Annotated in this window: 51 protein-coding genes and 1 riboswitch (2 of these 52 only partly in view); of the genes, 31 read left to right on the forward strand and 20 right to left on the reverse strand. The window is 67.0% G+C overall.

Annotated elements, in window-relative coordinates:
- Positions 1-620, reverse strand: partial view of a flavin-containing monooxygenase gene (locus tag CKW34_RS07170; RefSeq protein ID WP_059382899.1) — the start only. Its footprint begins 733 nt before the window's first position; the window shows 620 of its 1,353 coding nt (coding positions 1-620); its start codon is at positions 618-620; the stop codon falls past the left edge of the window.
- 269 nt (positions 621-889) lie between these two features.
- On the opposite strand from CKW34_RS07170, the gene ctaD reads away from it, so the two are divergent.
- Positions 890-2,638: an aa3-type cytochrome oxidase subunit I gene (gene ctaD, locus CKW34_RS07175; RefSeq protein WP_059382898.1), complete on the forward strand. Its 1,749-nt coding sequence runs from the start codon at positions 890-892 to the stop codon at positions 2,636-2,638.
- 59 nt (positions 2,639-2,697) lie between these two features.
- Positions 2,698-4,269, forward strand: a complete 1,572-nt coding sequence (locus CKW34_RS07180; protein WP_059382897.1) for a flavin-containing monooxygenase — start codon at positions 2,698-2,700, stop codon at positions 4,267-4,269.
- Here the strand turns inward: CKW34_RS07180 and CKW34_RS07185 are convergent.
- Positions 4,166-4,852: a TetR/AcrR family transcriptional regulator gene (locus tag CKW34_RS07185; RefSeq protein ID WP_080968286.1), complete on the reverse strand. Its 687-nt coding sequence runs from the start codon at positions 4,850-4,852 to the stop codon at positions 4,166-4,168. The two genes, CKW34_RS07180 and CKW34_RS07185, sit on opposite strands and share 104 nt — an antisense overlap.
- A gap of 174 nt (positions 4,853-5,026) precedes the next feature.
- Here CKW34_RS07185 and CKW34_RS07190 point away from each other — a divergent pair, with 174 nt between their 5' ends.
- From CKW34_RS07190 to CKW34_RS07205, 4 genes are all read left to right on the forward strand, one after another.
- On the forward strand, positions 5,027-5,875 hold the full coding sequence (locus CKW34_RS07190; protein ID WP_059382894.1) for an urea amidolyase associated protein UAAP1: 849 nt from the start codon (positions 5,027-5,029) through the stop codon (positions 5,873-5,875).
- A complete protein-coding gene (locus tag CKW34_RS07195; RefSeq protein WP_019288136.1) occupies positions 5,872-6,522 on the forward strand; it encodes an urea amidolyase associated protein UAAP2 in 651 nt (216 codons plus the stop codon). Before CKW34_RS07190 ends, CKW34_RS07195 begins: the two co-directional genes overlap by 4 nt.
- Before the next feature lie 7 nt (positions 6,523-6,529).
- A complete protein-coding gene (locus CKW34_RS07200; RefSeq protein WP_059382893.1) occupies positions 6,530-8,500 on the forward strand; it encodes a 5-oxoprolinase/urea amidolyase family protein in 1,971 nt (656 codons plus the stop codon).
- A gap of 226 nt (positions 8,501-8,726) precedes the next feature.
- Complete coding sequence (locus tag CKW34_RS07205; protein WP_059382892.1) at positions 8,727-10,205, forward strand: high affinity choline transporter 1; 1,479 nt, start codon at positions 8,727-8,729, stop codon at positions 10,203-10,205.
- Between the two features lie 169 nt (positions 10,206-10,374).
- Here the strand turns inward: CKW34_RS07205 and CKW34_RS07210 are convergent, their stop codons facing one another.
- From CKW34_RS07210 to CKW34_RS07235, 6 genes are all read right to left on the reverse strand, one after another.
- Positions 10,375-11,268: a type IV toxin-antitoxin system AbiEi family antitoxin domain-containing protein gene (locus CKW34_RS07210; protein ID WP_059383048.1), complete on the reverse strand. Its 894-nt coding sequence runs from the start codon at positions 11,266-11,268 to the stop codon at positions 10,375-10,377.
- Positions 11,269-11,442: 174 nt separating this feature from the next.
- On the reverse strand, positions 11,443-11,754 hold the full coding sequence (locus CKW34_RS07215; RefSeq protein WP_059382891.1) for an antibiotic biosynthesis monooxygenase family protein: 312 nt from the start codon (positions 11,752-11,754) through the stop codon (positions 11,443-11,445).
- Between the two features lie 88 nt (positions 11,755-11,842).
- A complete protein-coding gene (locus CKW34_RS07220) occupies positions 11,843-13,567 on the reverse strand; it encodes an ABC transporter ATP-binding protein (RefSeq protein ID WP_059382890.1) in 1,725 nt (574 codons plus the stop codon).
- Positions 13,564-15,336, reverse strand: a complete 1,773-nt coding sequence (locus CKW34_RS07225) for an ABC transporter ATP-binding protein (RefSeq protein WP_059382889.1) — start codon at positions 15,334-15,336, stop codon at positions 13,564-13,566. Before CKW34_RS07225 ends, CKW34_RS07220 begins: the two co-directional genes overlap by 4 nt.
- Positions 15,333-16,778, reverse strand: coding sequence for an MFS transporter (locus CKW34_RS07230; RefSeq protein WP_059382888.1), 1,446 nt, complete (start codon positions 16,776-16,778; stop codon positions 15,333-15,335). The genes CKW34_RS07225 and CKW34_RS07230 overlap by 4 nt, the downstream gene beginning before the upstream one ends.
- The gene (locus tag CKW34_RS07235) at positions 16,771-17,256 is read right to left on the reverse strand and encodes a hypothetical protein (RefSeq protein WP_059382887.1); all 486 of its coding nucleotides are present in this window, start codon (positions 17,254-17,256) and stop codon (positions 16,771-16,773) included. Before CKW34_RS07235 ends, CKW34_RS07230 begins: the two co-directional genes overlap by 8 nt.
- 144 nt (positions 17,257-17,400) lie before the next feature.
- Between CKW34_RS07235 and CKW34_RS07240 the strand changes: the two genes are divergently transcribed.
- Positions 17,401-17,967 carry a TetR/AcrR family transcriptional regulator C-terminal domain-containing protein gene (locus CKW34_RS07240; protein ID WP_269458595.1) on the forward strand — a complete coding sequence of 189 codons (567 nt, stop codon included), beginning with the start codon at positions 17,401-17,403 and terminating at the stop codon, positions 17,965-17,967.
- A gap of 146 nt (positions 17,968-18,113) precedes the next feature.
- Here CKW34_RS07240 and CKW34_RS07245 read toward each other — a convergent pair whose 3' ends face one another.
- Together CKW34_RS07245 and CKW34_RS07250 are read right to left on the reverse strand one after the other, a co-directional pair.
- Positions 18,114-19,136 carry an esterase/lipase family protein gene (locus CKW34_RS07245; protein WP_306303675.1) on the reverse strand — a complete coding sequence of 341 codons (1,023 nt, stop codon included), beginning with the start codon at positions 19,134-19,136 and terminating at the stop codon, positions 18,114-18,116.
- A 92-nt stretch (positions 19,137-19,228) separates the two neighbouring features.
- Positions 19,229-19,696, reverse strand: a complete 468-nt coding sequence (locus tag CKW34_RS07250; protein WP_059382884.1) for a MarR family winged helix-turn-helix transcriptional regulator — start codon at positions 19,694-19,696, stop codon at positions 19,229-19,231.
- Positions 19,697-19,774: 78 nt separating this feature from the next.
- Between CKW34_RS07250 and CKW34_RS07255 the strand changes: the two genes are divergently transcribed.
- Both CKW34_RS07255 and CKW34_RS07260 read left to right on the forward strand, forming a co-directional pair.
- Positions 19,775-20,692 carry an alpha/beta fold hydrolase gene (locus CKW34_RS07255; protein WP_059383047.1) on the forward strand — a complete coding sequence of 306 codons (918 nt, stop codon included), beginning with the start codon at positions 19,775-19,777 and terminating at the stop codon, positions 20,690-20,692.
- A 162-nt stretch (positions 20,693-20,854) separates the two neighbouring features.
- Entirely contained in the window at positions 20,855-21,775 is a 921-nt protein-coding gene (locus tag CKW34_RS07260; protein WP_059382883.1) for a phosphodiesterase, read from the forward strand.
- On the opposite strand, the gene CKW34_RS07265 is transcribed toward CKW34_RS07260, so the two are convergent.
- The gene (locus CKW34_RS07265; protein ID WP_059383046.1) at positions 21,772-23,268 is read right to left on the reverse strand and encodes a stealth family protein; all 1,497 of its coding nucleotides are present in this window, start codon (positions 23,266-23,268) and stop codon (positions 21,772-21,774) included. The genes CKW34_RS07260 and CKW34_RS07265 overlap by 4 nt on opposite strands.
- Positions 23,269-23,529: 261 nt before the next feature.
- A riboswitch (TPP riboswitch) is annotated at positions 23,530-23,621 on the forward strand.
- A gap of 54 nt (positions 23,622-23,675) precedes the next feature.
- On the opposite strand from CKW34_RS07265, the gene CKW34_RS07270 reads away from it, so the two are divergent.
- Together CKW34_RS07270 and CKW34_RS07275 are read left to right on the forward strand one after the other, a co-directional pair.
- A complete protein-coding gene (locus tag CKW34_RS07270; protein ID WP_059382882.1) occupies positions 23,676-24,440 on the forward strand; it encodes a 3-oxoacyl-ACP reductase in 765 nt (254 codons plus the stop codon).
- On the forward strand, positions 24,440-25,744 hold the full coding sequence (locus tag CKW34_RS07275; protein WP_059382881.1) for an LLM class flavin-dependent oxidoreductase: 1,305 nt from the start codon (positions 24,440-24,442) through the stop codon (positions 25,742-25,744). Before CKW34_RS07270 ends, CKW34_RS07275 begins: the two co-directional genes overlap by 1 nt.
- A gap of 83 nt (positions 25,745-25,827) precedes the next feature.
- Here CKW34_RS07275 and CKW34_RS07280 read toward each other — a convergent pair whose 3' ends face one another.
- Positions 25,828-27,108 (reverse strand): serine hydrolase domain-containing protein, encoded by a 1,281-nt coding sequence (locus CKW34_RS07280; protein WP_059382880.1) that lies wholly within the window; start codon positions 27,106-27,108, stop codon positions 25,828-25,830.
- A gap of 179 nt (positions 27,109-27,287) precedes the next feature.
- On the opposite strand from CKW34_RS07280, the gene CKW34_RS07285 reads away from it, so the two are divergent.
- A complete protein-coding gene (locus CKW34_RS07285; protein WP_059383045.1) occupies positions 27,288-28,334 on the forward strand; it encodes a zinc-dependent alcohol dehydrogenase family protein in 1,047 nt (348 codons plus the stop codon).
- 12 nt (positions 28,335-28,346) lie between these two features.
- Here CKW34_RS07285 and CKW34_RS07290 read toward each other — a convergent pair whose 3' ends face one another.
- On the reverse strand, positions 28,347-30,575 hold the full coding sequence (locus tag CKW34_RS07290; RefSeq protein ID WP_059382879.1) for a glycoside hydrolase family 3 C-terminal domain-containing protein: 2,229 nt from the start codon (positions 30,573-30,575) through the stop codon (positions 28,347-28,349).
- Between the two features lie 126 nt (positions 30,576-30,701).
- On the opposite strand from CKW34_RS07290, the gene CKW34_RS07295 reads away from it, so the two are divergent.
- Positions 30,702-32,555, forward strand: a complete 1,854-nt coding sequence (locus CKW34_RS07295) for a TerD family protein (protein ID WP_059382878.1) — start codon at positions 30,702-30,704, stop codon at positions 32,553-32,555.
- Between the two features lie 219 nt (positions 32,556-32,774).
- On the opposite strand, the gene CKW34_RS07300 is transcribed toward CKW34_RS07295, so the two are convergent.
- Together CKW34_RS07300 and CKW34_RS07305 are read right to left on the reverse strand one after the other, a co-directional pair.
- Positions 32,775-33,134, reverse strand: a complete 360-nt coding sequence (locus tag CKW34_RS07300; protein ID WP_059382877.1) for a hypothetical protein — start codon at positions 33,132-33,134, stop codon at positions 32,775-32,777.
- Positions 33,135-33,152: 18 nt separating this feature from the next.
- The gene (locus tag CKW34_RS07305; RefSeq protein ID WP_059382876.1) at positions 33,153-33,740 is read right to left on the reverse strand and encodes a DUF3558 domain-containing protein; all 588 of its coding nucleotides are present in this window, start codon (positions 33,738-33,740) and stop codon (positions 33,153-33,155) included.
- A 240-nt stretch (positions 33,741-33,980) separates the two neighbouring features.
- Between CKW34_RS07305 and CKW34_RS07310 the strand changes: the two genes are divergently transcribed.
- The 4 genes from CKW34_RS07310 to CKW34_RS07325 all read left to right on the forward strand — a co-directional run bounded on the left by CKW34_RS07310 (position 33,981) and on the right by CKW34_RS07325 (position 37,656).
- Positions 33,981-34,742, forward strand: coding sequence for an IclR family transcriptional regulator (locus tag CKW34_RS07310; protein WP_059382875.1), 762 nt, complete (start codon positions 33,981-33,983; stop codon positions 34,740-34,742).
- A 1-nt stretch (position 34,743) separates the two neighbouring features.
- A complete protein-coding gene (locus tag CKW34_RS07315) occupies positions 34,744-35,463 on the forward strand; it encodes an IclR family transcriptional regulator (RefSeq protein WP_059382874.1) in 720 nt (239 codons plus the stop codon).
- A gap of 152 nt (positions 35,464-35,615) precedes the next feature.
- Complete coding sequence (locus CKW34_RS07320) at positions 35,616-36,467, forward strand: alpha/beta fold hydrolase (protein ID WP_059382873.1); 852 nt, start codon at positions 35,616-35,618, stop codon at positions 36,465-36,467.
- Between the two features lie 16 nt (positions 36,468-36,483).
- Positions 36,484-37,656, forward strand: coding sequence for an acyl-CoA dehydrogenase family protein (locus tag CKW34_RS07325; protein ID WP_059382872.1), 1,173 nt, complete (start codon positions 36,484-36,486; stop codon positions 37,654-37,656).
- Between the two features lie 44 nt (positions 37,657-37,700).
- Here CKW34_RS07325 and CKW34_RS07330 read toward each other — a convergent pair whose 3' ends face one another.
- Entirely contained in the window at positions 37,701-38,504 is an 804-nt protein-coding gene (locus CKW34_RS07330; protein WP_143533428.1) for an IclR family transcriptional regulator, read from the reverse strand.
- Positions 38,505-38,763: 259 nt separating this feature from the next.
- On the opposite strand from CKW34_RS07330, the gene CKW34_RS07335 reads away from it, so the two are divergent.
- The 10 genes from CKW34_RS07335 to CKW34_RS07380 all read left to right on the forward strand — a co-directional run bounded on the left by CKW34_RS07335 (position 38,764) and on the right by CKW34_RS07380 (position 47,752).
- Complete coding sequence (locus CKW34_RS07335) at positions 38,764-39,744, forward strand: ABC transporter substrate-binding protein (protein ID WP_059382870.1); 981 nt, start codon at positions 38,764-38,766, stop codon at positions 39,742-39,744.
- Between the two features lies 1 nt (position 39,745).
- Positions 39,746-40,627, forward strand: coding sequence for an ABC transporter permease (locus tag CKW34_RS07340; protein ID WP_231921817.1), 882 nt, complete (start codon positions 39,746-39,748; stop codon positions 40,625-40,627).
- Complete coding sequence (locus CKW34_RS07345) at positions 40,624-41,400, forward strand: ABC transporter permease (protein WP_064059889.1); 777 nt, start codon at positions 40,624-40,626, stop codon at positions 41,398-41,400. The genes CKW34_RS07340 and CKW34_RS07345 overlap by 4 nt, the downstream gene beginning before the upstream one ends.
- A complete protein-coding gene (locus tag CKW34_RS07350; RefSeq protein WP_016694258.1) occupies positions 41,400-42,200 on the forward strand; it encodes an ABC transporter ATP-binding protein in 801 nt (266 codons plus the stop codon). The genes CKW34_RS07345 and CKW34_RS07350 overlap by 1 nt, the downstream gene beginning before the upstream one ends.
- A gap of 10 nt (positions 42,201-42,210) precedes the next feature.
- Positions 42,211-43,389 (forward strand): flavin reductase, encoded by a 1,179-nt coding sequence (locus CKW34_RS07355; RefSeq protein WP_059382869.1) that lies wholly within the window; start codon positions 42,211-42,213, stop codon positions 43,387-43,389.
- Positions 43,386-44,261 (forward strand): VOC family protein, encoded by an 876-nt coding sequence (locus CKW34_RS07360; protein ID WP_231921832.1) that lies wholly within the window; start codon positions 43,386-43,388, stop codon positions 44,259-44,261. Before CKW34_RS07355 ends, CKW34_RS07360 begins: the two co-directional genes overlap by 4 nt.
- 234 nt (positions 44,262-44,495) lie before the next feature.
- Positions 44,496-44,948, forward strand: coding sequence for a hypothetical protein (locus CKW34_RS07365; protein WP_059384853.1), 453 nt, complete (start codon positions 44,496-44,498; stop codon positions 44,946-44,948).
- Positions 44,921-45,961 (forward strand): DDE-type integrase/transposase/recombinase, encoded by a 1,041-nt coding sequence (locus tag CKW34_RS07370; RefSeq protein WP_226949771.1) that lies wholly within the window; start codon positions 44,921-44,923, stop codon positions 45,959-45,961. Before CKW34_RS07365 ends, CKW34_RS07370 begins: the two co-directional genes overlap by 28 nt.
- A 325-nt stretch (positions 45,962-46,286) precedes the next feature.
- Positions 46,287-46,739 carry a hypothetical protein gene (locus CKW34_RS07375; protein ID WP_059384853.1) on the forward strand — a complete coding sequence of 151 codons (453 nt, stop codon included), beginning with the start codon at positions 46,287-46,289 and terminating at the stop codon, positions 46,737-46,739.
- Positions 46,712-47,752 (forward strand): DDE-type integrase/transposase/recombinase, encoded by a 1,041-nt coding sequence (locus CKW34_RS07380; RefSeq protein ID WP_226949771.1) that lies wholly within the window; start codon positions 46,712-46,714, stop codon positions 47,750-47,752. Before CKW34_RS07375 ends, CKW34_RS07380 begins: the two co-directional genes overlap by 28 nt.
- Positions 47,753-47,897: 145 nt before the next feature.
- Here CKW34_RS07380 and CKW34_RS07385 read toward each other — a convergent pair whose 3' ends face one another.
- The 3 genes from CKW34_RS07385 to CKW34_RS07395 form a co-directional block, all read right to left on the reverse strand.
- Positions 47,898-48,257, reverse strand: a complete 360-nt coding sequence (locus tag CKW34_RS07385) for a hypothetical protein (protein WP_059384753.1) — start codon at positions 48,255-48,257, stop codon at positions 47,898-47,900.
- A 25-nt stretch (positions 48,258-48,282) separates the two neighbouring features.
- Positions 48,283-48,870: a DUF3558 domain-containing protein gene (locus CKW34_RS07390; protein WP_059384752.1), complete on the reverse strand. Its 588-nt coding sequence runs from the start codon at positions 48,868-48,870 to the stop codon at positions 48,283-48,285.
- A gap of 64 nt (positions 48,871-48,934) precedes the next feature.
- On the reverse strand, positions 48,935-49,933 hold the full coding sequence (locus CKW34_RS07395) for an alpha/beta fold hydrolase (protein WP_059384751.1): 999 nt from the start codon (positions 49,931-49,933) through the stop codon (positions 48,935-48,937).
- 53 nt (positions 49,934-49,986) lie between these two features.
- Here CKW34_RS07395 and CKW34_RS07400 point away from each other — a divergent pair, with 53 nt between their 5' ends.
- Positions 49,987-50,550, forward strand: a complete 564-nt coding sequence (locus CKW34_RS07400; protein ID WP_059384750.1) for a TetR/AcrR family transcriptional regulator — start codon at positions 49,987-49,989, stop codon at positions 50,548-50,550.
- 82 nt (positions 50,551-50,632) lie between these two features.
- The gene (gene acnA, locus CKW34_RS07405) at positions 50,633-53,431 is read left to right on the forward strand and encodes an aconitate hydratase (RefSeq protein WP_059384749.1); all 2,799 of its coding nucleotides are present in this window, start codon (positions 50,633-50,635) and stop codon (positions 53,429-53,431) included.
- Between the two features lie 24 nt (positions 53,432-53,455).
- Here the strand turns inward: acnA and CKW34_RS07410 are convergent, their stop codons facing one another.
- The gene (locus CKW34_RS07410; protein WP_059384748.1) at positions 53,456-54,367 is read right to left on the reverse strand and encodes a LysR family transcriptional regulator; all 912 of its coding nucleotides are present in this window, start codon (positions 54,365-54,367) and stop codon (positions 53,456-53,458) included.
- 175 nt (positions 54,368-54,542) lie between these two features.
- Here CKW34_RS07410 and CKW34_RS07415 point away from each other — a divergent pair, with 175 nt between their 5' ends.
- Both CKW34_RS07415 and CKW34_RS07420 read left to right on the forward strand, forming a co-directional pair.
- Positions 54,543-55,748: a glutamate dehydrogenase gene (locus CKW34_RS07415; protein ID WP_059384747.1), complete on the forward strand. Its 1,206-nt coding sequence runs from the start codon at positions 54,543-54,545 to the stop codon at positions 55,746-55,748.
- Between the two features lie 219 nt (positions 55,749-55,967).
- A protein-coding gene (locus CKW34_RS07420; protein WP_231921841.1) for an AAA domain-containing protein crosses the window boundary here: on the forward strand, positions 55,968-57,671 show its 5' end (the start). 2,730 nt of this gene lie beyond the right edge of the window; only the first 1,704 of its 4,434 coding nucleotides appear in the window; the start codon lies at positions 55,968-55,970; the stop codon falls past the right edge of the window.

The raw sequence follows: 57,671 nt of genomic DNA on the forward strand, positions 1-57,671 counted from the left end.
GTCGACAGCGTCACCTCGGTCTGCAACGCCTTCGACGACAACTCCACGGCGATGTCGGCTGCGCTGTTGCCGAGCCCCACCACGAGGATGCGCTTGCCCGCGAAATCCATCGGGGTGCGCGGGTCGATGTAGTGGTGGGAGTGCAGCGACTCGCCGGCGAAGTGTCCGGGGAACTCCGGCACGCGGGGATCCCAATGGTGACCGTTGGCGACGACGAGGAACTCGAACGCGCGCGTGCTGCCGTCCTCGAGGTCGAGCTCCCACCCGCCTTCGGGTCGCCGTCGCGCGTGGCGGACGCCGTTACGGAACTCGATGTTCCCGCGCAGTCCGAAGACGTCGGTGTAGCCGTCGAGGTACTCCTTGATCTGTGTGTGGTGCGGGAAGTCGGGATAGGACTCCGGCATCGGGTAGTCCTTGAACGACAACTGGTGCTTCGACGTGTCGATGTGCAGTGAGCGGTACGCGCTGCTGTGGCCGTTGGGATTGCCGAACGCCCAGTTGCCGCCCACACGGTCGGAGCTCTCGAAGCAGGTGTAGGGCACCCCGTAGTCGCACAGCATCTTTCCGGCGGTCAACCCGCTGATACCGGCGCCGATGACCGCGGTGGTAGGTGCCGACATGGTGTCCCTTCGACGCTGTGATGCAGGTGGTCCGGAGCGACGACCTGCAGTGACGACGGTCACAATGTAGAACACGTTCTCTTCCGTGTACACGGGACGTTCCGCTCGCCCGTCGTCGCGTCGCATTTCGGTCCGCGAACCCGGTGCGCGTGTGAGATGGAACGCCTACTCTGAGTTCACCTGCAGCATCGCGGGTGGTGATCGCCGCGCGCCGTCGATCCCGTCCGCGCCGCACCGTTGCCGCCTTCCCGGCGGCTCGAGGAGGCCCGATGAACGCGGTTGTCGCTCCCGTCAAGCCCACGCGGCCGTATCCGCCGCGGTACCACTCCAAGGGCGCGGTCCTCTACGACCTGATCACCACGACGGACCCGAAGAAGCTCGGGTTGATGTACATCTTCACCTCGTTCTCGTTCTTCCTGTTCGGCGGTGTGCTCGCCCTGCTGATGCGCGCGGAGCTGGCGGTGCCCGGTCTGCAGTTCCTGTCGAACGAGCAGTACAACCAGCTGTTCACCAATCACGGCGGCATCATGCTGCTGATGTACGCGACCCCGATCGTCTTCGGTTTCGCGAACTACATCCTGCCGCTGCAGATCGGTGCCCCCGACGTCGCTTTCCCGCGCCTGAACGCCTTCAGCTACTGGCTGTTCCTCTTCGGTGCGCTCACCGTGGCCTTCGGATTCATCACGCCCGGCGGTGCAGCCGACTTCGGCTGGACGTCCTACATGCCGCTCGCCGACGAGATCCATTCGCCGGGTATCGGCGGCAATCTGTGGTTCCTCGGCCTGATCGTCATGGGTCTCGGCACCATCCTCGGCGGCGTCAACATGATCACCACCGTGGTCTGTATGCGTGCACCGGGGATGACCATGTTCCGCATGCCCATCTTCACGTGGAACATCTTCATCACGATGATCCTCGTGCTCCTCGTCTTCCCCCTCCTCGCCGCGGCCTTCATGGGGGCTTTCGTCGACCGGGTGATCGGCGGCAACATCTACGACCCCGCGACCGGCGGCGTGCTGCTCTACCAACACCTGTTCTGGTTCTTCGGTCACCCCGAGGTGTACGTCATCGCGCTGCCGTTCTTCGGCATCGTGTCGGAGATCTTCCCGGTGTTCTCCCGTAAGCCGATCTTCGGATACAGCGGCCTCGTGTACGCGACCATCGCGATCGCCGCGTTGTCCATCGCGGTGTGGGCGCACCACATGTACGCCACCGGCGCGGTGCTGCTGCCGTACTTCTCGTTCATGACCTTCCTGATCGCCGTCCCGACCGGTGTGAAGTTCTTCAACTGGATCGGCACCATGTGGAAGGGCCAGATCACCTTCGAGACACCGATGCTCTTCGCCGTCGGCTTCATCGTGACCTTCCTCTTCGGTGGCCTGACCGGCGTCATCCTCGCGAGCCCGCCGCTGGACTTCCACCTGCACGACTCGTACTTCGTCGTCGCCCACTTCCACTACGTGCTCTTCGGTACCATCGTCTTCGCCACCTACGCCGGCATCTACTTCTGGTTCCCGAAGATGACCGGCAGGTTGATGGACGAGCAGCTCGGCCGCTGGCACTTCTGGCTGACCTTCGTCGGCTTCCACACCACCTTCCTGGTGCAGCACTGGCTCGGTAACGAGGGCATGCCCCGTCGCTACGCCGACTACCTGCCCTCGGACGGGTTCACGACGCTGAACACGATCTCGACGATCGGTGCCTTCGTCGTGGGCGCCTCGACCCTGCCGTTCGTGTGGAACGTCTTCAAGAGCTACCGCTACGGCCAGGTCGTCACGGTCGACGACCCGTGGGGCTACGGCAACTCGCTCGAATGGGCGACGACCTGCCCGCCGCCGCGGCACAACTTCTACGAGCTGCCGCGGATCCGCTCGGAGCGTCCCGCCTTCGAGCTGCACTATCCCGACATGGTCGAGCGGATGCGTGCCGAGGCGCACGTGGGTCCGGGTAGCGACAAGCACGAGGTGAATGTGCTCGAAGGTGCCGACCGCACGCCGGGCGACGTCCCTCGTGAGTGATCGACCGGGATAGCCCCGCGCATCGAACGAACCCCGCCGAAGGACGGAGTCGAGCGAACATGACCGCAGTCGGACCCGGCGGGGGCGTGCCCGTCGAGGTGGATGTCCTGATCGTCGGCGCCGGTATCTCCGGTATCGGCACGGCCTACCACCTGAAGACGAAGAGACCGGGGACGAGCTTCGCGATCGTCGAGGCACGCGACGCGCTCGGCGGCACGTGGGACCTGTTCCGATATCCCGGTGTGCGCTCCGACTCCGACCTCCACACCCTCGGTTACGAGTTCAAGCCGTGGCGGAAGAAGCACGCGTACGCCGGAGGTAGCGAGATCCTCGGCTATCTCCACGAGACGGTGGACGAGCACGGACTGCGTCCCTACCTGCACTTCGGGCACCGCGTCGTCGGTGCGTCCTTCTCGTCCGCCACCGGCAGGTGGACGGTCACGCTCCGGCGCACGAGCGACGACACCACGCTCACGGTGACCTGCTCGTTCTTCTTCTCCGCGACCGGCTACTACGACTACGACGAGGGGTACAGCCCCGAGTTCGAGGGCAGCGACGACTTCCGCGGCACGATCGTCCATCCCCAGCACTGGCCCGACGATCTCGACTGTGCGGGCAAACGCGTCGTCGTCATCGGCAGTGGCGCCACCGCGGTGACGCTCATCCCCGCCCTGGCCGGTGTCGCCGAGCACGTGACGATGCTGCAGCGCTCCCCGTCCTACGTCCTGGGATGGCCGAAGGAGAACAAGGTCGCCAACGCGTTGCGACGTGCACTCCCGACGTCGACGGCCGACCGCGCCGTTCGTTCCCTGAGCATTCGGATGCTGCACGAGATGTACCGGACGAGCCGGCGCGCGCCGAACCTCTTCCGCCGTCTCCTGCGTCTGCGGATGACGAGCGTGCTGCCCGACGACTATCCCGTCGACGTGCACTTCAACCCGTCCTACGACCCGTGGGATCAGCGTCTGTGCGTCGCGACCGACGGCGACCTCTTCCATGCCATCGCCACCGGCGAGGCATCGGTGGTCACCGATCGGATCGCCCGGTTCACACCCACGGGGATCGCCCTCGAATCGGGGCGCGAGATCGAGGCCGACGTCATCGTCACCGCGACCGGCCTGAAACTGGTGCCGTTCGGGAGGATCGAAGTCGACGTCGACGGCGTCCCGGTCGACTGGCACGAATGCGTCACCTACAAGGCGACGATGCTCACCGGCGTGCCGAACTTCGCCTTCGCGTTCGGCTACACCAACTCGTCGTGGACCCTCAAGGTCGACCTCACCGGCCATCATCTGTGCCGGTTGCTCGACCACATGGACGACCAGGGCTACGACGTCGTCACCCCGATCTGCGACGATCCGGCCGTCGGCGGAGGGCCGTTCTGGGATCTCACGTCGAACTATCTCCGGCGCTCGGCCGACGTGTTCCCCACATCCGGGGAGAGCGGCCCGTGGTCGATGGAGCAGAACTACTATCTCGACCGCAGACGGCTGCGCCGCGAACCGGTCGACGATCCCGCCCTGCGTTTCACGCGGGTGGCCGAGCCGGCGGGTTCATCGAGCCCAGCAGGTCGCCGGGAACCCCCACCACGAGTGCCCGGGCAGCGCTCGTCACCGCCGCAACGTCGCTGACGCCGAGAACCGTCAGCGACGCCGTCGCCAGCGCTTCGGGGAGCCCGGCATCGACGTCGCCGTCGTCGGCCCGCATGCCGATGACCGATTCGACGATCCGGAACGGCAGATGGGTGCGAGGATCGCCGTCGCCGACGATCTGCGCCGCCAGGATCCGGTAGCGCTCCATCAGGTGCCGACGTTCCTCCCGGAACCGATCGAACGGTTCGGTGCGAAGTTCCGGAAGGTGGTAGAGCGCACCGAGATTCCATCTGCCCGCGGACAACTGGGCCGTGTCGAACCAGGCGAGCGCACACAGGCGCACCTCGGGTGGCAGCGCGGGGTCGAGATTGTCGTCGAAATCGAGGGTCGGTTCGACGGTGTCCTCGAGCAACGCCACGAGGATGTCGTTCTTCGTCGCGAAGTGGTTGTACAGCGATGCCTGCCGGATCCCCACCGCCTCGGCGATCGTGCGTGTCGACGTGGGGGAGAACCCGCGGGTGGTGAACAGCTCCGCAGCGGCGTCGAGGATCTCGGCACGCGCGGTCGGCCCGGGCCGTCGCGGGGCGTGGAGGCGGGGGCGTCCTGGTCCTGCATGGGTCACCCCTCCACTGTGACACGACGAAAGGTGCTGCAGCATCACGGTCTTCGTGCGTGAAGTTTTCGTCACACGTACGAAACACGCGTCACGGACTCGTTACGCCGTGGACATTCCCCGAAGATGCGCAATGGGAAAACTGTCGATCGACAGTTTCCCCGGACCGCCGATCGGAGCACCATGACCGAGACCCTCGCGACCGCCACCACGCACGCTGCTCGCGCCCATGCCCGAGCGCAGGCAGGAACCGTCACCGACGCCATGCCGATCGTCCCGGCATCGTCGTGGCCGGCTCCGCCCAGCGGTCGCGCAGCGTCGATGACCTGGGCCGAGACCGTCCCCGGTGGCCGCTACACCAGCAAAGTCCTCGCCCGCGGCACCCGCCTGCGCCTGCGGGACGTCCACGGCACCGCCTGCGCCAACATCCTGCTGTTCCGCGCCGACGCCCCGCACGAGCGGCTCAACGTCGCCGACACGGTGAAGGTGCCGTGGCAGGCCTATCTCGGTGTCGGGCACCCACTGCTCTCCGATCAGGGCCGCGTCCTCGCCACGATCGTCGCCGACACCTCCGGTCGCCACGACGCGCTGTGCGGCACGACCCACGTCGCGGGGAACACCGCGAAATACGGTGAAGGATCGCTCCATTCGAGTTCTCCTGCGGGCCGCGAACTGTTCACGGTCGCCGCGGCCAAGCACGACCTGCAACCGCGCGACCTGCCGCCCTCACTGTCCTTCTTCCACGGTGTCCGCGTCGAGGAGGACGGCAGCCTCGTCAGCACCGGCAACGCCGGTCCCGGTGCCGCCGTCGACCTGCTGATCCACCTGCCGGTGATCGCCCTGATCGCGAACACCGCACACCCGCTCGACCCGAATCCCGAGTTCACCACCGGCAGCCTCGAAGTCCTCGCCTGGCGAGCACCCGGCGAACTGAACTCGCTGCCGAACACCGACCCCGAGTACCAGCGCGCCGTGCTCAACACCGACGACGCCTGGGCCGCCGCCACGTCCGAAACGGAGATCCGCCGATGACCATCACCGCCGACACCGCAGACCTCGCCCTCGTTCCCGGTCGCGTCGTCCTCGACGAGATCGTCGGACTCCGCGGCCCGTGGTCGGCCGTCGTCGCCGCCGGCGACGTACTCACCATCGTCGACCTGCACGGCAACCAGGCGGTCGACACCCTCGTCTACGACGCCGCCGACCACACCCGCCGCTACAGCGCCGCCGCCACCGTCGCCGCCCAGCAGAACCTCTTCCTCTCCACCGGTTCGGTGCTGCGCGACGCCGACGGGGAGCCGCTGATGACGCTCGTCGCCGACGAGGTGGGCAACCACGACACCGTCGGCGGTGCGTGCTCGCAGGAGTCCAACACCCTGCGCTACGGCCACCACACCAAGCACCAGCACGCCTGCGTCGAGAACTTCCTCATCGAAGGCGCCAAGTGGGGACTCGGCAAGCGCGACCTCGTCTCCAACATCAACTTCTTCATGAACGTGCCGGTCGAGGCCGACGGCACCCTCGGCATCGTCGACGGCCTGTCCGCACCCGGCAAGCGACTCGCGATCCGCGCCGAGCGCGACGTGCTCGTCCTCGTCTCCAACTGCCCTCAGATCAACAACCCGTGCAACGGCTTCGACCCCACGCCGGTCCGCATGATCGTCACCCGCGGGGAGTGAGGAAGCCATGACCACCAAGATCACCGTCGAACGCCCCGGGATGCTCACCACCGTCCAGGACTATCCCGGACGCACCGGTTACTGGCAGATCGGTGTGCCGCCCTCGGGCCCCATGGACGACCTGTCGTTCCGCCTCGGCAACGTCGCGCTCGGCAACGACGAGGGCGCCCCTGGCCTCGAGACCGCCATGGCCGGCCCCGCCCTGCGGTTCACGGAGGAGACCGAGGTGTGCGTGACGGGTGCGCCCGTCACCGTGCGCGTCGGCGGGGCCGCCGTCCCGCAGTGGCGCCCGGTCACCGTCCCGGCGGGCGGCCTGCTCGACGTCGGAGCTGTCTCCGGGCCGGGGCTGCGTGTCTACGTCCTCGTTCGCGGTGGTCTCGACGTCCCCGAATTCCTCGGCAGCGCATCGACCTTCACGCTCGGAACGTTCGGCGGTCACGAGGGTCGCACGCTGCGCGAGGGTGACGTCCTCGTCGTCGGGGAGACCGCTCCCGGCACGAGTGCCCCGGTCCCGTCCGAGCACGTGCCCGCACTGAGCACGCGCTGGGAGATCGCGGTCACCGAAGGTCCGCACGGCGCACCGGAATTCTTCACCCGCGCCGACATCGACGCCCTCTACGCCACCGACTACGAGGTGCACTTCAACTCCGACCGCACCGGCGTGCGGCTCATCGGCCCCAAGCCCGAATGGGCGCGCACCGACGGCGGCGAGGCGGGCCTGCACCCGTCGAACATCCACGACAACGCCTACTCCGTCGGCGCACTCGACTTCACCGGCGACACCCCGATCCTGCTCGGCCCCGACGGTCCCAGCCTCGGCGGGTTCGTGTGCCCGGTGACCGTCGTGGCCGCCGACCGTTGGAAGCTCGGCCAGCTCGCTCCCGGCAACACGGTCCGGTTCGTGCCCGTGAAGTCGCAGCACACCGCCTCCCGCCGCGAACTCGGCGTCGCGCGTCGCGCCGGACTGTCGCTGGTCACCTCGGCCGGTGGCGACGGTGACGACGGAGTGCTCACCCGCCGCGACGGCCACACCGCCGTCACCTACCGTCGTAGCGGCGACGACAACGTCCTCGTCGAGTACGGCGACATGACCCTCGACCTGGCGCTGCGGGCCCGCGTGCACGCGCTGCACCAGCGCCTCGACGCCGACCGTCCTGCGGGTCTGCTCGAACTCACCCCGGGAATCCGGTCGCTGCAGGTCAAGGTCGACCCCGACGTCCTGCCCGTGCCGACCCTTCTCGGCCTGCTCGGCGAGGTCGAGGACACCATCGGCGACAGTGACGAACTCGAGGTCCCCAGCCGGCAGGTGCGACTCCCGCTGTCCTGGGACGACCCGGCGACCCGCGAGGCCATCCAGCGCTACATGCACGGCGTGCGCTCCGACGCCCCGTGGTGCCCGTGGAACATCGAGTTCATCCGCCGCATGAACGGCCTCGACACCGTCGCCGATGTCTTCGACACCGTCTTCGCCGCCGACTACATGGTCCTCGGCCTCGGCGACGTCTACCTCGGCGCCCCGGTCGCGACGCCGCTCGACCCGCGGCACCGTCTCGTCACCACCAAGTACAACCCTGCCCGCACCTGGACCCCCGAGAACGCCGTGGGCATCGGCGGCGCCTACCTGTGCATCTACGGCATGGAAGGCCCCGGCGGCTACCAGTTCGTCGGCCGCACCACCCAGGTGTGGAACCACCGGCACCCGCAGCCGGCCGGCCCGTTCGAGGACGGCACCCCGTGGCTGCTGCGCTTCTTCGACCGCATCTCGTGGTACCCCGTCGACCCCGACGAACTGCTCGATCTGCGAGCGGATCTCGCTGCGGGTCGCGGTGGGGGAGTGGAGATCACCGACGGCACCTTCTCCCTGGCCGAGCACCGGAAGTTCCTCGCGGACAACGCTGCTTCGATCGGCGAGTTCCAGGCGACGCAGTCCGTCGCCTTCGGTCAGGAGCGCGCGCGGTGGAAGGCGAACGGTGTCTGACGGGAATCGTGCCGAAAACCGTTGATCCGAAGTACATCTGACCGAAGAGATCTTTACAGCGACGTCACATCGGGTGCGTAAGGTTCCCTGTGAACGGTGTTCGTCACCCCGTCGCCTCGCCGGGGCCGAGATCATTCGGCTCGGCCCCGCACAAGCCCTCTACTCGCTCGGACGCGAAGCACAACGAAGCGCTCCTGCCGTCTGACCCTCTCCTTACGGAGCTGCCATGATCATCACCGGTGTCGCCGTGTGCCTCGTCGTCCTTCTCGGGGCCGGCTTCTACTCCACCCGCAAGGTCCGCGGGGAGGCCGGGAACTTCCTCCTCGCCGGCCGTTCCCTGAGTGCCCCCGTCCTGGCCGTCCTGCTCATGTCCCAGGTCGTCGACTCCAACGCGACGCTCGGATCCGCCGACCTCGCCGCAGGATTCGGCTTCTGGGCGGGCGCGGCGATGCCGCTCGGCATGGCCGTCAGCATCCTGCTCGTCGGAGTGTTCTTCGCGAAACGTCTGCGCGCCACCGGCGTCGTGACGCTGCCCGAGTTCTTCGCGCGCCGCTTCGGCCGCGGCACCGAGATCACCGCCTCGGCGCTCACCGTCGGCAGCTTCGGCATCCTGCTCGCCGGCAACCTCGTCGCCCTCGGGTACCTGCTGCAGTACTTCCTCGGCCTGAACTACACGGCCGCGGTGCTGGTGATCATCCCGTTCGTGCTCGCCTACACCATGGCCGGTGGCATGTTCGCCAGCGTCTACACCGGTCTCGTGCAGTTCGCCGTCATGGCGGTCGGCATCGTCTCGCTCCTCGCCTGGACGGCCTTCGGGCCCGGCTTCACGCACGGCGAGGGCCTGGGCATCGGCGATATCGGTCAGCTCACCGATCCGGCGCAGGGGGCCGCGATCAACTGGGCGACCATCACCGCCCTCGGTCTCGGCAACCTCGTCGCCATCGACTTGATGCAGCGCGTCTTCTCCGCCAAGTCCCCGGCCGCTGCCCAGCGTGCCTGTTTCGGTGCGGCGACCGGCATCCTCGTCCTGTGCGTGCCGCTGTCCTTCGTGGCCCTCGCTGCGGTGTCCATCGTCGGCGACACGGCGGGTGCGCCGATCCTCTACGTCCTGCTCGGTGAGTACACCCCGAAGGTGCTGTCGATCCTGGTGCTGTCCGGTCTGGTGACGGCCTCGCTGACCACCATCAGCGGCGTGCTGCTGTCCACCGCAACGGTTCTGGTGCGCAACGTCTTCCGGGTCGGCGGCGAGAACGCCGCGATGTCGTCGGACGTCATGAAGGCCACCCGCCTGCTCATGCTCCCGATGGCCGCCTTCGGTGCCCTTGTCGCCCTGCGGGTCCCGCAGACCGGCATCCTGCTCACCCTCACCTTCGACCTGCTGCTCGCCTCGCTGGTCGTGCCGTTCATCCTCGGACTGTTCTGGTCGCGCGGTGACGGTCGCGCCGTGGCCGCCGCAGCGATCGCCGGCATCACGGTGCGCGCCGGCTTCTTCGTCCTCACCCCGACGATCTACGGCGTCGACAACACCCTGCTGTACATCCCGAACTCTCTGGTCACCTCGAGTGTCGACGGCTGGACGACCTTCCTCGGTTTCCTGGTCTCGCTGGTCGCGTACGTGACCGTGGCGCTGGTGCGCCGTCCGGTCCCGACGATCACGGTGCCGGAGCCCGTCGTCGTCCCCGCGAAGCAGCCGGTCGCGGTGTAGTTCGCACGCCGAACCGGGGCTTGCTACCGCAACACGCGGGGCGAGCCCCGGTTCATCGCGTCAGCCTTTGTGCGGGATCTCCACGTCGGAACCTCGATCCGTTTCCGTCGACGGTCGTCCGCACGCCGAACCGGGGCTTGCTACCGCAACACGCGGGGCGAGCCCCGGTTCAGCGCGTCAGCTTCGCCGCGCGACGCGCAGCCTGCCGGAGTCTCTCCGCCACGACGTCGAACCGCTCCAATTCCGCCCAGGTCCAGCGCACCACTTCGTAGCCTGCGTCGCGGATCGCGTCCTGCCGGAGCTTCTCGTCGAACACATCGCGCGGATCGGAATACTTGATCCGCCCGTCGAACTCGCCGACGACGCCGTTCTCCCAGAAGAAGTCGACGCGGTAGCGTCGCCCGTTTCCGCCCACGATCTCGTACTGGAGGATCGGTCGCGGCAGTCCTGCTTCCGCAATGCGTAGACGCGACAGCGATTCGCCCGCACTCTCGCTGCGACCGTCCAGGAACGGCACCACCGTGCGGGCGCGGGCGAGTCCGTGGCGAGTGCGGGCATCGACCAGCTCGCGTGAAACCTGTTCACGCATTCCGGGATGCAGACGAAGCGCGGAATCACCGGCAATGACGGCCTGCTCCTTCGGGAGCGTGCGTGCAAGGTCGACGACGGTCCGTGCGACCGAGGTGACGGACACTCCGTCGACGACCGCCACGTCACCGAGTTCGGTCGGATGCACATGGATCTGAGAAGTGACGCGACCGCGCCGCGTAGCGGGCCGGGAGATGTGGACGAGATCGAGCGGGACATCCCAGAGTTCGAGGCCGTGCAGGGCTGCAGCCGACGTGTGGCTGAGTGCTTCTTCGGGGCCGAGGGTTGCTCCGACATGTCGGGCACGGACACGGTGGACGCCAACCGGCCCGAGGGCGTCGACGTCGCAACGGTGCAGATAGCAGCCGCGCCCGACCCGTACGAGTGCGCCGGTGCGAACGGCAGTGCGGATGTCGGTGTCCGAGAGACCCGCGACGGTGAGCGAGGTGTTGGTGAGGATGTTCGGATCTGTCACGACGACGATCCTGCGCGGGACGACACCCACCGAACCCGCCACGACCTCCCGATCCGGCGCACCTGTGGATCGATCGTGGGGTTGGGGACAAACCGGAGTTCGAAGGGCGTCGACGCGCCGAACCGAGGTTTGCGCGTGCTACAGCGGCGGCGAATCCCGGTTCGGCGCGTTTTTCTACTTCTCGAAGACGATGTCCTCGATGAGCGTGTGCTGCTCCACCGCGGAGGGTGCCTGCATGCCCGGCGCCTGGTCGTCCGAGTGCGACGCCTTGAACGAGTCCGAACGCAGCCATGCGAGGAAGTCGTCCTTGGAATCGAACTCCATGGTGGACACATAGGGCAGGCCGTCGGCTGCGGGACGCATCAGCGTCGTGCGGTTGAGGCCCGGCACTCCGTCGAGCGTCGAACGCATGCTCTCGACGAAGACCTTTTCGAATGCTTCGGTGGTGTCGGCAGGAACGTCGATGCGGTTGGTGATGACGTACACGGTGACCCTTTCTGAGAAGTCGTGGCGGACCCGGGAGCCCTCGGAAATTATAACGACACCCTGTCGAGAACCTGCGGTCCGTGCCCGCTCACGATGCGCGGACCGGTGAAGCCACCCCGACCGACATCTCCCAGAACTGCGCGTAGCGACCGCCGCGACGCACCAGTTCGTCGTGGGTTCCCTGCTCGACGATCCGTCCCCGGTCCAGGAACACGATCCGGTCGGCGTCGCGCACGGTGTGCAACCGATGCGCGACCATCAGCACCGTCCGTCCCGCAGTGAGTCGTTCCAATCCGGCGCGGACGACCGCCTCGTTCTCCGGGTCCAGGGCGGACGTCGTCTCGTCCAGCAGGACGATCGGCGCATCCTTGAGCAGCGCTCGCGCGATCGACACCCGCTGCCGTTCCCCACCGGACAACATCGCGCCGCCTTCACCGACCCGCGACGACCAGCCGTCGGGGAGGCGTTCGATCACCTCGTCCAGTCCCGCGGCGGCGCCGGCGGCGCGCACCTCGTCGTCGGTCGCATCCGGACGTCCGAGTCGCACGTTCTCCTCGAGGGTCCCCTCGAACAGGTAGACGTCCTGGAAGACCACTGCGATCTGCGACATCAGCACGTCGGTCGCGATGTCCCGCACATCCACACCGCCGATGCGCACGGAGCCCCCGGCCACGTCGTGGAAACGTGCGAGCAGTTGCAGCAGCGTGCTCTTCCCGGCACCGGACGGCCCGACCACCGCGAACTGCTTGCCCTGCGGAACTGCCAGCGACAACCCGTCGATCACCGTGCGACCGTCCCGCCGGAAGGTCACGGAGTCGAACTCGATGTCGTGGCCCAGCGGTCGCACCGGACGAGTCGGTTCGGGGAGGGGAGGGGTACTCAGGAAGGCGTCGAGTCGTGTCAGCTCACCGCGGGCGGCGCGCAGCTTCCCGCCGATCTCCGACAGCGACAGCAGTGGTTCGGCGCAACGACCTGCGAGGACGACGAGTGCCAGCATGTCCGGCACTGCGAGGTCCCCGCCGATCGCGAGATAGGTGCCCAGCGCCAGAAGGGCGGTGAACGCCGTCTGCACGGTCACCGTCGTAGCGACCATTCCCGGCACGGCTGCGATCGTCGATCGTCGCGATGCGCGCCGGATACCGTCGAGAGAGTCGTCGAGCAGCCGGAAACGTTCGGCGGTTCGTCCGCCTGCACGCAGAACGGGCTGCGCCTGGAGGTATTCGACGACGCGAGCGGTGGCCTCGTGATCGCGTGCGGCCCGTTCGGCATCGGTCGCCGCGGTGGCGCGTGCCGACCACAGCTGCACCGCCGTCACCACGGGGATCGCGGCAGCGGCCGCCAGACCCATCCGCAGGTCGTAGGCGGTTATCACCACCACGATGGTCAGCGGGGTCAGGCACGCCGAGACGAACGGCGCGAGCATGTGGGCGATCACGCTCATCGATTGCAGGACACCGCGACTCGCCGTCGCCGACAGTTCGCCGACCCGGTCGGCGCGATACCAGCCGAGCGGCAACCGTACGAGTTGGTCGCCCAGTCGGTGATAGACGCCGCGCAGCAGGGAGGTACCGACGCGGAAGCCCGACAGGTCGCTGACGTAGCGCAGCACCGCGTAGACGGCGACCGACGCTCCGAATCCGATCAGCCAGGGTCCGATGTCCGAGGGGGTGTCCCCGAACAGGATGCGCAGCACCGGGACGAGGAAGGCGTACGACAACCCCTCGGCGATCGCGCATCCCACCATGAGCGCAAGAGTCCGGCGCAGCGGGCCGGCGTGTTCGCGTCCGAGTGTGCGGAACAGTGTGGTGATCATCGTGCTCTGCTTCCTTGCAGGTCGGAACCGACGGATGGGTACAGGGAGCCATTACGGACGAGAACGTCCTCCGGTGATCCCTGTTCGACGATTGCCCCGTCCTCGAGAACCACGACCGTGTCCGCCCCGGTGATCGTCTCCGAGCGGTGCGTGACGGTCAGGATGGTCCGGTTGCCGCGCAGACGGGCGAAGGCGGCGTGGATCGCACCTTCGGTCCGGGGATCGGCGAAGGCCGTCGCCTCGTCGAGCACCAGCACCGGTGCATCGGTGAGCAGTGCCCGAGCGAGCGACAGGCGTTGTCTCTCCCCGCCGGACAGTTCGACCTCCTCGCCGAGGATCGTGTCGTATCCGTGGGGCAGTTCGACGATCCGTTCGTGGATGTCGGCCGCAACGGCTGCGCGGACCACGTCGTCGCGGTCGGCGTGGGGCACGGCCAGGGCGATGTTGTCGGCGATCGACGCGCGCAGCAGGCGAACGTCCTGGAAGACACACGAGATCGTGCGGTAGAGCGTCCTGCTTCCGACCTCCCGCAGGTCGACGCCACCGAGGGTGATCGTGCCGTGGGTCGGGTCGAAGAAGCGCAGCAACAGTTTCGCCAGGGTGGACTTCCCGCTGCCGGACGGACCCACCAGCGCGGTGACCGTCCCCGGTTCCAGGGTCAGGTCGATGCCCCGGAGGACCTCGTGCGCATCCGGATAGCCGAACCGGACGTCGTGCAGGTCGATCCGGTGCCCGGTCGGCGTAACCGGCCGCTCGGGTTCCGGCACCGGTGGCACGTCCAGCACCTCCCGGATCCGCTCGACGGCGCGCCGGGCGGCCAGGATGTCGTCGAATCCGTGGCCCAACGCCGCGATCGGGGCGGTCAGCCCCACGCCGAGGAGCACGAAGGGCAGCAGATCCGCCGCGGGCATACTGCCGCCCGTGATCAGGATGGAACCGCCGATCAACACGGTCAGGAGCACGAACGGCGGTGAGAGGGCGAGTTGCATTCCCGCTGCCACGCCGGACACGCCGCGGACCCATCGGGTGAAGGTCGAGACGAAATCGTCTGCCGCCGAGACGAATCTGTTCCGGGACCGGCGGGCGTTCCCGAAGACCTTCACGACCGAGATGCCGTTCACGAATTCGACGACCACATCGGCGATGCGTCCCATCGCTTCGTCGAACTCCTCCTGCTCCCGGCGTCGGGTCGCCGTGGACAGCAGGGGAACCAGCGACATGGCCAGGACGATCGGGATCATGGTGATCAGCGTCAGCCGCCAGTCGACGGTGAACAGGTAGACCGCCGACACGGCCGGAACGAGGAAGGCGTTGACCATCTCGCCGGGCGTGTGCGCGATGAACGGGTGCACGGCGGAGACGTCGTCGCCGACGACCTTCGCGAGTTCGCCGGTCCGGCGGCGGGAGAACCAGCCGATCGGGACCCGGCCGAGGTGACGTGCGAGTTCGCGGCGGAACGCCAACTGCACGGAGCCGTCGAGGCCGTGTGCGAGTCCGGATCCGATCGATGTCAGGACGAGCCGGGCGAAGAGTCCGAGTGCGCCGACAGCGACGGCGGTCCACGCGCGGGACTGGTCGACCGGTCCCGGCGCGAGGAGGGTTCGGCCGACCTCGGCGACGGCGAGAAGTGGAACGAGACCCGCGATACCGCCCGCGGCCTGTAGGGCAACGCTCGCGGTGAACCTGCCGACGAACGGCTGTAGCAGCGACGACAGTGTTCGCCGCGATGCCGAGTCCCTTTCGGAGAAGGATGTTTCGGTGGATGTCATGATGTCCGCGCTTTCGTCGGTCTTCGGTTCGGGGCGACGTCGCCGGTAGGCTCGGCGGGCGCGCCGGTCCGGGGGAGAACGGTGAATGCGATCACGGCAGCGACGACGAGAAGCACTGCACCGGAGGCGAATCCGAGTGCGTAGCCACTGTTCATGCTCTCGGGCGTCGCGAGCGTACCGATGCGGTGGTGTGCAGCGGTACCGAGAACGGCGAGTCCGAGCGACGCGCCGATCTGCCGCGACGTGTTGAGAAGTCCGGAGGCCGTGCCCATCTCGTGTGTGGCCACCCCCGAAGTTGCGACCGATACCACCGGACCGAGGCAGAGTCCGAAACCGATGCCGACGACGACGGCCGGTCCCAGAACGTCGGTGACGAACGATCCGTCGGCGCTGATCAGACCGAACCATGCGAACCCGGACGCGCTGACGAGTCCACCGGCCACGAGGAGTGTGCGTGCTGCCACGCGGTAGCCGAGCTTGACGGCGACCACCGATCCGGCGATCACGCCCACGGCCACCGGCAGGGTCATCAACCCCGTGGCGGCCGGGCTGTTGCCGAGCACCTGCTGCAGATACAGCGAGACGAAATAGAACGCCGACCCGATGGTGGCGCCCACCAGCAGGTTGAAGGCGTTCGCCCCGCTCACCGACCGATTGGTGAAGAGGCCGAGCGGGATCAACGGGTCGCGGCGGGTGGTCCGCTCGACGTGGACGAACACCACCAGGAGGGCGATCGCCGCGGCGAGGGTGACCAGCGTGATCGTCGAGGTCCACCCGTGGTGGTCGGTGCGTACGAGTGCGAACACCAGGGCTGTCGTTCCTGCGGTGCCGAGAATCGCGCCGAGCACGTCCGGGCGACCGCGCCGCGCGGGTACTCCGTCGGCTCCCACGCCCAGACAGGTCAGTGCGAGTGCTGCAGCCGCCATGGGCACGTTGACGAACATGACCCACCGCCACCCGGCGTATTCGGTGAGGACGCCGCCGAGGACGAGACCGAAGGCGGCACCTCCGGCGTTCATGGCGCTCCATATCCCGAAGGCACGGACCCTGGCGCGACCCTCGGAGAAGGTCGACGACAGCAGTGCCAACGCGGCCGGCGCGAGGGCCGCAGCCCCGACACCCTGCATCGCTCGTGCGGCGACGAGGTGGCCGGGTACCGCAGCGAACCCGCCGAGCAGCGAGGCGAGGCCGAACACGCCCAGTCCTACGAGGAGAGTGCGCTTGTGCCCGTAGAGATCGGCCGCGCGTCCTCCGAGGAGGAGCAGACCGCCGAAGAACAGTGCGTAGGCGTGGATCACCCACGTCGCGCCCACCGGATCGAAGTGCAACCCCTCGGTGATCCGGGGGAGTCCGATGTTCGCAACGGACAGATCCAGCGACACCATGAACTGCACCGTTGCGACGGCTGCAAGGGTGTATCCGGGCCTCGTTGCGTCAGTCATGCCGGTCGGCCCTTTCGGTCGGGGGCAGGACCCAGGCGGCCATGACCGCGGTGATCCCCGGCAGCAGTGGGATCACCAGCAGGGTGACGCCCAGCCACAGCGGGACGATCGGGTCGTAGTGTTCGCCCGCGTATCCGACGTCGAACAGCAGCACGCACGTTCCGACCACGAACAGTGTCGTCACCACCGCGCGGACTGCGACGTCCTTCTTCGCGCTCCACAGCGCGCCGAGCCAACCGGCCAGGCCGAGGACGCCCACGATCACGAGGTACCCGGCGATCGCGTTCCGGTCGAGGTTCACATTGTCGGGTCCCCATTCGGGATATGCGTTCTGTACGTGTTTTTCGATCGATCCGATCATCCACACGTCCAGCAGTGGGAGTGCGATGCAGAGGATCTGCAGGCACGCGCCGATCGTGAGGGCCTGGACAAGGTTGGGCCGGCGTTTCGTCGTACGAATTTCGGTATGGACGGTCATGCCGGACTCCTCTCTTACGGTGTATGACTTACGTCGGCGATGCTAGTCTTACGGCGTAAGAGTGGTCAAGGAGGTTTCGTGGGACCGACGCGCGCACAAGGTCGACATGCCGGGCTGACCCGGCAACAGGTGCTACATGCAGCGGTGCAGATGGTCGACCGGGACGGTGCGGCCGCGCTGTCGATGCGGAAGCTGGCACGTGAGCTGGACGTGGAGGCGATGACGCTGTACCACCACGTGAAGAACAAACAGGGACTCGAGGACGCCATCGTCCAGTACGTGATGGACGAAGCGTTCACCGGAGCCGAAACCGATGCTCCGTGGCGGACGGTTCTCGAGGGTTACGGCCGGGCCTTCCATCGTGGCCTGCTCGCGCACCCGGGGGCGGTGCCGTTCTTCGCGTCCCGTCCGGCGATCACCCCGGGCAACGCCATGCACCTGGAGAAGATGCTCCGGGTGTTGCGGGACGCCGGATTCGCACCGCAGGATGCGCTTCTCGTGATCCAGACACTGGCCGCCGTCGTCCTCGGTCAGCACAGCGCGCCGCCGGCAGACGACGGCGATCCGGGTATCGATACCGAAGCCCTCGCCGAGTTCCCGCTGTTCGTCGAAGCGATGGGGTCCGGTGCGCCGTCCGTGGAGGCGCGGGTGGAGTTCGCGCTGCAGGCGTTCATCGCCGGGTTGGAGGAACCGAGCAGCGCCGCAATATAGTTCGCGCGCCGAACCGGGGTTCGCTACCGCAACACGCCGCGCGAGCCCCGGTTCAGCGCGTCAGCTTCGCGACCTGTCCGCACCCGTCACAGAAGATCTCGGCATTTCGTGAGACAGGAACCGCGACGTAATGAGGATCGGACGACTCACGCGCCGGGGCGACTCACGACCACGGCGTCCTCGGTCGTGGGATTGCCGATCGTCGGATCCGGGCTCCAACCGAGGATCGGCGGCACGAAGACGCACTCCAGCGGCCCTGCCGAACCCGGATCGAGCGCGTCGAGGACGAACCATGCCGCGTTCGGATCGTTGACGATGCCGGCATGTTCGACGAAGTCGTTCGCGCAGTGGTCCTGCAGCACGATGTTCGTCGCGTTGGGTGCCTCGTGGTAGCCACTGGTGTACGGGAGGACGATCTCCTCGTAGCGGGTCATGATGTTCGTGTACGTCACCTCGTCGGCATAGATGCCCGCCTCCTGGATCGTGTGGATCCAGTCCGATCCGGCAAGAACCTGCGGGCACGCACCGCATCCGAGGAAGTGGACGAGATTCTCCACGTCCTGCCGCACACCGACGTGCTCGAACAGTTCGAACGACGCCGCGAGCAGGAAGGCGTGGCTGCCCTCGTAGACCGGTCCGAGCGAGACGTAGTCGTCGACCTTCTCGTTGCCGCCGAGGAACTTCACGTACCAGACGGGCATCAGGGTGCCCTGCGAGTGACCGACGAGGTCGACCTTCTCCGCGCCGGTCGCGACCAGGACCTCGTCGACGAAATCGGAAAGCTGCTGTGCGCTGTCCTCCATCGGTAGCAGCCCACCGACGGAATTCAACGGCCAGGGGAGGTCGGCGTGGTTGCCGTAAGTGAGAGCGAAGACGCAGTAGCCCTCGTTCGCGAGGAGAGGCCCGAGATACGACCAGTTGTTGTGACGGTTGAGCACCGTGCCGTGGACGAGCACGACGGGATCCGGGTGTTCCTCCGACGGGACGCAGTCCCAGTCGTTCGTGCCGAGCGCGTTACCGTTCGGGTCGCCGAACTCGTGGGCGAAGCCGTCCAGGAACGTCTTTCCGACGGGCAGGGGAGGAGCGGGCTCCTCCGCGGCTGCCGTTCCCGCCCCGACCACAGTGAAGGTGACCGCAAGTGCCGCGGCGGCCCATGAACGTATCTGCATTCCCATCCCCCCGAAGTATGTGGATGGGCAAGGAAGTTAACAGAAATTCTCCCCGCTGGGGAGTGTGTTTCCCGCGCGGGGTCGGGACCGCGTCAGCCCTCGGTGTCCTCCGGGGAGCGGGCGGCTTCCACTGCGGCAGTCATGGAGCCGAGGAATTCCCGCACGACGTCCAGTTGCGGCTCGGAGAAGGACTCGAGCGCAGTGGATGCCCGCGCGAAGAGCGGGCCGAAGAAATCCCATCCGAGTTTCTCGGCCGCCGGGGTCACGCGCAGGATGACGCGCCGCCGGTCGTCGCTGTCGCGATCCCGCCGCACGTGACCGGCCCGTTCGAGCCTGTCGACGAGTGCGGTGACCGATGCCGTGTTGAGCCGCAGGTGCTCGGCGAGCCAGCCGGGTGTCGCGATCTCCCCGGCCCGTTCCCGGTCGAGAAGTCCGATCAGTGCTCGCAGATCGGTGGGGTGCAGCGCGTGTTTCTGTGCGAATTCGGCGCCGAGCAGATCGAGTTGCACCGTGAGCGCGCGCAACCGGTGGATCATGTCGAGTCTGCCGTCGTCCGTCATGTCACCTCCGCCTCTCGACAGACTCTACTCGCCCACCTAGTATCTCGATCATCGAGATATTCGACGGTGGAGGTTCCGATGCTCCGGTCACCACGCAGATCGTTCGACGAGTCCGACGAGGGCCGCGCCTTCCACGCCGCGTACGACGCACTTCTCGCGAAATGGCCGCACGGCACCGTGATCCACGATCTCGACTCCCGTTTCGGCACCACCCGCGTCACCGAGTACGGCCCGCCCGGCGCACCGCCGGTCCTGCTCCTCCCGGGCGCCGGCGCCACGTCGATGGTCTGGTTCGCCAACGCCGCGGCACTGGGGGAGGCTCACCGGCTACTGGCCGTCGACATCATCGGCGACGTCGGACGCAGCGTCACCGGCGGTGATCCCGTCCGCAGCGTCGACGATCTGCTCGAATGGCTCGGCTCCGTCGCCGATGCCCTCGGAGTGACGCGGTGTGCGGTCGTCGGTCACTCGTACGGCGCGATGATCGCGCTCGCGGCAGCCGTTCGCGCACCCCACCGGGTCGACCGGCTCGTGCTGCTCGATCCCAACTCGTGCTTCGCCGGGATGCGGCCCGGATACCTCCTGCGGGCGCTTCCCGTCCTCCTGCGGCCCACGGCCGCCCGCGAACGGGCATTTCTCGGGTGGGAAACCCGAGGGGCACAACTCGATCCCGACTGGATCACCTTGATGGCGCTCGGCGCGGAGCATTTCCCGACCGCGAAGACGATCGTGCCCCGGCGGCCGTCACCCGAAGAGCTTGGGCGGTGCACGGCCGAGACCACGGTGGTGCTCGCGCCGTTCGGGCGCGTCCACGACCCCGACGAGGTGGGCCGCGCAGCGCGGAAGGCGCTCCCGTCCTGCCGGGTCGTCACCCTCACCGCCGGTACCCATCACACCCTGCCGATGTCCCCGAGCGACGAGATCGACACCGTGCTACGGGATGCGCTGGGGACCGGTGCTCCCGCCGATCGGAATTGTGATCCAGATCACCGATGAATGTCGGATTGTTCGTTTCCGCAGGTCACCACGTAGTAACGGACTGTTCGCCGCAGGTTCGGGGTCTCGATGTGAGCCGGAAGTCGTGGAGCCGTAGAAACACACTCGCTACGGTTGAAGGCGACGAAGTGCCCCGAAACGGGCGAATGGAAGTGAGAGATCATGGGCAGTTCTCCGGCCCCTGAGCGAATTGCCGAATACCCCAGACCTTCGCACACGCTGCTCCATCTCACCGACACCCATCTCGTCGGTGGAGACGAACTCCTCTACGGCACCGTCGACGCCGACACCCGCCTCGGGCTGATCCTCGACGACATCCGTGCCTCCCGGGTCCGACCCGACGCCCTGGTGTTCACCGGCGACCTCGCCGATCGCGGCCAGCCCGATGCCTACCGCAGGCTCCGCGGACTCGTCGAACCACTGGCCGCAGCACTCGACGCCGAGATCGTGTGGGCGATGGGCAACCACGACGACCGCGCGACCTTCCGTGAAGAGCTGCTCGACGAAGCGCCCCTCGGCGCACCGATCGACGCCGTCCACGCCGTGGGCGGACTTCGGATCGTCAGCCTCGACACCTCGGTCCCGGGCCACCACCACGGTGAGGTGACCGACGACCAGCTCGCCTGGCTGGCCGACGAACTCGCGACACCCTCGCCTTTCGGTACCGTTCTCGCACTGCATCATCCGCCCGTGCCGAGCGTGTTCGACATGGCTGTCCTCGTCGAACTGCGCGACCAGGCCGGTCTGGCCGAAGTACTGCGCGGCACCGATGTCCGCGCCATCCTCGGCGGTCATCTGCACTACTCGACCTCGGCCACGTTCGCGGGCATCCCGGTGTCCGTCGCCTCGTCGACCTGTTACACGCAGGACCTGAACGTCCCGGTCGGTTCGCAGCGCGGGCACGACGGCGCGCAGGGTTTCAACCTCGTGCACGTCTATCCCGACACGATCGTGCACTCCGTGGTGCCCAGCGGAAGCTACGCCACCGCCGGGCAACCCCACACGGCCGAGGACGCGGCGCGGTGTCTGGCCGAGGCCGGCATCCGCATCCCCGAGAACCCCGACCTCACCGTTCGGATCTAGCCGACGTCCGGTCGGCCCGGGTGGTCGGTCTCCCAGGGCGCCGGAATCGGGTAGTACCGCTCCAGGAACTGCGTGACCTTCGCGGTGCGCAGCTCCAGGTCGACCTCGGGCGTGCTGCCGTCGTTGAGGCAGAACAGGTCGAGATTGCGACGCGCCAGGATCGTGTCCAGATGTCGCAGACCGGACTTCACGGTGGTGTCGACGTACTCCACCTTCGCCGTGGTCTGCTGCACCGCGCGGCCGGTCAGCAGCGTGTAGTAGTGGTAGAAGGAGTTCGTCACCGAGATGTTGTCTGCCGCCCGGAACGGGCTCGCCGCCGTCGCAGCGAACTCGTCCGCGAACTCGCGTTCCATCTCCGCCATGATCGACCTGCGCAACGGGACCGGCGTGTGTTCGAGGTGCCGAGTGATGGTGACCCCGAAGCGATCCTGCAGGAGCTTGCGGTTCATGCGGGCGGAGTTCTCGAATCCGCTGCGCGACGGGTCGTTCCGGCCGAGCCCGATCCGCACGTCGCACTCGATGAACTTGCTGACACCCCCGCCGGAGAAGAACAGGCTCGGGCTCACCCGGCGACCGAAGAACATGTCGTCGTTCGAATACAGGAAGTGCTCGGACAGCCCCGGGATGTGGTGCAGTTGCGACTCGACCGCCATCGAGTTGTAGGTGGGCAGCGCCGACGGGTCGGCGAAGAACTCCTCGCTCCGCACGAACGTCACACGCGGGTCGTCGGCGAGCCACGCCGGTCGCGGCGAGTCGGTGGCGACGAAGATCCGCCGCACCCACGGCGCGTACATGTGGACCGAACGCAGGGCGTACTTGAGTTCGTTGATCTGCCGGTAGCGCGCCGGCGAGTCGTCGCCTTCGCCGACGACGTAGTTCTGCATCAGCTTCGCGCGCTTGGCCTGGAACGACTTCGACGACCCGTCCACCCACGAGAACACGAGGTCGATCTCGAACGGGATGTCGCCGGGGTGGCGGTCGAACATGCCCTCGATCGTGGGCCACAGCTGTCCGTACCGCTCGACCGTCGTGCGGCGCATCTCGTCGCGCAGGGCGACCGTGCGGGTGAGGGCGTTCGGGCGAGGCATGATCACCTCGTCGTCGGTGTAGGTCCACAGTTCGATGTCCACACCGTTCGACGCGCCGTACCGCATCCCGCTGGTCAGTTCGACGCGCGGGCGGAACAGCCGGAACACACGGTCCTTCCTGTCGCGTGAGAGCCGTCCGTCCGACACCGGGACCGGGCGTCGCTTCGAGCCGACGGCCTTCGAGTAGAACGGCTCGTCGGCGCACCCCTCGGCGAGCGCGGCACGCAGCCTCTTCCGATCGGCGCGGTCGATCGCCAGGATCGGGCGGTCGCTGTCGTCGCGCACGAGCAGGTAGTCGATGTGCGCCCGATCGAGGACGCGGCGCAGGAACAGCACGTCCTCGATCTGCGCTTCGTCGGGCGTCGTGGTGGTGATCGGGATGGCGTAGCGATCCTCGAACCACACCACTTCCTGGTGTTTCGCCGGCCCGCGGACCGTGGAGCGGCCGAGGGGAGGAGCGTCTCCGAACTGCGGAGAAAGGGAGACGTAGGGAGCGTTGTGGGTGGCCGGCATGTGCGTCGGAATCTCCTTTCACGAGTCGGGGACGAGAACGATCATTTTAACGTCGATCTGAGCTAAGTTCTCGCGTAGGCGATGTGACGATCCTGTGAACGCCGACCCTGCCGGCTCTCGAAGGCCGAACCGGTGCCGTGTAGCCTGTCCGCAGGACTCGACACGGGGTGCCGGAAACGGCTGAGAGAACACCCGTCGAACCTGATCTCGATTATGCGAGCGAAGGGATGCCGAGCCGGCGCCGGGCCACAGGTCTGTCGCCCTCACGCACCCTTCCCCACACAGGGAAGGCACAGAAGATGTCATTGCAGAACCAGGTCGTCCTCGTCACCGGCGCCGGTCGCGGCCTCGGCCGCAGCATCGCGCAGGCGTTCGCCGACGAAGGAGCCGCCGTCGTCCTCGACTACCGGCGCAGCGGCGAGGGCGCTCACGAACTGGCCGACAAGATCGGACCCGAGCGGGCGGTCGCGCTGAAGGCCGATGTCACCGACCGCGCCGACGTCGAAGCGCTGTTCACCCGGGCCCGCGAGCACTTCGGACGTCCCGTCACCACGGTCGTCAACAACGCCCTGCCCGATTTCTCCTTCAACGGCGACGCTCGGCCCAAGGCAGACGAGATCGGATACGACCGGTTCGGAGCCCAGTTCGACGGTGTCGTCGGCGGCGCGGTCAACATCATCCAGGCGGCTCTGCCGGGCATGCGCGAGGCCGGTGGCGGCAGCATCGTCAACATCGGCACCAACCTGTTCCAGCACCCCGTCGTCCCGTACCACGACTACACCGCGGCCAAGGCCGCGCTGCTGTCGCTGACCCGCACCTTCGCCGCCGACCTCGGCCCCGACGGGATCCGCGTCAACATGGTCTCCGGCGGTCTGCTGCGCACGACCGACGCATCGTCGGCGACCCCCGAAGCGGTGTTCGACCTCATCGCGTCGTCGACGCCGCTGCGGAAGGTCACCACGCCCGAGGACTTCGCGGCGGCGGTGCTGTTCTTCGCCTCCGACTGGTCGCGGGCCGTCACCGGACAGAACCTGGTGGTCGACGGGGGACTGGTGATGAACTGATGACCGGACCACGCACCCTCCACCTCAACGCTTTCCTCTACGGCGTCGGGCACCACTCGTCGGCATGGCGGCATCCCGACTCCGCGGCCGAACGCATCGGCGACATCACGTATTTCGAGGAACTCGCACGCACCGCCGAACGCGGATGTCTCGACGCGGTGTTCTTCGCCGACGGTCACAGCGTCAACCCGAAGTACACAGCGGGCACCACCTGGTTCCTCGAACCGCTCACCGCACTGTCGGCGATGGCCCGCGCGACCGAGCGCATCGGTCTCGTCACCACCGTCTCCGCGAGTTTCTTCACGCCCTTCCACGCCGCGCGGATGCTCGCCTCGCTCGACCACATCAGCGGGGGACGGGTGGGCGCGAACATCGTCACCTCGATGTTCGACGAGGAAGCCCGCAACCACGGATTCGACTCCTTGCCACCGCACGCCGAACGGTACGCGCGGGCGGAGGAATTCATCGAGGTGCTCTGCGCGCTGTGGGATTCGTGGGACGACGGCGGTGTTCTCGTCGACCGGACGGGTGGCAGATTCCTCGACTCCGACGCGATCCGTCCGATCCATCACCGGGGCAAGCACTTCCGCGTCGACGGTCCGCTGACCGTGCCGCGGTGCCCGCAAGGCCGCCCGGTGCTGTTCCAGGCCGGCGCCTCGGAGACCGGACGCAACCTGGCGGCCCGTCACGCCGAGGCCGTCTACTCCGTCGCGTGGGACATGACCGCGGCGCTCGAGTACGCCACCGACCTGCGTGCGCGGATCACCGCGGCAGGCAGGGATCCCGGGACGGTCGCCGTCCTGCCCGGACTCGTCACCTACGTCGGTCGCACCGAAGCGGAGGCGTGGGCGAAGAAGGCCGAACTCGATGCGCTTCTCGACGTGGACGCCGCCATTACCCAGCTCGGCGTGTTCACGGGTCAGGACTACACCGCTCACGACCTCGACGCCCCCGTCGCCGACCTGCCGCCCATCGAGGAGTTCAGCGGTCCGCAGGGTCGTTATGCGACGGTGCAGCGCATCATCGAGACCCGTCGTCCCACCCTGCGCGAGCTGCTCGGCTACCTCGCCGCGGGTGGTGGTCACGCGACCATGATCGGCACCCCCGAATCCGTCGCCGACAGCATCGAGGAATGGTTCACCGCGGGCGCCTGCGACGGCTTCAACCTGATGTGCCCCGCCTATCCGGATTCGCTCGACGACTTCGTCGACCTCGTCGTCCCGGAACTGCAGCGTCGTGGCCTGTTCCGGACCGAGTATCCCGGCTCGACCCTGCGCGACTCGCTCGGTCTGAAGTCGCCGTAGCGGAGAAGAGCGCGAAGCGGTCATCGGAGCGGGTTGTAGCGTGCACCGATGACCGTTTCGCGCTCTCGAGCCGGCCGGTACGATCAGCCTCCCGGCGTCGGCGCGGGTGTGCTCTCCTCCGCTCCGGGAGCCCGTGCCGGATCGCCCGGCGCCTGATAGCTCGAGCCGTAGAAGATCGGCAGGATGCCCTTGACGAGGGTCAGCGCCGAACCTTCACCCGACGGCACCGTCGACAGATTGGTCGCGATGACGATCGTCAGGTCGGTCTCCGGGTCGTGGCCCATGAAGGTCATGAAGCCCGGAAGCTGACCGTCGTGTCCGAGCAACGGGCCGAACTGCGCCATGCCGAGGCCGTAGCCTGCGGTTCCGCCGCCCACCGACTGCACGCTGTCGAGCCGGGTCTGCTGCATCTGCTCATCGAGCAGACCGCCGCCGACCAGCGCCTTCACGTAGGTGGTCATGTCGTCGACGGTGGAGATCGCAGCACCCGCGGTCCACGTCCACGACGGGTTGTCATCGGTCACGTCGTTCGGCTTCAACGTTCCTGCAACCGCTGCGGCCTGCTCGTCCTCCGGCAGTGCGAAGGTGTCGATGGTGGAGACGTTGGTGCCGAACATGTAGCCCTGCGGATGCGGATCGGGAATGGAGGAGTCGTCGTTCGCCGGGAACGAGGTGTCCGCCAGTCCGAGCGGGACGAAGATGCGTTCGTCGAACGCCTCCGCGATCGGCATGCCGGTCAGTTCTTCCACGACGAGTCCGAGCAGCACCGTATTCGTATTGCTGTATTCGAACTGCTCACCGGGTGGGAAGTTCACGGGATAGGAGAACGCGATCTCGAGCAACTCCTCCGGCGTCCACGCCTTCTCGGGCTCGCGGTCCAGCGTCGCGTTGAACTCCGGGTCGAAGCTGTAGCTGTACAGGCCGCTCCGCATCTCGGCGAGCTGCGCAATGGTGATCGTGTCGCCGTTCGGGACACCCTCGACGTACTTCGATATCGGGTCGTCGAGCGACAGTCGACCTTCCTCCACCAACTGCAGGACGGCGGTCACCGTCATCGTCTTCGTGTTGCTCCCGATGCGGAAATGGTCGTCGGCGGAGATCGGGTCGTCGGCATCGATGGTGGAAGTGCCGAACGTGCCGGTCCAATCACCGCGGTCGGGGGAGCTGATCTGGACCACCGCGCCGGGAATGGCGTTGTCGCGCATCAACTGCTCCACGGTGGATTGCAGCTCGGCCACGTACGCGGGCTGAGCAGCCTCGGTGGAGGTCGGCGACGGTGTGGATTCGGGTTCGGTGGTGTCGGAATTGCACGCCGAGGCGGTCAGTACGGCCACCGTCAAGAGCGACGCTGCGAGTGTCTTCATCAATCGTCTGCTTTCGGGATCGGTGGTCCCCGAAAGAACAGGGGACTCTGTGATGGTGTCACGAATTCGGACATTTCCCGCTGTAGAGGTAAATTTTTCACCCTCTCCGAACGATTCCGATCGCAGTGTCCCTCGTGTCATCCTGGAGCGGGACCGAATCCGTGTTCGGAGGTCGAATCATGAAGGCACTGGTGTTCCACGGGCCGGGGAAACGATCGTGGAAGGACGTTCCCGACGCGACGATCCAGGACAGTACCGATGCCGTGGTACGCGTCGACGCCGTCACCATCTGCGGCACCGACCTGCACATCCTCGGAGGTGACGTCCCCGAGGTGACCGACGGACGGATCCTCGGTCACGAGGCCGTCGGGACCGTGGTCGAAGTGGGCGACGGAGTGCAGACACTCGCGCCCGGCGACCGCGTGCTCGTCTCGTGTGTCACAGCGTGCGGCACGTGCCGGTTCTGCCGCGAGAGCCGCTACGGGCAATGCCTCGGAGGAGGCGGCTGGATCCTCGGGCATCTGATCGACGGCACCCAGGCCGAACTGGTCCGAGTTCCGTACGCCGACAATTCGACCCACCGGATTCCCGACGGCGTGAGCGACGAACAGATGCTCATGCTCGCCGACATCCTGCCCACCTCTTACGAGGTCGGTGTTCTCAACGGCCGTCTCCGGCCGGCGGACGTGGTCGTCATCATCGGTGCCGGTCCCATCGGGCTCGCCGCCATCCTCGCCGCACGACTGTTCAGTCCGAGCCGCATCGTCGCCGTCGACCTCGCCGACAGCCGCCTCGAAGCGGCGAAGGCATTCGGGGCGAACGTCGTGGTCAACAGCGGTCGCGACGACGTGGCGGCGGTCGTCCGAGATCTCACCGGAGGTCTCGGCGCCGACGTCACGATGGAGGCCGTCGGTTATCCGGAGACGTTCGAACAGGCGGTCGCGCTCGCGCGGCCGTGCGGGCACGTCGCCAACATCGGTGTGCACGGCAAGCCCGCGACGCTGCACCTCGAGGACATCTGGATCAAGAACCTGACGATCACCACCGGCCTCGTCGACACCTACTCGACGCCCACCCTCATCGGTCTCGTGAGCAGTGGTCAGCTCGACACGTCACCGATGATCACGCACCGGTTCGCGCTCGACGAGTTCGAACAGGCCTACGACGTGTTCTCCCGCGCCGGCGAAACCGGTGCCTTGAAGGTGCTCCTCACCGCCGGTTCGTGACCGCTACTGCGTTCATTCCTGCTGGTTGGCCACGTCCAGAAGTTGCTGGATCTGCTCCGGCTCGACCCCCGGGGCGAATCCGGCGAGGCGACCGAGCGGCATCGACGCCGCCATCTTCAGAACGCTCTCGTCGATCCCGACGTCGCTACCCAGCGAACCGAACGCCTGCAGGACGACCTCGGCGGCCGCGGGGTTCTGGAACAGTTCTCCGAGTGACGATTCCATCGTCAGCGGGATCCGCACCGCGTCGCCTTTCACGTCGACGGTGAGCGTCTGCCGGATGTCGCGACTCGATGCCCCGATCTCGATGCCGTACGTACCGCCTTCGACCACCCAGGCATCGACGCGGGTGTCCCAGTACGCGAGGTCGTCGCGTCGCACATGCACGGCGACCCGCTGCGACTCGCCGGGATCCAGTCGGACCTTGGTGAATCCCTTCAACTCTCGCGGCGCCCGTGCGACCGAAGAGTCGGGAACGCCGACGTAGACCTGGACGACCTCGGCACCCGCACGGTCACCCGTATTGGTGACGGTGACGTGCACCGTGAGATCGCCGTCGGATTCCACTGCAGCGTCGGCGTATTCGAACGTCGTGTACGACAGGCCGTGACCGAACGGGAACGAGACCTCGAGGCGACGCGCGTCGTACGAGCGGTAGCCGACGAACAGACCTTCGCCGTACCGTACGTGGCCGTGCTCGCCCGGGAAGTTCGTGTGCGCAGGGGTGTCCTCGAGACGGACCGGGACGGTCTCCGCGAGACGGCCGCTCGGATTCACCTGCCCGTAGAGCACGTCGGCGATTGCGCCGCCACCGGCCTGCCCGAGCAACCACCCTTCGACTATCGCCGGAACACGGTGGGCGAAGCCGCTCAACCGCACGACACCACCGTTCGACAACACGACGACGACGTTCGGATTCGCCAGCAGTACCGCGTCGAGCAGCGCGATCTGGCTGTGCGGGAGTTCGAGATCGTCGCGGTCGAAACCCTCGGATTCGAGTTCGGCGGGCACACCCAGGAAGACGACGGCGATATCCGCCTTTCCGGCGAGCGCGACCGCTTCCTCGACGAGTTCGGCCGAGTCCGATCCGTCGAGCGCGTAACCGGCAGCGAAGGGCACGTCGCGGCCGGACAGCGAGCGCATCTCGTCGAGCGCGTTGTCGAGGCGCGTCGGTTCGATGCGCGACGAGCCGGCACCCTGGTAGCGCGGCGTGCGGGCGAGTTCGCCGATCACCGCGACATTCGCATCGGCGGCGAGGGGGAGCAGGTCGTTCTCGTTGCGGAGCAGGACGATGCTCTGGCCGGCCACCTCGCGGGCGAAGGCGTGGTGAGCGTCGGCGTCGAAGGTCGCATCGGGATCGGCCGCAGCGACGGCCTTCTGCACCAGTTCGATCACCCGGGCAGCGGCTGCGTCGAGCACCGCCTCGTCGATAGTGCCCTTTCGGACGGCCGCGACGATCTCGGCGTCGGTGCGGCCTCCCGTCGACGGCATCTCGAGATCGAGCCCGGCGGCGAGGGACGCCACGCGGTCGTCGACGGCACCCCAATCACTCACGACCAGACCTTCGAAGCCCCACTCGTCGCGCAGGACGTCGGTGAGCAACCACGGGTTCCGGGAGGAGAACACGCCGTTGATGCGGTTGTACGAGCACATCACCGTCCACGGCTGCGCGTCGCGCACGACCCGCTCGAAGGCGCGTAGGTAGATCTCCCGCAACGGCCGCGGGTCGATATCGGCGGAGACCCGCATCCGGTCGGTCTCCTGATTGTTCGCCGCGAAGTGCTTGAGCGACGCACCGACGCCCTGCGACTGCAGGCCGCGCACGAGCGCGGCGCCCAGGACACCGGAGACCAGCGGGTCCTCCGACAGGTACTCGAAGTTCCGCCCGCACAGCGGGGAGCGCTTGATGTTGATGCCGGGCCCGAGCAGAACGGCGACCTCCAGGGCCTTGGCTTCGGCACCCAGCGCGGCTCCGACCCGTTCGACCAGCTCCGGATCGAAGGAGCACCCCAGCGCGACGGCGGGCGGGAAGCACGTCGCGGGGGTGGACGAGTTCAAGCCGAGATGATCGCCCGCCGCGGTCTGCTTGCGTACGCCGTGGGGCCCGTCGGTGAGCATGATCGAGGGAATATCCGCGCGCGGAACGGGTTCGGTGTGCCAGAAGTCGAGGCCGCTCATGAGCGACGCCTTCTCCTCCACGGTCAGTTGCGCCACGATCTCGACGGGTGAGCGGTCGGTCATGCTGCTCCTTCGGGCGGGTCGGTCCGCTGAACCATATCGCTCGGAGAAGACGGACGGCATCGGTGGAGTCGAAGAGCGTGCTACAGCGGGAGGGCGGTTTCGATCCTGTCGGTAGGAAGGTTGAGAATGTCCGATCGTGGTGGTTCTCGTCGGGGGACGAAGCGATCGGAGGAGTACGTGATCGAAGTGCACGCGCCCGCGGAGGGGGCCGTGATGTTGCCCCGCGACCATCGGTGGGTGGTGGTCGACGTCGAGACCTCGGGAGTGCGTCCCAACGCCCACCGGGTCCTGAGCGTGGCGGCGCTCGTATTGCGCGAGGACGGGTCCGTGGAGCGGGAGTTCTCGACCCTCGTCGACCCCGGCTGCGATCCGGGGCCGGTGCACGTCCACAACCTCACACGGGAGCGCCTCGCCGGGTCGCCGCAATTCGAGGACATTGCCGGTGAACTGGCCGGGATCCTCGACGGCGCCACGATCGTCGCGCACAACGCGTCGTTCGACTACGGATTCCTCGACGCCGAGTTCCGCCGGGCCGGCACGTCACTCCCGGCCGAGCATCGCCTGTGCACGCTCGCGTTGTCGCGCCGACTCGAACTCGACGTCCCCAACTACCGGCTTGCGACCCTCGCACAGCACTGGCAGGTCCAGCAGCTGCAGGAGCACGACGCGTACGACGACGCGCGCGTCCTGTCGGAGATCTTCCTGCGCAGCGCCGCGATGGCCGACAACCTGCAGTTGCCGCTGCCCGTCGTGAATTGTCGCAGTCGCAAGTCGGTGTACCCCGCCTCCGTCCCGCGGGTCGCGTGCCAGTGGAAGAACCCGGGTCGCCTCGGCGACGACGGCCTCGTCCAGGGCATGAGGGTCGTGATCAGCGGTTCCACCGTCACCCCGCGGGTCGCGCTCGCGAACCGGCTGACCGACGCCGGGCTCGACGTGATGAACAACGCGAGCAAGCAGACCAGCGTCGTGGTGTGCAACGACCCCACCGTGCAGACCGCCAAGGTCCGCAAGGCGATGGCCGAGGGCATCCCCGTGATCAGCGAGCAGCAGCTCGAGGACCTGCTGACGCGAGTGCGGCCGGGTGAACCGAAGGTCGCGACGGTCGTCGACATCATTTCGCCGCCGGAACCGCAGGTCGCGGTGGCGCCTCCGGTCCGGCCGCTGACCGGGCAGAAGCCCAAGCTGTGGACCGGACGCAAGGTGCTGTTGCTCGGCGGCACGCACCTGCAGGCCGTCATGATGCGCTCGCGCCTCACCCAGCTCGGTGCACGCCCGGCCCTCAACTTCACGGCCGCCGTCACCGACGTGCTGGTCCTCGAAGGGGGAGAGGCCGACAAGCGGATGGCGCGGGTCGCCGCGCGCGAGCTGCCCGTCCTCCGGCCCGACGACGTCGATGCCGCGGTGGAGAAGGGCATCGTGCCCCCGCACATGCGCGTGGAGTCGTGGCTGACGGCACCGGTGCTGTCACGCGGCGAGGTGATCGACCTGCCGACCGACAGTCACCGCTGGGCCGTGAACGTCGCGTGGAAGGCCGAGACGACCGGCGACGAGTTCGACCTCGACGTCGTGGCCTTTCTGCTGGGTGCCGACGAAAAGGTCGACACCGACGACGATTTCGTCTTCTACAACAACCCGCTCTACGACGACGGCGTCGTCGAACTGACCATCGACGGTTCGAGCGAGCACTGCATCCGGGTCGACCTCGCGGAGCTCCCCGCCGAATGCGAACGCATCGCCATCGCCGCAGCCATCGACGGCAACCGCACCTTCGGCGAACTCGGCGCGGTGTCCGTCGGCGTCGACAGCGACAGCGGCACCGCCGCGACGTTCGTGCTCGACGCCGGCACCACCGAACGAACCATGGTCCTCGCCGAGATCTACCGCCGCGCCGGCAAATGGCGGCTGCGCGCGGTGGGGCAGGGGTACGACGACGACCTCGCGGCCCTCGCACGCCGGTACGGGGTGGATGTCGATGACTGATCTCTGCTCCGCTATCGGGTCGGTGTCGGTGCTTGGGGCACCTTCTCAATGCATCCGCTCGCGAAATTGCTATCTGCACCTGCCGTAACCGTAGCGAATGACGAACCGGCGAGCGGATGGAAGCCGAATGAGCTGTTCCCCTTGCCTATTCGGTCCCGATCGATTGTCGGCCGACACCAACACAACTGCTCGAACGCGCGAAATGGTCAAAGGTGCACGTTATTGCGCGCTCTGATGACCGTTTCCCGTTCCGCTGTCGGGGTCGGTGGTGGCGAGTTGGCGGGCCCAGTCCGATTCGGTGTCGAGGAAGGCTTCCCCGCCGGTTGCGAAGGCGTCGCGGAGTTGGGTGAGTACTTCTATGAACTGCTCGACGCGTTCCTTCGCCGATTCCGGGGTTCCAGCTGCTTTGCGGCGATATCCGGCGGCGAGCTGTTGTGCAGAGTCGAAGTCGCCGAAACCACTCGTGAATGACAGTTTTTCGGTGACCCTTGCGGAGCTTCGGAACTCTTCAAGCATTACGTCGCATACACGCACGATCTCGGTTATGACTTCTGGTTCCAGCCTCGTGGCCTCGGACATGTCTACTCCCCGCAGTATTCAGTCTTGGATGAACGGTTCCAATGTCGTGGCCAGATCCAGAACGCCCGCACACCATTCATCTTGCGGGACTGCGCCGGGGTGGTCCTTGTGATAGATGCGACTCAGGCCCACGATTCCGAAGGTCGTCTGCAAGACGTATCGGCACGTGTCTCGTACGTTCGGGTCGACTTCGACGAGTGCGGACCGCCCGTTCACCTCCACAGCCTCGGCCACGTGTCCGTTCTTTGTTAGTTCTTCTTCGAGGGAGACGTTCCCAGCCAACACGAGCAGGTCGTAACGAGCCAGGACCCCGGGAACGCTGATAGTTCCTTCGTAAGCGCAGCCGAGGAACGTGTACGTCCCCATCGGCATGTCCGCGAGCTCCTTCTTCCCCGCGTCGTACCCGGCCGCGTTCATGACGTCGTCGGGGATGTCGTAGCAGGGGTCGAAGGTGACCGGTGGTCGGCCGGAGTCGTCGGTGATGCGTGGGGTGCGGGTGGTCGAAGGAGACGCCTCGTCACCCGTGGCCGGCTCCGCCGAACCCGGACTGCACGCCGTCGCCACTGCCGCCAGTGCTGCGAGCGCGACTGTGCCCCACCTACCCATGCGACCCCCCGATCGATTTGTGGGCAGACGCTAACACAACGGATCGGTCGGGTACTCCGGCGCGCGATGTGGTCACAACAGCGCGTCGTAGCGCGCTCTGGCGACCGTTTTCTGCCCGCGCACCCATAGGTATCTGCGGGGTGGGATGTTTCACAGGATCGAATTGATTGTGATCGCAATCGCAGCTACTGTCTGCATCGTTCCGAATAGTAGAACGACGTTCCAAATTGCGAGGCTGTCATGACCCACTCCGCCGCTGTCGTCACCGACGAGAACCGTCGATCCGTGCTGGGGCGCGCATTCGACATCCTCGAGTGCTTCACCGACACCGAGCCGGAGCAGACGATCGGGTCGCTGTGCTCGGCGACCGGCCTGCCGCCGGCGACCGTCCACCGGATGCTGGCCAGCCTCGTGGAGTGGGGAGCCGTCGAGCGCGCCGCCCGCGGCAAGTATCGCCTGGGTATGCGGCTGTGGCGTCTCGGCTGGGGTGTCCCCGGCGCTCGCACCCTCAAGGACGTCGCCCGCCCGCACCTCGTCGACCTGCACACCAGCACGCGTGAAGCCGTGGCCCTGGCCTCCCGCGACGGGGACAGTGTGGTGCTGGCCGACGTCATCGCCGGCAGTTCCACCCGAACGGGTCGGAGCCTGCCTCGACGCCTGGACCTCGTGAACTCGGCGCCCGGATCGGTCTTCATGGCCTACATGTCCCCGGACGAGGTGTCGGAGCTGACGGCCCGCAGCCAGCACGACCACAACGACGCCTTCCGTCTGCGTCAGGAACTGTGCGAGATCCGTCGCACCGGCGCGGCGGTCGTCCAGAGCGCCGACGGTATGTACTGGATCGCGTCCCCGGTGTTCGCGAAGCCCCGCGAGGTGCGGTCGGTCGTGTGCATCGCGGTGCATCGTCCCCGGTTCAACATCGGCGCGCTGGTCCATGCCGTGGTCGACACGGCCCGCGCCGTGAGCGGCGGTCTGCCTCCTTCCCTTCGTTCGGTGGGCTGAGGTGTCCGTTCTCGACAAGGCCGTCCAGCTCGTCGACACCCTCGGCCGCGCCCCCGGGCCGATGCGCCTGGGGGCGCTCGCCGAGGAGATCTCCATCCCCAAGTCCTCGGCGCACCGGCTCCTCGTCGAACTCGCACGTCTCGGACTGGTCCGCAGATGCGGCGACGGTGAGTACACGATGGGGTACCGGCTGGTCGAGTGGGGGAGACTCGCCGACCGGGCCATCGGGATCCGAGGTATCGCCGCGCCCGTGATGGCAGCGTTGCGCGACCAGGTGCGTGAGAGCGTGCACCTCTACGTCCGCGACGGCGACTCGCGTGTCTGCGTCCATGCCGTGGAGGGCCCGTACGCGCTGCGCCCGGTAGCGGTCCTCGGACGGGCGTTGCCACTGGGCTACGGGGCGGCGGGGAAGTTGCTCCTCGCCTATGCCGACGATGCGACGGTCCGCAGGGTGTCCCGACAGCTCCCCGTACACCGCAACAGAACTCTGCCCACGCGCGACGACCTCGCGGCGATCCGGTCCGGTGGATGGTCCGTCTCCGTCGACGAGATGGAGGACGGGCTCACCTCTCTTGCCGCGCCGATCTCCACGCCGGGTGGGGGAGTACCGGTGGCTCTGGCCATCGCCGGCGCCACCACCAGGATCGCGCCGGACAGATACGACGAGGTCCGCGCCCTCATCGTCGACGCCTGCCGTGAAATAGCTTCGCGCAGCTCCTGAACGGTGCTGCCGGACCGGATTTCGGCAATCTCGCGAAGTGTGCCGCATATCGGAACGATCCGATGGAAGGGCTTCGATCGGGATGTGACGCTCGTTACCAAGAGCCGCGCACCTCTTCTTGCGGCACACAAGCTGAGACGAAAGGGGCAGTCATGCCAGCCCACCTCTCGGAGGCCGAAACCAGCCGGTACATCGACACTCCCCACGGGAAGATCCACCTGCACCAGGCCGGTGCGGGACATCCGATCGTGATGCTGCACGGCAGCGGCCCCGGTGCCACCGGTTGGAGCAACTTCAACCCCAACATGGCGCAGCTCGCCGAGGACTTCCAGGTCATCGCGCCCGACATGCCGGGCTGGGGCAAGTCCGACTCCGTCACCTACGAGGATCGTGACCACGTCACGTCCGCGATCCACCTGCTCGACGCGCTCGGAATCGAGAAGGCCGCCTTCGTCGGCAACTCGATGGGCGGCGCCACCTCGCTGAAGGTTGCTGCGCGCCATCCCGATCGCGTGTCGCACGTCATCTCGATGGGTGCCGGCGCCCCCGGCCCGCGCATCTTCAGCCCGGGCAACGGACCTTCGGAGGGCCTCAAGGTTCTGCACCGCGGCTACCGCGATCCGTCGCCGGAGACGATGCGCGCGCTGGTCGACATCATGACTTTCGACAAGGAGTTCGCGACCGAGGAGCTGGTTCTGCAGCGCTCGGAGAACGCCCGCGCACGCCAGGACCACCTCGACAACTTCGCTGCCGGCCTGGGTCGTCCCCGCCGCGGTGAGGCGTCGATGGACGAGATCGCGTCGATCAAGGCTCCCACGCTGGTCATCCACGGTCGCGACGACCGAGTGGTGCATTTCGAAGCCGGCCTCCGCCTGGTCTCGATGATCTCCGACTCGCGTCTGCTGCTCCTCAACCGGTGCGGCCACTGGGCGCAGCTCGAGCACGCCGACGAATTCAACCGCGTCGTGCGCGATTTCGTCCTCAATACCGTCCCGAACGCCTGAGACCGGAGAGACAACGATGAGCGAACTGGTGCAGCGGGTCGAGGAACTCGCAGACTTCTTCGAATCCCAGGCCGAGGAATCCGACAAGATCGGTCACCTCACCGAACCCACCCACAAGACCCTCCGTGAGGTCGGCATCGTCCGTGCCTTGCAGCCCAAGGACTTCGGCGGATCGGAACTCCACCCGCGTGAGTTCTTCGAGGCAGTGCTGGCGGTGGGAAGCCGCTACGCGTCGGCCGGATGGGTCTCGTCGGTCGTGGGCGTCCACTCCTTCGAACTGGCGCAGGGAACGCGTCAGGTCCAGGAGGAGATCTGGGGCGATGATCCCGACACCTGGGTGGCCTCGCCGTACGCCCCCATCGGGCGGGCACGTCGCACCGAGGGTGGCTGGATCTTCTCGGGCCGCTGGCCGTTCTCGTCGGGCACCGACCTGTGCGACTGGGTCGTCCTCGGCGGCATGCTCACCGACGACGACGGCAATGTCCGTCCGGACGGTCTGCGTCACTTCATCATTCCCCGCAAGGACTACACGATCCTCCACGACTCGTGGAACGTCGTCGGCCTCAAGGGCACGGGCAGCAAGGACGTCGTGATCGACGGCGCCTTCGTGCCCGACCACCGGCTCATCGACCCCGAGGACCTCGGTTCCGGAGCAGCCGCACGCCAGGCAGGTCGCGGCGACGTGGCGCTGTACCGGATGCCGTTCCACTCGATGTTCAGCGGTGCCATCACCGCCGGCACGCTCGCTGCCGCCGAAGGCGCTCTCGCACACTGGATCAACTACACCCGCACCCGTGTGTCGGCCCGCGGCGTCACCGCTGCGACCGACCCGCGTCAGCTGCACGCCCTCGGCGAAGCGGCATCGGACCTGCAGGCCAGCCGCATGCAGTTCCTCGCCGACATCGACCGCCTCTACGAGGTGGCGCAGTCGGGCAAGCCGATCGACATCGCTCTGCGGGCCGAGGTGCGACGCAACCAGGCACGTGCGTCCCGACGCGCGGGCGCCGCTGTGGACAAGCTCGTCTCCCACGCGGGCGGCTCCGCGATGCGCATGGACAACCCGATCCAGCGGTTCTGGCGCGACATGCACATCGCCCTCGGGCACGGCGCGAACGTCGCCGAGCCGATCTACGAGGCCGCGGGCACCGTCACCTTCGGTGGCGAACCCCCGAAGAACGTCCGGATGTGACGAAGCGGGGGACGGTGCGCACCGTCCCCCGCCTCGAGAAAAGTTCAGATCTGCGAGCTCGTGTTCCGACCGCGAGCAGCCGAGATATCCGCTGCTGCACGACGAACGAGCATCTCGGTCCGGTCCCACCGGACACCTGCGGTCGGTCCGGACACCGACACGGCCGCTTCGATCGTCCCGTGAACGATGATCGGGGCAGCGACGCAGACGAGTTCGCGCGAGAGCTCTTGACGGTTGTAGGCGACGCCCGATTCCCTGATCCGTTTCAGCTCGGACATGAAACGACGAGGGTCGGTGATCGAGTGCGGCGTGAAACGAGGCAGACCGGCGTCGAGTGCAGTACGGACGTCCTCGGAACTGCCGAAAGCGAGAAGTGTCTTGCCGAGTGCCGTGCAGGATGCGGGATGACGTTGGCCCGGCATCGTGAGAACCACAGGGTTGTTCGGGCCCTGGACCTTCTCGACATGCAGGATCTCGGGACCGTCGAGGACAGCGAGATGAGCCGTGAGACCGGTAGCCGTGTGGAGGTGACTGAGGAAATGACTTGCCGTGTCGCGCAGACCGTTCGGACGACACATGCTGTAACGTGCGCCGAGTTCGAAGCAGGACAGCCCCAGCCGGTATTTCGTACCGTTGCGGGCGACGAAACCGGACTGTTCGAGCTCGGCGAGCAGACGGAAGGCCGTCGACTTCGGCACATCGGCGCGACGCGCGAGTTCGCTCAGGCTCATGTCGGCGCGAGCCTTGCGGAACGCGTCGAGCAACTGCAGCGCCTTCGCCACCGACGTCATCTGGCGGCCGGCGCGCTCCTCGCGGGACCCATTGGGGGTGTCGTCGAGAACGGTCAACGGTTCCTCCACTCAGTGATGGACACGATCGAATCGCTTGCCATGCGGTCCACGTTAAGGGGCGGCCCACCCGGATTTCGTGGTTGCAATCACCCAATGGAATTTCGGTTCCCCCGCCGCCCCGGCCCTGGCAGATTCAGCAGCATTCGTTGCGGTGCTGCCGGTGCCGACCGGGCCTGATGTCGACAGAACGGACGAGCAGTCCCGCCCCTCGACGCCCGTTCCCCACCTGTACAGCGACTTCTTCCCAAGGAGCCCCATGAACATCACGAAGTTCCCGCGCCCGCTCAAGGTACTGGCCCTCGGCGCACTGGCCTCGCTCGCGCTGACCGCGTGCGGCGGATCCAGCGACGCCGACACCGCCGGCGACGGCACCGTGCGCGTCGCCGTGTTCCCGAGCTTCAACGCCCTCGGACCGCGTACCGCCGACCTCGAAGGAGTCTTCGACAAGCACGGCCTCGACGTCGAGCTCGTCACCGTCGCGACGCCCGGCGAGGCCACCCCTCAGCTGCTCGGCGGGAAGATCGACTTCGCCCTCATGGACATGGTCAGCCCGATCATCGCCAAGACCGAAGGTGTCGACCTCGTGATGGCCGCTCCGGGAGCCGTGGGAGCCCCCACGAAGGACGACGGTCTGACCAGCGGACGTTTCTGGGTCCGGGCGGACAGCCCCATCCAGAGCGTCGCCGACCTCGAGAACGCCACCTTCGGCATCCCGCAGACCAAGGGGCAGCTGTGGCTCGACGTGCGTGAGGCCATCGACAACGCGGGCGGTGACTCGTCGAAGACCGAGTTCGTCGAGGTGCCCAACACCCTCGCCGCACTCCGCTCCGGCAGCGTCGACGTCGTCACCACGGCGGAGCCCTCCGGCACCGCCACCCTCAACGACCCGGATCTGCGCGTCCTCGATCACTTCGTCAACGCCGGCGGCGACCTCTCGTACGCCTACGTCACCACCCCGCGCTACGCCGCGGAGAACGCCGAGAACGTCGAGAAGTTCCGCGACGCGGTCGTCGAGGCCAACACCATGCTCGCCGAGCAGGACGGTCTGGCCGCCGAGGTCGCCGCGACCTACATCGAGGTCGATCCCGCGATCCTGTCGCAGGCCATCTACCCGAAGTTCCCGACGACCCCGATCACCGAGGACAACATCAACTCCACCCTCGACCGGATGGTCCGTTACGGCCTGGTCCAGGAGGCGGACGCTCCCGCTCCCGGCGACATGATCGTGGGTGGCTGACATGAGCCCCACCGCCACCGCGAACGCGCCCGGGGCCGCTCGGGAGGTGACCGCACCGCCACGCCCCACCGCTCCGATCGGACGCGCCGCTGCACGCAAGCGCAAGTCGATGTCCGCGCGGCTCACCTCCGCTGCCGGCAAGCTCCTCGCCCTTGCGATCGTCGTCGTCGCCTGGCACCTGTTCGTCACCGGACCGGGCAAGGCATCGGGCATCCCGACACCGCTCCAGCTCATCGAGACCGGCGTCGAACTCGTCGTCACCGGCCAGTACTGGGACGCCGTCGGCAACACCCTGCTGACCGCCCTGATCGGCTTCGGCCTCTCGGTGCTGATCGGCGTTCCGCTCGGTCTGGTCAACGGCACCTACCGCAAGGTCGAGCAGAGCACCTCGTTCGTTGTCGACTTCGGACGCACGATCCCCGGTGTCGCGATCCTGCCGCTCGTGCTGCTGCTGTTCGGCGGCACCCGCACCATGGCCGTCGTCCTGGTGATGTTCAGCGCCGTCTGGCCGATCCTCGTCCAGTCGACCTACGCGGCGCAGCAGTTGTCGTCGCAGATGAAGCAGGTGGCCCGGGCGTTCCGCCTGTCGCCGGCGAGCCGGATCCGGGACATCTACCTCCCGTCGTCGATGCCGTTCCTCATGACGGGTCTGCGTATCGCCGCGACCATCAGCCTCCTGATCACGATCTCCGCCGAGTTCCTCGGTGGTGCGGACGGCATCGGCCAGCGCCTCTACCAAGCACTGACCGTCGACGACACCCAGCGGATGTTCGTCTACGTGTTCACCGCCGGTGTACTCGGTATCTGCCTGAACCGTCTTCTCGTTCTCGCGCAGAGCCGCGTGCTGTGGTGGCACCCGTCCGAAAGGGTGAACAAGCCGTGACCGTCGTACGCCGCCTCGCGTGGGAGCTGTGGCTCCCCGCCCTGCTCATCGCACTGTGGGCGATCTTCAGCGCCACCAGCACCGACCCCTACTTCCCGCCGCTGTCGGAGATCCTCGACAAGTTCGCCGACGTGTGGTTCTTCGAAGGGATCCGCACCGAGATCTGGCCGAGCCTGCAGCGACTGTTCGTCGGCTTCGCACTCGCCTGCGTCGCCGGTGTCGGCCTCGGACTGGCGCTCGGCGTCATGACCCGCGTCGACAACGCGGTGCGACCCATCGTCGAATTCCTCCGTGCCACACCGGGCGTCGCGATCCTTCCCGTGATGATCCTGCTGCTCGGCCTCGGTGATTCGATGAAGATCGCCATCATCGCCCTCGTCGCGACCTGGCCGATCCTGCTCAACACGATCGACGGTGTCCGCTCCGTCGAACCCGTCCTGCACCAGGTCACCGCCAGCTACCGCATCACGCTCGCGGACCGGATCCGCTTCGTGATCCTGCCGGCCGCGTCGCCGCAGATCTTCGCGGGTGCACGCACCGCACTGGCGATCTCCATCGTCGCGATGGTCGTCGCCGAGATGGTCGGTACCCCCGGCGGCATCGGCTACTACATCCTCGACGCACAACGTGGATTCAAGATCACCTCGATGTGGGCGGGAATCATCGCGCTGGGGATCCTCGGCTACCTGCTCAACAAGCTCTTCGCGCTCGTCGAGCGTCGCGTGCTGGCCTGGCATGCGGGCATGACCGCGCACAACCGTGGAGGCAAATGATGACCACTACCGAAGCGACCAAGCCCGAGACCCGCACGGGTACGGTGCTCGAAGTACGCGGTCTCGGACACAGCTACGGCGGACCGCAGATCTTCGAAGGCCTCGACTTCACCGTCGGCAAGGGTGAATTCGTGTGCATCGTCGGCCCGTCCGGCGTCGGCAAGAGCACCCTGCTGCAGTGCCTGACCGGACTCATCCGCCCCAGTGAAGGCGACATCCTCTTCGAGGGCAAGCGCGTCACCGAACCCCCGGAAGGCCTCGCGATCGTCTTCCAGGACTACAGCCGATCGCTGATGCCGTGGCTGTCGGTCATCGACAACGTCGCCCTGCCGCTGCGCTCGGCCGGCGTCAAGAAGGCCGAACGTCTCAAGCAGGCACGGCAGGCGCTCGTCGAGGTCGGCCTGAGCGACGTCGCCCAGGCATACCCGTGGCAGCTGTCCGGCGGCATGCAGCAGCGCGTCGCCATCGCCCGCGCCCTCGCGTCGAACCCGCGCGCAATCATCATGGACGAGCCGTTCGCCTCCGTCGACGCGCAGACCCGCGCCGACCTCGAGGACCTCGTGCTGCGTGTCCGCGACCATCTCGGACTGACGGTCATGCTGGTCACCCACGACATCGACGAGGCCGTCTACCTCGCCGACACCGTGCTCGCACTGTCCGGTCGTCCCGCGCGCGTCACCGCGATGCTCCCGATCGACCTGCCGCAGCCGCGCGACCAGCTGTCGACGAAGGCTCTGCCGGAGTTCGCCGACCTGCGCGCCGAGGTCTACACCCTCATCCGCAACCCGGCGACCGCGTAGGGGAGAGATCATGCAGCTCCACGGCACGATCGACCCCGCGCGCTTCCGCCAGACCCTCGGGCACTATCCGACCGGCGTCGCGGTCATCACCGCGATCGACGCGGACGGGCAGCCCGTGGGCATGGTGGTCGGTTCGTTCACCTCGGTGTCGCTGGACCCACCGATCGTGGCGTACCTGCCCACACGCGAGTCGCGCACCTACGCGCGGCTCCGCACGAGCAGCCACTTCTGCGTCAACGTGCTCGCCGCCGACCAGCGTGAACTGTGCGGGCGCTTCGCCGCCCGCGGCGACGACAAGTTCGCGGGCGTCGAGTGGACACCGGCACCGTCGGGAGCCCCCATCCTCGACGGAGCCGTCACCTGGATCGACTGCGAGGTCGCCGACGAACTCGAAGGTGGCGATCACTTCATTGTCATGGGTCGCGTGCAGGACCTCGACGTGGCCCGTCCGACGCTGCCGCTGCTGTTCTTCCAGGGCGGATACGGAAGGTTCTCCCTGCCGACCTCCGTCGCACCCGCGGATCCGGAACTCATCCGGGGCGTGCGCATGGCGGAGGCGGCCCGCGACGGACTCGAAGCGCTCGCCGCCGGCGTCGGCGCGGACTGCGGTGTGCTCGCACGCGTCGGCGACGAAGCGGTCTTCGTGATGACCGAGAACCACTCCGGTGATCCCGATGCCGTGGAGATCGGACAGCGGATCCCGCTGATCCCGCCGCTCGGCACCGTCTTCCACAGCCAGGCCTCCGACGACGAAGTGCAGCAATGGCTCGGCCGTGCCGGAAGGAACGACGACACAGCAGCTTTCGTCTCGAACCTCGAGAAGGTCCGTGAACGCGGCTACTCGATGTCGCTCATGCCCGAGACCGAGCTCGCTCGCGTGTCGGTGATGAACGACTACTCGGGATGCGACGTCCTGCCCGAGCACGACCGCCGGATGAAGCAGATGATCTCCGGCACCGCGTCGCTGTACGAACCCGACATCGACCCCGACGGCACGTACGACCTGCACTCGGTCGTCGTCCCCGTCCCCGACCCCGAGGGGCACACCCGCATCGCACTGCGACTGTCCCGGCTTCCGCGCGCCGCGTCCGGCGAGCAGGTGCTGCGCTGGATCGATGATCTGCGATCCGTCGCCGCCGGCACCGCCGAGGCTCTCGCCGCGCGCACCCCATCGACCAAGGAGAAATGATGAACGCTCGAGTCAGGGCACTGGGATACGCGGTCGTCCGCGCGAAGGACCTCGACGAGTGGGTGGCCTTCGGCTCCGAACTCCTCGGCCTGCAGGTCGCCTACCGCGACGACGACCGGATGCTGATGCGGATGGACGAGTACGCCTACCGCCTCGACGTGCGACGCTCCGACGACCCGGGCGTCACCGCGCTCGGCTGGGATGTCGGCGGACCGGAAGCCCTCGAGGAACTGTCGAAGCGCCTCGTCGACGCCGGTTACCACGTCGAGTCGGTGGACTCCTCGGTGATCGAGGAGCGGCAGGTCATGGACCTCGTCCGCTTCCGCGACCCCGAAGACGTCCTCGACCACGAGTTGTTCTGGGGTCTGCGTAACGCCCTCGACAAGTTCGTCTCGCCCACGGGAGCGAACTTCGTCGCGAGCGACCTCGGTTTCGGGCACGCCTTCCAGGCGCTGCACGGTGATGCGAAGGTCTACGACCGTCTGTTCCGCGACATCCTCGGTTTCCGGCTCAGCGACCACATCGACATGCCGGGCTCGGTGGGCACCTTCCTGCACTGCAACCCGCGCCACCACTCGTTCGCGTACGCCCATGCGCCGCACCGGAACAAGGGCATCGGGCACCTGATGTTCGAGATCGACGACCTGGATCTGTTGGGCCGGCAGTGGGACAAGGTGGAGGACAGCGACATCCCGATCCTCTCCACCCTCGGCAAGCACACGAACGACAAGATGATCTCGTTCTACGTCCGCAGCCCTTCGGGTTTCGGCATCGAATACGGCGTCGGCGGCATTCTCATCGACGACGAGAACTGGCTCCCCACCCGCTACGGTTCCGCTCACTACTGGGGTCACCGCCGCCCGCAAGGGTAGTACGCGGCTCTGTGCAGTCGTAGGAGCGCGGAATGGTCATCGGTGCGCGTTATTGCGCGCGCTGGTGACCGTTTCGCGCTTCGTCGTCGTGGTCGGTGGCGGTGCTGGGGCGACTTCTCGCTGCATCCGCTCGCGGAATTGCCATTTGCACCTGTCACACGTTGGTTGTCAGGATGGTCGTGAGACATCCTGACAACCAACGCGGGGATCGGAGCGACACAGATGTCCGACCTCATGACCATCCCCGTAGGACGAACCCAACAAGGCCACCGCGCGTTCTCCATGGCCTACAAAATCGAGTTCTTGCGCCGATGGGACACCTGCGTCGAACGCGGCGCCAAGACCCGACTGCTGCGCGAGAACAATCTCGCCCAAGGCACCGTCCGCCGCTGGCTGCAGGCCCGCGATGAGGGACACTTGCAGAAGTCGATGGTCGAAGCAGCAGACAAAGCGAGGGACCGATTGGACAGTCGAGACCGCGCGGAGCTCGCCGAACTCCGCCGCGAAAACGAACGCCTCCGCGACAAAGTCGCCCAGAGCGACGCCGCCGTGGAGATCCTGGGAAAAGCATTCGAGCTCTTGCAGGGGATCCACAAGACCTCGACCGACGAGACCACCGAGATCCCGCCGGCATTGATGAGCGCACGCGAGTACGCGCTGTGGCTCGAGCGCAAAGCGTTGTCCTGACCGACATCGTCACCGAACTGACCGAGGCGGGAATGTCGGTCACCCGGGGATGTGCGCTCGTGGGGATCGCCCGGTCGAGCTATTACCGGCGGGCCCACCACTACCGGCACTATCGGCCGGTCACCGATCCGATCCCGCAGCGACAGCGGCAGCAACCAGCGGCACTGTCGCCGGCCGAGAAGGCCACCATCGTCGCGTTGATCCTCGCCGAGGAGAACGCGGATCAGTCTGTGTGTCAAATCTATTGGCGTTCGTTCGATGACGGATTGGTGGACTGCTCGGAGGTCACGTTCTATCGGGTGGCCCGGGCCGAGAAGCTCACCGGGGACCGGCGTCGCAGCCGCACCGGAGGACCGTCGACGCCCCGCTGCGCACCGGTCGTCGAGGCCATCGACGTCGGGGACCTGTGGTCGTGGGACATCACGACACTCAAGGGGCCCCGCACGCAGGACCAGTTTCGGTTGTATCTGGCAATCGATGTGTACTCACGGTTTCCGGTGGCGTGGCGCATCGAATACCACGAGGACAAGGCCAAGGCGGTAGAGATGTTCACCGAAGCGTTCACCGCGTTCGGGGCGCCGGGGGTGTTGCATGCCGACAACGGGGCATCGATGCGGTCGGGGTTGTTGCTCGATGCCCTCGCCGCGGCGGGGGTCGTGTCGTCGTTCTCCCGTCCGCGGGTCAGTGACGACAATCCCTTCTCGGAGTCATTGTTCAAGACCATCAAGTACGACCTGACATGTCCGGATCGGTTCGATGATATCGATCATGCTCGGCGGTGGACCGAAGACTTCATGAACCGGTATGCGCTCGAGCACCGGCACGCAGGGCTGGGGCGGTACACGCCGGTGTCGGTGTTCCTCGGCAGTGCCGCCGAGGAACACCGACGTCGGCAGGAGCGTCTCAACCGGATCCACGAAAAGTATCCGCATCGGTTCCGGCGTCGACCGGCAGCGCCGGCGTTACCGCAACCGACGGGAATCAACACACCTGATCTGTCTCAGACAGGTTGACAACTTCCGCACAGCTGTAGCGAATGACGAATCGGCGAGCGGATGGAAGTCGTATCGGCTCTTCCCCGTTGCCTATTCGACCTGGATCGATTGTCGGCCGGACGCCGACACGACTGCTCGGGCGCGAAGGTGGTCGGCGGTGCACCCTATTGCGCTGGTGACCATTTCGCGCTTCGCTGCCGGGATCGGAGGGGTACTGGGCATCTTCTCACTGCATCCGCTCGCGGAATTGCCATTTGCACCTGTCACACGTTGGTTGTCAGGATGGTCGTGAGACATCCTGACAACCAACGCGGGGATCGGAGCGACACAGATGTCCGACCTCATGACCATCCCCGTAGGACGAACCCAACAAGGCCACCGCGCGTTCTCCATGGCCTACAAAATCGAGTTCTTGCGCCGATGGGACACCTGCGTCGAACGCGGCGCCAAGACCCGACTGCTGCGCGAGAACAATCTCGCCCAAGGCACCGTCCGCCGCTGGCTGCAGGCCCGCGATGAGGGACACTTGCAGAAGTCGATGGTCGAAGCAGCAGACAAAGCGAGGGACCGATTGGACAGTCGAGACCGCGCGGAGCTCGCCGAACTCCGCCGCGAAAACGAACGCCTCCGCGACAAAGTCGCCCAGAGCGACGCCGCCGTGGAGATCCTGGGAAAAGCATTCGAGCTCTTGCAGGGGATCCACAAGACCTCGACCGACGAGACCACCGAGATCCCGCCGGCATTGATGAGCGCACGCGAGTACGCGCTGTGGCTCGAGCGCAAAGCGTTGTCCTGACCGACATCGTCACCGAACTGACCGAGGCGGGAATGTCGGTCACCCGGGGATGTGCGCTCGTGGGGATCGCCCGGTCGAGCTATTACCGGCGGGCCCACCACTACCGGCACTATCGGCCGGTCACCGATCCGATCCCGCAGCGACAGCGGCAGCAACCAGCGGCACTGTCGCCGGCCGAGAAGGCCACCATCGTCGCGTTGATCCTCGCCGAGGAGAACGCGGATCAGTCTGTGTGTCAAATCTATTGGCGTTCGTTCGATGACGGATTGGTGGACTGCTCGGAGGTCACGTTCTATCGGGTGGCCCGGGCCGAGAAGCTCACCGGGGACCGGCGTCGCAGCCGCACCGGAGGACCGTCGACGCCCCGCTGCGCACCGGTCGTCGAGGCCATCGACGTCGGGGACCTGTGGTCGTGGGACATCACGACACTCAAGGGGCCCCGCACGCAGGACCAGTTTCGGTTGTATCTGGCAATCGATGTGTACTCACGGTTTCCGGTGGCGTGGCGCATCGAATACCACGAGGACAAGGCCAAGGCGGTAGAGATGTTCACCGAAGCGTTCACCGCGTTCGGGGCGCCGGGGGTGTTGCATGCCGACAACGGGGCATCGATGCGGTCGGGGTTGTTGCTCGATGCCCTCGCCGCGGCGGGGGTCGTGTCGTCGTTCTCCCGTCCGCGGGTCAGTGACGACAATCCCTTCTCGGAGTCATTGTTCAAGACCATCAAGTACGACCTGACATGTCCGGATCGGTTCGATGATATCGATCATGCTCGGCGGTGGACCGAAGACTTCATGAACCGGTATGCGCTCGAGCACCGGCACGCAGGGCTGGGGCGGTACACGCCGGTGTCGGTGTTCCTCGGCAGTGCCGCCGAGGAACACCGACGTCGGCAGGAGCGTCTCAACCGGATCCACGAAAAGTATCCGCATCGGTTCCGGCGTCGACCGGCAGCGCCGGCGTTACCGCAACCGACGGGAATCAACACACCTGATCTGTCTCAGACAGGTTGACAACTTCCGCACAGCTGTAGCGAATGACGAATCGGCGAGCGGATGGACGTCGCATCAGCTGTTCCCCTTGCCTGTTCGACCTGGATCGGTTGTCGGCCGGACGCCGACACGACTGCTCGGGCGCGAAGGCGGTCGGAGGTGCGCGTTATTGCGCGCTCTGATGAGCATTTCCCGCGCTGTTGTCGGGGTCGGTGGCTGCGAGTTGGCGCGCCCAATCGGATTCGGTGTCGAGGAAGGCTTCTCCGCCGGCGGCGAAGGCGTCGCGGAGTTGGGTGAGGACGAGAGTGAATTGTTCAATACGTTCGACTGCGGATTCAGGGGTGCCAGAGGCTTTGCGTCTAAAGCCGGCGGCGAGTTGTTGGGCGGACGCGAAGTCGCCGAAGCCGCGAACGTCAGGGAGCTTTGCTGCTGTCGTTTGGGCGTCCTCGAACTCCCGAAGCATCACCTCGCAGATGCGAACAATCTCATCGACGACGTGTGGTTCGAGCCGGGCGAAGTCGCTCATCGAAGATCCTTCGAATGGTTGAGGTTCAGGTATGGATGAATGGCTCAATCGAGGTGACAAGCCCTTCTAATCCTGTGCACCATTCCTCGATCGGAGCAGATCCTGGGTAGTCCGTGTGATATATCCGGGTGAGCATGACGAGACCGAAGTCAGTCTCCACGACGTACTTACAGGTGTCGTTCCGATCTGGATCGATCTCAAGGAGAGCGCGCCGGCCGCCAATGGAAACTGGTGTGGCGATGTGCGCGTTGTTGCTGAGTTCTTCATCGAGGGTCACGTTTCCAGCGAGGATATTGAGGCCATATCCACGTCTGATGCCAGGAACCTTGTTGTCATCGCGATATGTGCACCCAAGGAAGGTGTACGTCCCCATCGGCATGTCCGCGAGCTCTTTCTTTGCCGCGTCGTACCCGGCCGCATCCATGACGTCATCGGGGATGTCGTAGCAGGGGTCGAAGGTGACCGGCGGTCGACCGGAGTCGTCGGTGATGCGCGGGGTGCGGGTGGTCGACGTCGTCGTCTCGTCTCCTGTGGCATCGTCCGCGGCGCTCGGACTGCAGGCCGTCGCGACTGCCGCGACTGCTGCGAGCGTGACGATTCCCCACCTGCCCATGCGACCCCCCGATCGATTATCGGGCAGACGCTAACACAACCGCTCAGCGCGCACCGCTACCGAGTCAATCCCGTTCCGACCCGCGCCAGAACTCGGGCAGCTCCGAGTTCAGTCGATCCTTCGCCTGCATGGGGAGCGAGTGGGTGGTGTCGGGGAAGACCAGAACCACAGCATCGGCGAGTTGCCGTGCCCGAGCTGCTGCTTTCTCACCTCCGGCGAGCGAATCACGCTCCGCGATAGCGACATAGGTGGGCATAACCAAAGCCGCAAGCTCGTCGTCGCTCAGGGGCGACGGGGTCGGTAGTGCGGCGGAGAAGTGCTGCGAGCCCTCCGAGATCATCGCCGCCATGGCGTCGTCGGAATCGTAGTCGTCGACACCTCCGACCTTCGCGAGTGCGGTGTCCCGCCAACTGGTCGGGAGGCCCGGCAGTGTCGATACCGACGCCCAGAACAACATTCGGGCAGGGGGATAGCCAAAGGTGAACACGGGCTCGAGCAATGTCAGCGACCGGACCTTCTCGGGGAACTGTTTCGCGTAGGACGCCGCGCTTGCCCCACCGAAGGAGTGTCCGACGACGTGCGCGGTCTCCACGCCGAGCCCAGAGAGCGCGTCATCGATCCACAGCGCCTGGTCGTCCGTGGAGGTCAGAGGTGCCGCCTGGACGGACAAGCCTGCGTCGCCGAGTGCGTCGAACGCGAGAACGCGGTGCTCGGGGAGGAAGCCCGGGAGATTCTCGCCCCACATCGGCACGCCAGACGCCCGGCCCGGAACGAGGACGACGGGAACGGAGTCGGCCGTCTGCGGTGACGTCCATTCGTAGACGCGGACCGTGCCGAACCGGGTGGGGACGTCGTGAACTGCAGAAGGTGGCGGCAGCGTGGACATCGCTCGCTCGTAGGCGGCGACGTAACTGTCGCGACCGTCGGCGCTGCGGAAGTGGCCGACTCCCGGCGCGCCGAAGAAGAACTGATAGGCGGCGACCAGGCCGACGACTGCGAGTATCGCGACCAGCGCCGTGCCGGCGCGTCGAATGAATCTGTTCGATCGAGTGCGCTGGGTCATCGGGAGCCTCTGATCGTCGACGTTGCAATATGTTCATATTGTATCGTGGGATCATGCCGAGAGTCGTCGACCATGCGCAACGCCGTAGGGAGATCGTGTACGCGCTGTGGGCGGTCATCCACGAGCGAGGAATCGACGGCGTGACCTTCCAGGCGGTGGCGGCCGCCGGGGGAGTGTCGATCGGCCGTATCCAGCACTACTTCGAATCCAAGGAACACCTCATCCGTACGGGCGCCGAATTCATGGTCGCCGAGGCCGAAAAACGCTACGAACGAGCAGAATCCGATCCGCAGGCAGCGCTCGTCGCGCTTCTCGCTCAACCAGTCCCGACGGACGAAGCCGGACGTCTCGGGGTGTCCGTCTGGTATGCCTACCTCGCCAAGGCCGCGAGCGACCACTGGATCCGTGCGTTCCTGGAAGAGTCGACAAAAGGCACAACAGAGGAGGCCCGGCGACTCCTCGAAGAACTGGGCATGCCACCCGACAAGGCGCGAACGGAAGCCCTACGCCTCGTCGCGCTCGGCAACGGCATCACCCAAGCCGTCCTCGTCGGGGTCACGGAACCGCCTGACGGCATCGCTCTGATCACCGACGAGGTGGCCCGAACGACCGCCTGAACCCTCGCCGTGATTGCCGCGCGGCGGAACGGGCTACCCATCCGGGTAACCACCGGAAACATCGCAGTCGGGAGGCACGTTCATGAGTGACGACAGTTTCGGCGCACGCGACACCCTGAAGGTCGGCGACACCGACTATCGGATCTATCGCATCGACAAGGTCCAGGGTTCGGAGCGATTGCCCTACAGCCTCAAGGTGCTGCTGGAGAACCTGCTGCGCACCGAGGACGGGCGGCTCGTCACCCGGGAGCAGATCGAGGCCGTCGCGGGGTGGGATCCGAAGTCGACCCACAACCCGGAGATCCAGTTCTCCCCGGCACGCGTCCTCATGCAGGACTTCACCGGCGTGCCGTGCGTCGTGGACCTTGTCGCGATGCGCGACGCCATGACCCAGCAGGGCGGCGACCCGAAGCGCATCAACCCCCTGATCCCCACCGAGCTGGTCATCGACCACTCGGTGATCGCCGACGTCTTCGGCACCGAGGACGCGTTCCGGATCAACACCGACCTCGAGTTCCAGCGCAACCGCGAACGCTACGAGCTGCTGCGCTGGGCCCAGGGAGCCTTCGACGACTTCAAGGTGGTCCCGCCCGGCACCGGCATCTGCCACCAGGTGAACCTCGAGTACCTGGCCCGCGTCGTCTTCACGCGGGAGGACGAGGACGGCGGGCTCGTCGCCTATCCCGACTCGCTCGTCGGTACCGACTCGCACACCCCCATGATCAACGGCCTCGGCGTCGTCGGCTGGGGTGTCGGCGGCATCGAAGCCGAGGCGGCGATGCTGGGACAGCCGGCGTCGATGTTGATCCCGCAGGTCGTCGGCTTCAAGCTCACCGGTGAACTGCAGGAGGGCACCACGGCGACCGACCTCGTGCTCACCGTCGCCGAGATGCTCCGCAAGACGGGCGTGGTCGGCAAGTTCGTCGAGTTCTTCGGTCCCGGTGTCGCCAACGTGCCGCTCGCCAACCGCGCGACCATCGGCAACATGAGCCCCGAGTACGGCTCGACGATCTCGATCTTCCCGATCGACGACGCGACCCTCGACTACCTGCGTCTCACCGGTCGCGACGAGGGGCAGATCCGCCTCGTCGAGGCGTATGCGAAAGAACAGGGTCTGTGGCACGACCCCGATCGCGAACCCGACTACAGCGAGGTCGTCGAACTGGATCTGTCGAAGGTGCGACCGTCCGTCGCCGGCCCGAAGCGACCGCAGGACCGCATCCCCGTCGCCCTCGCACCCAAGGCCGTGACCTCGCTGCTCAACGGTGAGGAGGTGCCCGACGTCGTCTCCCGCATCCAGGACTCGGGTGTCGACGAGGGCGTGCTCGAATCGTTCCCGGCCAGCGACCCGGTGTCGGTGCGCAGCGAGGACTCCCGCGACGAGCCGCGCGACCCGGTGCCCGATGAGGCCGACACCTCGGCGCCGCCGTCGAAGAAGGTCCCGGTGCGTGTCGGGGACGGTGACGAGTTCGAGCTCGACAACGGGCACGTGGTGATCGCGGCGATCACGTCGTGCACGAACACGTCGAATCCGTCGGTGATGATCGGTGCGGCGCTGCTCGCCAAGAAGGCCGTGGAGAAGGGGCTGCGGAGCAAGCCGTGGGTGAAGACCTCGCTGGCTCCGGGGTCGCGGATCGTCACCGACTACTACGAACGCTCGGGCCTGACGCCCTATCTCGACAAGCTCGGCTTCAACCTCGTCGGGTACGGCTGCACGACCTGCATCGGCAACTCCGGTCCGCTTCCCGACGAGATCGCGGACGCGATCGACGAGCACGACATCAACGTCTCGGCCGTCCTGTCGGGCAACCGCAACTTCGAGGGACGCATCCATCCGCAGACGAAGATGAACTTCCTCGCGTCGCCGCCCCTGGTGATCGCGTATGCACTGGCAGGTTCGATGCTCGTCGACCTCTTCGACGACCCGCTCGGCACCGACTCCGAGGGCAACGACGTCTACCTGCGCGACATCTGGCCCACGACGCAGGAGATCCAGGAGGTCATCGACGACGCGGTGCGCGCGGAGATGTTCGAGACCGGCTACCAGGACGTCTACACCGGCGACGAGACGTGGCGAAATCTCGACGTGCCCGACAGTGAGGTGTTCGAGTGGAAGGACGAGTCGACGTACGTGCGGCGTCCTCCCTACTTCGAGGACATGTCGTCGGAGCCCGAACCGCTGAGCGACATCGAGGGCGCGCGGGTACTCGCGCTGCTCGGTGACTCGGTGACCACCGACCACATTTCGCCGGCCGGTGCGATTCGACGCGACAGCCCTGCCGGTCGCTATCTGCAGGAGCACGGCGTCGAGCAGGCCGACTTCAACTCCTACGGGTCGCGGCGTGGCAACCACGAGGTGATGATCCGCGGCACCTTCGCCAACATCCGGCTGCGCAACCAGCTGGTGCCGGACGTCGAAGGCGGCGTCACCCGCTACCTGCCGACCGACGAGCAGATGAGCATCTACGACGCCGCGCAGAAGTACGCGGAGGACGGCACCCCGCTGGTCGTGCTCGCGGGCGCGGAGTACGGATCGGGTTCGTCGCGTGACTGGGCAGCCAAGGGCACGCTGCTGCTGGGCGTGCGCGCGGTGATCGCGCAGTCGTACGAGCGCATCCACCGCTCCAACCTCATCGGCATGGGCGTGCTGCCGCTGCAGTTCCCGGAGGGTGAGTCGGCGCAGAGCCTCGGCCTGACCGGGGAGGAGGAGTTCACCATCACCGGACTGGCGGACAGCGCCGAGATCCCCGAGACCGTGCACGTGAAGGCGGGAGATACGGAGTTCGACGCGACGGTGCGCATCGACACCCCGGCCGAGGCCGAGTACTTCCAGCACGGCGGAATCCTGAAGTACGTGCTGCGTAAGCAGCTCGCGCAGTAGGCAGCGACAGACGGGGGCTCGTGGCTACTGCGCCGCGAGCCCCCGTTCCGCTGCGGCGGTGCGCACCGCGTCGATCACGAGGCGCAGCGGCGGCCGTTCCGACGCGACCCCGCGATGCGCGATGGAGATCGTGCGCACGAGCGGTTCGGTCAGCGCCACCACCTCGACCCCGGGTGGGCTCAACGTCAGCCCGAGATCGGAGACGAGCGTGACGCCCAGCCCCGCGGCGACCATCGCCAGCGCCGTCGCCTGCTCACCGACCTCGTGGTTGATCCTCGGCTCGAACCCCGCCCGTTGGCACGCGAGGCTCACCGCGCGGCCGAAGTGCGAGTTCGGGCCGGCCAGCACCCACGGGTGCTCGGCGAGGTCGGCGAGGGCGATGGTGCCCGCCGGCACCGTCCCGGGCGGCACCGCGGCGTGCAGGCGCTCGACCGCGATCACCACCTTGGTCAGCTCCGGATCCCACAGCATCGGGTAGCCGGAGTACTCGATGACGAACGAGAAGTCCAGCGATCCGTCACGGACGGCGCCGGCGGTCTCCTCGGGGGCGAGCTCTCGCGTCCGGACCTCGATGCCGGGATGCTCGGCGGCCAGCAATGCCAGCGCGCTGGGGATCAGAGTGGATGCGACGGAGGCCCATACCCCGGCGGTGAGGCGCGCGGTGACCCCGTCGCGGGTCTGTTCGAGCGCGGTCGTCGCCCGCTCCACCGACTGCAGGATCTCCTCGGCGTGTTCGGCGAGCAGCACGCCCGCCTCTGTCAACTGGACCCGACGTCCCCTTCGCTCGAAAAGCTTTGCGCCGACGTCCCGTTCGAGCTGGGTGAGCTGTTGCGAGACAGCCGAGGTGGTGTAGTGCAGCGCGAGTGCGGCGGCCGTGACGGTGCCTCGGCGATGCAGTTCTCGAAGCATCCGTAACCGGCGCAGGGACAACTCCATGCCGTCAGCGTAGGGCGCGCCCGGGGACCTGCAACCGCTGTGAGCTCGCGTTGTGTAGAAATCGTGAACTCCGACCTTCGAGTTTCGTAACTGGACGCCCCGCGCCACCCCCGTGCACGCTGGCGTCACCGGCCGAATCGACGTAGCGACGGCTCTGAGGAACGGGGGACCGCATATGACCACCATGGCAACACGCGTCGACGCGGTGGATACCCGCGGGGACGAACCTTTCCTGCGTCTCACCTGGACGGACCCGATGACGGGTGCGCACGGTTATCTCGTCGTCCACACCCTGGTGGGTGACCTGGCGACCGGCGGCACCCGCATGCGGGCCGGGTGCACGATGTCGGAGGTCGAGGACCTGGCGCGCGGCATGGCCGCGAAGACCGCGGTGTTCGACCTGCCGGTGGGCGGCGCGAAGGGCGGGATCGACTTCGACCCGAAGGACCCCCGTGCCGTCGATGTGCTGCAGCGCTTCTGCCAGGCGATGCGTCCCTGGTTGAACGCGCACTGGGTCACCGCCGAGGACCTGGGTGTGCCCCAGCACCTCCTCGACGAGGTCTTCGAGCGGTTGGGTCTGCACCAGTCCTTCCACGCCGCGATCAGCCGTGCGGTGGACCCGGCGATCACCTTGGAGCGGGTGCGCACCTCCCTGAATGCGCCGGTCGACGGCGGATTCCTGCTGGGCGACGTGATCGGCGGTTACGGCGTCGCGCAGGCCTGCATCGCCACCGCGAACGCGTACCGTTGGGCGCCGACCGAGACCACCGTCGCGATCCAGGGGATCGGCACGATGGGTGGTGGCGCCGCCTGGTACCTGCACGAAGCGGGGATGCGCGTGACCGCGGTCGCCGATGCCGCCGGAACTCTGTATTGCGCTGACGGACTGGATATCCCGGCACTGCTCGACCTTCGCGACGAGTACGGGGAGGTCGATCGGTCCCGAGTCCCGTCGCATGTCGAGCAACTGCCGCGCGACGCGGTGCTCGGCATTCCCGCCGACATCTTCGTTCCCGCCGCCATCTCCTACGCCATCACGGCGGAGAACGTCGGCCGGGTCGCCGGGCGGGTCGTGATCGAAGCCGCGAACTCTGCGACGACGCCCGACGCCGAAGCCGTGCTCACCGCCCGCGGCGTCCCGGTGATCCCGGACTTCGTGGCCAACGCCGGCGCGGTCGCGTGGGCATGGTGGGTGCTCCTCGGGTGGGTCGGGACCGATCCGGAGGATTCCTTCCAGCGTCTGCGCACCGAGATGCTCACCAAGATCACGCTGCTGGTCGAGCGGTGGGCGCTCGATCATGTGCCGCCGCGGCAGACGGCACGGGAGCTCGCCGCGACCAATCACGGCGTGACGACATCGCGCACGGTCACCATCCCCTGACGCCTCCACACAGCGCCGTCGCCGTCGATGCAGTTCAGCGCATCGGCGGCGACGGCGCGTCGAAGTGTCACGAGCGTCACGTGGGACCGGAAACGGGCATGTCGATCGGTACTTCTAAGGTGGACATGCCCGTATCCGTCGACGGGCGGAAGGACGTCCGCAGGGGTGAGTGGAGTGCGAGTGGAGTCAGGCGAGCGCGAACCCGAATTGAGGGATCGCGTGCAGCGCCTGCTTGCCTTCCTGGCCGAGCTCGTCAAGGCCCGCAGCGCGCCCGTCCGTGTCGTCGACAAACACCGTGCCGTGATGTCTCTCGAGGAGGGCAACATCAGGGCCGGCCTGCGTGCTCATGCCGCGTCGGGCGACATCGTCCTGCGTGCGCGTCGCGCCCAGCTCGAGGACCCGCCGCGCCCGTCCGCCGAGGTCGCGAAGTTCGTGCACGGCGACATCACGGATTCCGCCGTCGAGCCCGAACTCGACCCGCTGGCCATCGGCATCGACGGTGCCGACGCCTGGCTGACCGACTGGCGGACGTGGGCGGTCGTCGATCGTGAACGGCAGGCCGCCTCGCATCTGTACAGCTTCCTGCAGCGAGCGATGCTCGACCTCGAGGACCAGCCGGAATCGCTGGAGCTCGTCGTCGCGTCGGGTCTGCTGCACCTCTCCGAGGGCGTGGCGGGCGCGCGGGTCCACACGCACCTGATCACGCAGACCGCGCTCATCGAGCGACAGGGCGACTCCGGTGACCTCGTGGTCCGGTTGAGTCCCAGCGCCGGACCGTCGCTCGAGGACGTCCAGCTCCTCACCGGACTGGAGGTCTTCGACCCCACGAGTGTCCGCGAACTGCACGACGCGCTCGTTACCCAGGTCGCGTCGCCCCTCGACCCCGCGGCCCGCGCGTTCCTGAAGAGCTGGGCCGAGCGTGCTCTCACTGTTCCGGTCGATGTCGTCGATCGTGCGGACGAAGCGTCGTCGTCGGATGCGTTCGTGACGCCGTCGCCGGTGCTCGTGCTGCGCAAGCGGGGCGCCCACGCACTCATCGAGTACTACAGCCGCATGACCGAGGCGGCCGCCGACGAGTCGAACCCGGTGCCGCTCGGGCTGGCGCAGCTCGTCGAAGCGATCGAACCGGCCGACCGCGTCGCATGGCTCGACCGCATCGGCACGCCCTCGACCGAGTTCACCGGCGAGCAGTTGCTGCCGCTGCCCGCGAACGAGGAACAGCGCGACATCATCGACCGGCTCGCCGGCGACAGCGGTGTCGTGGTGGAAGGACCTCCGGGTACGGGCAAGACCCACACCATCGCCAACATCGTCGCGGCGCTGCTCGCGCGCGGACAGCGTGTGCTGGTCACCAGTGAGAAGGCGCAGGCGCTGCGTGTGCTCCGGGAGAAGCTCCCGTCCGAGCTGCAGGAACTGTGCGTGGCCGTCACCGACCCGGTGCACGGCGGCACCGTGGAACTCACCCGAAGTGTCAGCGAAATCGCCATCCGCAAAGCGCAATTCAATGTTCGGCGCGCGCAGGAACGCATCGACGAGCTCACCACGCACCGCAACGACGCCCTCGACCGTCGTGCGACGCTGATGGAACAGATCCGGCAGGCGCGCGCGGAGGAGACCGAGGTCCACGCCGATGTCGCCGCCGGCTACGAGGGAACGGCCGCGTCGATCGTCCGGCGGGTCCGCGCGAACGAGGCCAAATACGCGTGGTTGCCCGCGCCTCTGCTCACCGACACCTCGCCGCTGACGGTCGACGAACTCGTCACCCTCCACTCGCTGCATCAGCGGTCGAGCGTCGAGCGGGCGCGCCGTCGCCAACAGCGCTTCCCCGAACTGTCCCTGCCCACCCAGAGAGAACTGCAGTACGCGTGCGCCGCCGTCTCCCAGGCATCGAGCGGCACGACCAACGGTGAGACGCAGGGATTG

This window comes from Rhodococcus rhodochrous, assembly GCF_900187265.1.
Classification (GTDB): Bacteria; Actinomycetota; Actinomycetes; order Mycobacteriales; family Mycobacteriaceae; genus Rhodococcus; species Rhodococcus rhodochrous.

Excerpts from the sequence above, each read along its gene's own strand:
- CKW34_RS07180 (WP_059382897.1), top strand. The coding sequence starts at position 2,698 with ATGACCGCAGTCGGACCCGGCGGGGGCGTGCCCGTCGAGGTGGATGTC.
- CKW34_RS07250 (WP_059382884.1), bottom strand. The coding sequence starts at position 19,696 with ATGACGGACGACGGCAGACTCGACATGATCCACCGGTTGCGCGCGCTC.
- CKW34_RS07325 (WP_059382872.1), top strand. The coding sequence starts at position 36,484 with ATGAGCGAACTGGTGCAGCGGGTCGAGGAACTCGCAGACTTCTTCGAA.
- CKW34_RS07350 (WP_016694258.1), top strand. The coding sequence starts at position 41,400 with ATGACCACTACCGAAGCGACCAAGCCCGAGACCCGCACGGGTACGGTG.
- ctaD (WP_059382898.1), top strand. The coding sequence starts at position 890 with ATGAACGCGGTTGTCGCTCCCGTCAAGCCCACGCGGCCGTATCCGCCG.
- CKW34_RS07375 (WP_059384853.1), top strand. The coding sequence starts at position 46,287 with ATGACCATCCCCGTAGGACGAACCCAACAAGGCCACCGCGCGTTCTCC.
- CKW34_RS07395 (WP_059384751.1), bottom strand. The coding sequence starts at position 49,933 with ATGACCCAGCGCACTCGATCGAACAGATTCATTCGACGCGCCGGCACG.
- CKW34_RS07220 (WP_059382890.1), bottom strand. The coding sequence starts at position 13,567 with ATGATCACCACACTGTTCCGCACACTCGGACGCGAACACGCCGGCCCG.
- CKW34_RS07225 (WP_059382889.1), bottom strand. The coding sequence starts at position 15,336 with ATGACATCCACCGAAACATCCTTCTCCGAAAGGGACTCGGCATCGCGG.
- CKW34_RS07270 (WP_059382882.1), top strand. The coding sequence starts at position 23,676 with ATGTCATTGCAGAACCAGGTCGTCCTCGTCACCGGCGCCGGTCGCGGC.
- CKW34_RS07300 (WP_059382877.1), bottom strand. The coding sequence starts at position 33,134 with ATGTCCGAGGCCACGAGGCTGGAACCAGAAGTCATAACCGAGATCGTG.
- CKW34_RS07205 (WP_059382892.1), top strand. The coding sequence starts at position 8,727 with ATGATCATCACCGGTGTCGCCGTGTGCCTCGTCGTCCTTCTCGGGGCC.
- CKW34_RS07355 (WP_059382869.1), top strand. The coding sequence starts at position 42,211 with ATGCAGCTCCACGGCACGATCGACCCCGCGCGCTTCCGCCAGACCCTC.
- CKW34_RS07335 (WP_059382870.1), top strand. The coding sequence starts at position 38,764 with ATGAACATCACGAAGTTCCCGCGCCCGCTCAAGGTACTGGCCCTCGGC.
- CKW34_RS07415 (WP_059384747.1), top strand. The coding sequence starts at position 54,543 with ATGACCACCATGGCAACACGCGTCGACGCGGTGGATACCCGCGGGGAC.
- CKW34_RS07200 (WP_059382893.1), top strand. The coding sequence starts at position 6,530 with ATGACCACCAAGATCACCGTCGAACGCCCCGGGATGCTCACCACCGTC.
- CKW34_RS07190 (WP_059382894.1), top strand. The coding sequence starts at position 5,027 with ATGACCGAGACCCTCGCGACCGCCACCACGCACGCTGCTCGCGCCCAT.
- CKW34_RS07390 (WP_059384752.1), bottom strand. The coding sequence starts at position 48,870 with ATGGGCAGGTGGGGAATCGTCACGCTCGCAGCAGTCGCGGCAGTCGCG.
- CKW34_RS07290 (WP_059382879.1), bottom strand. The coding sequence starts at position 30,575 with ATGACCGACCGCTCACCCGTCGAGATCGTGGCGCAACTGACCGTGGAG.
- CKW34_RS07295 (WP_059382878.1), top strand. The coding sequence starts at position 30,702 with ATGTCCGATCGTGGTGGTTCTCGTCGGGGGACGAAGCGATCGGAGGAG.
- CKW34_RS07245 (WP_306303675.1), bottom strand. The coding sequence starts at position 19,136 with ATGCAGATACGTTCATGGGCCGCCGCGGCACTTGCGGTCACCTTCACT.
- CKW34_RS07275 (WP_059382881.1), top strand. The coding sequence starts at position 24,440 with ATGACCGGACCACGCACCCTCCACCTCAACGCTTTCCTCTACGGCGTC.
- CKW34_RS07410 (WP_059384748.1), bottom strand. The coding sequence starts at position 54,367 with ATGGAGTTGTCCCTGCGCCGGTTACGGATGCTTCGAGAACTGCATCGC.
- CKW34_RS07305 (WP_059382876.1), bottom strand. The coding sequence starts at position 33,740 with ATGGGTAGGTGGGGCACAGTCGCGCTCGCAGCACTGGCGGCAGTGGCG.
- CKW34_RS07340 (WP_231921817.1), top strand. The coding sequence starts at position 39,746 with ATGAGCCCCACCGCCACCGCGAACGCGCCCGGGGCCGCTCGGGAGGTG.
- CKW34_RS07235 (WP_059382887.1), bottom strand. The coding sequence starts at position 17,256 with ATGACCGTCCATACCGAAATTCGTACGACGAAACGCCGGCCCAACCTT.
- CKW34_RS07260 (WP_059382883.1), top strand. The coding sequence starts at position 20,855 with ATGGGCAGTTCTCCGGCCCCTGAGCGAATTGCCGAATACCCCAGACCT.
- CKW34_RS07365 (WP_059384853.1), top strand. The coding sequence starts at position 44,496 with ATGACCATCCCCGTAGGACGAACCCAACAAGGCCACCGCGCGTTCTCC.
- acnA (WP_059384749.1), top strand. The coding sequence starts at position 50,633 with ATGAGTGACGACAGTTTCGGCGCACGCGACACCCTGAAGGTCGGCGAC.
- CKW34_RS07400 (WP_059384750.1), top strand. The coding sequence starts at position 49,987 with ATGCCGAGAGTCGTCGACCATGCGCAACGCCGTAGGGAGATCGTGTAC.
- CKW34_RS07195 (WP_019288136.1), top strand. The coding sequence starts at position 5,872 with ATGACCATCACCGCCGACACCGCAGACCTCGCCCTCGTTCCCGGTCGC.
- CKW34_RS07385 (WP_059384753.1), bottom strand. The coding sequence starts at position 48,257 with ATGAGCGACTTCGCCCGGCTCGAACCACACGTCGTCGATGAGATTGTT.
- CKW34_RS07280 (WP_059382880.1), bottom strand. The coding sequence starts at position 27,108 with ATGAAGACACTCGCAGCGTCGCTCTTGACGGTGGCCGTACTGACCGCC.
- CKW34_RS07230 (WP_059382888.1), bottom strand. The coding sequence starts at position 16,778 with ATGACTGACGCAACGAGGCCCGGATACACCCTTGCAGCCGTCGCAACG.
- CKW34_RS07285 (WP_059383045.1), top strand. The coding sequence starts at position 27,288 with ATGAAGGCACTGGTGTTCCACGGGCCGGGGAAACGATCGTGGAAGGAC.
- CKW34_RS07310 (WP_059382875.1), top strand. The coding sequence starts at position 33,981 with ATGACCCACTCCGCCGCTGTCGTCACCGACGAGAACCGTCGATCCGTG.
- CKW34_RS07360 (WP_231921832.1), top strand. The coding sequence starts at position 43,386 with ATGATGAACGCTCGAGTCAGGGCACTGGGATACGCGGTCGTCCGCGCG.
- CKW34_RS07320 (WP_059382873.1), top strand. The coding sequence starts at position 35,616 with ATGCCAGCCCACCTCTCGGAGGCCGAAACCAGCCGGTACATCGACACT.
- CKW34_RS07255 (WP_059383047.1), top strand. The coding sequence starts at position 19,775 with ATGCTCCGGTCACCACGCAGATCGTTCGACGAGTCCGACGAGGGCCGC.